The following is a 57,671-nucleotide window of genomic DNA, read 5'->3' as shown; positions in this document are numbered from 1 at the left end:
ATGAATTTTCTGCACCATATCTTCCGGATTTTCGCCGATGATGGGGCATTTGAGTTCAGCACTGAGGGCGGCGAGGGAGCTGAAGAAACCGGCGCGCTGCAGGTTGCCAAGTAGTTGCAGGACTTCCTTCAGGGTCTTGTCGAGTTCCGCATTCTGGACGTCGTTCAGCACGTTGCGCAGGCGATCCAGTGGCTCCTCACCGGAGTTGCCCTGAATAAAGGCTTGCAGCGACTCCGAAACGCGCTGTAGTTGTTCCAGATACGGCTTCATGGTCTCCATGAGCTTGTCGGTATCGATGGCCCGCGGCAATTCGTTGAGGATGTCGCGCAGCATCTGCAGCAGGTTCTGTACCTGCAGGGCGGCGTCACCGACTTTACCAAGTCCTTCCCACTGACGTTCATTGAGGGTGCTTACTGCTGCTGACGATACTGCATTCGCGTTGGCCATGATGCGCTGATCTCCCGCTGAAAAGAATGTCGCGATAAGTGCTTTTGATTAAGCCAGGTTAGGCTTCCAGGACCTGCCCTATTTACCACAAAGGGCCTCTCTTTCCTACCCGTGCCGGTCTGGCCTATGATCTTCCGGTATATTCTGACAGGCTAATCATTATGCTTTATGGCAGTAAACGAGAAACATATCGACAGGTCTTTCTGGACAGTTGGCGGGCCTATCAGGAGGGCCGTCCGTTGGAAGGGGTGCAGACGCGGATTGTCGCCGTCATTCTCCGCCATCCGGAATATCATGGCCTGCTGGCCGATGCGCAGCGCGGGCTGGAGCAGGACTTTCCGCCCGAGCAGGGACGGAGTAACCCCTACATGCACATGTCCCTGCATGTGGCCCTGGAAGAAATCTTGGCATTAGGAGAGCCTGCGGGTATCGTGGACCTCTTCGACAGCGCGCGCCGCAAGCTGAGTGAAAACGACGCTGAACATCTTTTCGTGGATTGTCTGGGAGAGATGATGTGGCAGGCGCAACGCGCAGGACGCGCCCCCGAACTGACGGCGTTGTTGTCTTGTGTACGCCGTGGTCTGGGTTTACCGGAGATGGCGGGCTGAACGGTGGCGCCACTCAAACATTACTCGGATGGGAGAATGGCAGCATGGTGAAGGGCGTAAATCAGGCAGCGACGGGTGCAGAGCAGATACACTGGCGCCTCGGGGATCTGTATGCCGGGGTGGGCGACCCGCGCCTGACCGAGGACATGCGCTGGGCGGACAACGCCGCGACGCGCTTCGCAGAGGTCTATCGTCCCGGTCTGGGTGGTCTGGACGCGGCGCAACTAGCGGCGGCCATGGCGCAGTTGGAAGCCATCCGCCAGCGCATCGGTCGGGTGGGTACCTTTCGTTACCTTAGTTACGTGACCCATGCCGATCAGCCGGCGTATGGTGCCGCTCTGCAGGCCTACGAGGAGGCGGCCACGGCCATTCAGAATCAACTGATCTTCTTCGATATCGCCTGGAATGCCGTTGAGGATAGCCGGGCAGAAAGCCTACTGGCAGATCCAGCACTAGCGCATTGGGCGCACCTGCTGCGCAACTGGCGGAGGTATCGTGACCACCTGCGTAGCGAGAGTGAGGAGCAAATTCTGTCGGAAAAGCGAGTGACTGGGCGGGCGCTCTGGGAGCGGCTTTTTGATGAGACATTGACGGAGATGCGCTTTCCCCTGCGCGGCAAGCAGCTGACCGAGCAGGAGGTGTTGACCCTGTTGTCCGATCCCGACCGGGAGTTGCGTCGGGATGCGGCCGAATCCCTCAGCAAGGGGCTGGAAGGGCGCTTGCATACTCTCACTACCTGTTTCAATGCCGTCCTCGCCGATAAAGCTCTGGACGACCGTCTGCACCGTTATCCCCACTGGCTGAGTGACCGCAATCTGAGCAATGAAATCTCCGACAAAATGGTCAAGGCGCTGGAACATGCAGTAGTCGGATGCTATGGGCTGGTGGCCCGCTATTACCGGCTCAAGGCTAAATTGCTGAAGGTCTCACCGTTGATGGATTATGACCGCTATGCGCCATTGCCAGGCGACGAACGCCGCTACGACTGGACGGAGTGTCAGCGCATCGTGCTGGCGGCGGTGACGGATTTTTCGCCGGAACTGGGGGCCATCGGCCAGCGCTTCTTCGCCGAGGGCTGGATTGACGCCGCGCTGGTGCCGGGCAAGCGGGGTGGGGCCTTCGCCCATCCGGTGACCCCCGATGTGCATCCCTATCTCATGGTCAACTACACCGGCACGGTGCGGGATGTGATGACGGTGGCCCACGAACTGGGGCACGGTATCCACCAGTATCTCGCCCGCGAACAAGGCTATATGAACGCGGATACCCCTCTGACCACGGCGGAGACGGCTTCGGTTTTCGGCGAGATGCTGACTTTCGGACAGCTGATGCGCGAGGAGCAGGACCCCCGGCGGCGGCTGGGCCTGCTCTGTGGCAAAATCGAGGATACCTTTGCCACGGTGTTCCGGCAGATGGCCATGCACCGTTTTGAAGAGGTCATGCACGGCGCGCGCCGTGCCGAGGGCGAACTGAGCAAGGAGCGTCTGGCGGAATTGTGGATGCAAACCCAGACGGAGCAGTTTGCCGACAGTATCCAGTTCAGTCCCGGTTATCGCTGGTGGTGGAGTTATATTCCCCACTTCATTGGTTCGCCGGGCTATGTGTATGCCTATGCCTTTGGCGAATTGCTGACGCTGGCACTGATCCAGCGCTATCGGGCTGCTCCGGCCGACTTCGTGCCTGGTTACATCGCCATGCTGAAACTTGGCGGGAGCAAGGCCCCAGCCGAGGTGGTGGCGACGACCGGCATTGATCTGGAAGACCCGGAAATCTGGTCGCGGGCGCTGGATTATATGGCCGGGATGGTGGATGAGGCCGAAAAACTGGCGGAGGTACGCTGAATATGCGTCAGGAAAAGGACAGCATGGGCGTTATCGAGGTGAACGATGACGCCCTCTGGGGTGCCCAGACGCAACGCTCCCTGCGTTATTTCGCCATCGGCGCTGAGCAGATGCCCCTCCCGGTTATCCACGCCCTGGCACGAATCAAGCGGGCGGCAGCCTCGGTGAACGCCGGGCTGGGCCTGCTGGATTCGACGCTGGCCGAAAAGATCAGTGACGCAGCGGCGGAAGTCATCGCCGGGCGCTGGGATATGCAGTTTCCCCTGCGGGTCTGGCAGACGGGCAGCGGCACCCAGAGCAACATGAACGTCAATGAGGTCATTGCCAACCGGGCTAATGAAATGGCGGGGCAGCTCCGGGGCAGTAAGACGCCGGTACACCCCAATGATCACGTCAATCTGGGTCAGTCTTCCAATGATGTTTTTCCGTCGGCCATGCACATTGCCGCAGCTTTGGCGATGCATCAGGGGCTGCTGCCGGCACTGACGCATCTGGAGGGAGAACTGGAGCGTAAAACCCGGGATTTTGCCCGGCTCATCAAGGTCGGGCGCACCCATCTGATGGATGCGGTGCCGCTGACCCTGGGGCAGGAGTTTTCCGGCTATGTGGCCCAACTGCGGCAGGGCATACACGCACTGGAGCAGACCCTGCCCGGTCTTTATGCCCTGGCGCTGGGCGGGACAGCCGTCGGTACCGGTCTCAACTGTCACCCGGATTTTGCCAGTACCGTGTGCGCGCGGTTACATGCGGAGCTGGGTCTGCCTTTCCGCCCTGCGGCTAATGCGTTTGCCGCCCTGGCGGGACATGAAGCTCTGCAGCAACTGAGCGCGGCGCTCCGTGGCCTGGCTATGTCCCTGATGAAAATTGCCAACGATATCCGCTGGATGGCCTCCGGTCCGCGCGCCGGTCTGGGCGAGTTACATCTCCCGGAAAACGAACCCGGCTCCTCCATCATGCCCGGCAAGGTGAATCCCACTCAGGCCGAGGCTCTGACCATGGTCTGCGTGCATATTTATGGCAATGATGCGGCCATCGCTTTTGCCGCCTCCCAGGGTAATTTTGAGTTGAATGTCTACAAGCCAATGATTGTCTACAATATTCTGCAGTCCATTGTACTGCTGGGCGATGCTGCCCGCTCCTTCAGCGACCACTGTCTGCGCGATTTGCAGCCGGCAGAAGACCAGCTCCGCCAAAATATGGAGGAGTCGCTGATGCTGGTCACGGCCCTGACGCCGGTCATCGGCTACGAGCGCGCCGCCGCCGCCGCCCAGCATGCCCATCGTGAGGGTTGTACCTTGCGTGAAGCAGTGCTCCATCTCGGCCATCTCTCCGCGGAAGAATTCGATAGCTACATGCGCCCGGAACGCATGTTGGGGTTATAGCGCGGTAAAATGCGCTTGACTCCGTAGAGGCGGGAGCGGCGCCATGTTATGCTCCTCCGCAGCTTTTGGCATACGCGAAAGGGGCAATTCATGATTTTGATCCTGCAGGCCGACCTTGGTGAGCAATCACCGATCTTCCAACAACTGCTTACCCATTTGCGCGGCTTCTCCGGTATTCACTTTCGAGTTCATCAGGAACAGGGTGCTGAGCAGCTACTCAGCGAAATCTACCTGATCGGCGACACCAAACAGCTCCGGATAGAAGATATGGAAGCGCTCCCCGGGGTGGAACATGCCATTCGCGTGTCCCGCGAGTACCGGATGCTGGGTCGCCATAGTGATGACCAGCGCAGCAATGGTTTTGAGTACAATGGGGTGCGTTTTTCCCAGGATAATCTGCATGTCTTTGCCGGGCTCTGCGCAGTGGATACGCATGAGCATGTGGAGCAAATGCTGCGTGCCTTGCAGGAAAATGGCCAGGTTTGTACCCGCATGGGGGCCTACAAGCCGCGTACTAGCCCTTACGCCTTTCAGGGACATGGCAAAAGCTGTCTGCCCTGGGTATTTGATCTGGCGGGCAAATACGGCATCCGCGTCATCGCCATGGAGATCCTCCATGAGTCGCACATGGATGAAATTCGTGAGGCGCTGGAAATGACCGGCCATCCGACTGGCGTCATGCTGCAAATCGGTACCCGCAATACCCAGAACTTCGAGTTGCTCAAGGCGGTGGGGCGGCAGCAGGAACTCCCTGTGCTGCTCAAGCGCGGTTTCGGCATCACCCTGGAAGAATCCCTCAATGCCGCCGAATACCTCGCTTCGGAGGGGAATACCAAGGTGGTCTTCGGGCTGCGTGGCATGAAGACGAATCTGGGTGACCCGCACCGCAACTTCGTGGATTTCGCCCAGGTGCCGGTCGTGAAGCGGCTGACGCGGATGCCCGTCTGCATCGATCCATCCCACTCCGTGGGTAGTCGCGATGTGGGTCCGGATGGCATCATGGATGTGTTCCATGTGACCGCGCAGGGCGTGGTGGCCGGTGCCAACATGATTCTGGTGGACTTCCACCCCGACCCCGCCACCGCGCTGGTGGATGGCCCACAGGCGCTACTGTTGAAAGAACTTCCGTGGTTTCTGGAGGATGTACGCCTGGCCCGGGAAGCCTATGAAGAGCGCCGGGTGCTGGCGGCGGCGCAATCCCTTATTTAACCCGCATGCCCGGTTGCGCCCCGCTGTCGGGAGATAACAGGAAGGGGCCGCCTTCAGGGCCGCTGGCGGCCAGTACCATGCCCTCGGACAGGCCGAAACGCATCTTTCTGGGGGCCAGATTGGCGACCATGACCGTCAGGCGCCCGACTAGGCTGGTCGGGTCGTAGGCACTTTTGATGCCGGCAAACACGGAGCGGGTGCCTTCGCCAATATCCAGAGTCAGGTGCAGTAACTTGTCGGCGCCCTCTACGGCCTCTGCCGAGACAATGCGGGCAATGCGCAAATCTACCTTGCTGAAGTCATCCATGCTGATGAAGGGGTTTTCCTCTTTCAGCTCGGCTGGAGCCGTTGGTGACGTTTGGGTCGACGCGGGGCCTTCTGCAGAATTCTGGATCAAAGCATCTACCTGGGTTTTTTCCATGCGTTGTAAAAGATGTGTGTAGGGCTGGATCTGGTGATTGAGAAGCGGCTTGGTCAGGCCCGCCCAGTCCAATTCGCATTGCAGGAACTCCAGCGATTTGCGCGATAGCTCCGGCAGCACGGGGCTGAGCAGGGTGATCAGCACCCGGAAACCGTTCAGGGTGACGCTAGCGACACGGTGCAGCGCCTCGCGTTGGGTCGGGTCTTTGGCCAGGGCCCAGGGCGCATTCCGATCCACGTAGGCGTTGATCTGATCCGCCAGCGCCATGATGTCACGCATGGCCTTGCCGTACTCCCGCCCGGCGTAGGCCTCACCGATGACCTCCTGGGTCTGCAGCAGCTCGTCATAAAAGGCCTGATCGCTGCCCAGAGAAGCGGCCAGTCGGCCCGCAAAACTGCGCTGGATGAAGCCCGCCGCACGGGAGGCCAGATTGACCACCTTGCCGACCAGGTCGCCATTGCCCTTGAGCAGGAAGTCTTCGAGATTGAGATCGATATCTTCCACATGGCTGTTGAGCTTGGTGGCGATATAGTAGCGCAGGAACTCGGGATTCAGGTGCTGGAGATACTGCTCCGCGCTAATGGAGGTGCCCCGCGACTTGCTCATTTTGGCACCATTTACGGTCAGGTGCCCGTGGGCGAATATGCCCGTCGGCAGGCGGTGTCCGGAACCCTTGAGCATGGCCGGCCAGAACAGACCGTGAAAATAAATGATGTCTTTGCCGATGAAATGGTAGATCTCGGCGGTAGATTCGGGACCCCAGTAATCGGCGAAATTGCGGTCATGGGTCGCGCACCAGTGTTTGGTAGCGGCCATGTAGCCGGGCAGGGCGTCCAGCCAGACATAGAAGAACTTGTCGGGGGCGTCGGGGATTGGGATGCCGAAATAGGGCGCGTCGCGGCTGATATCCCAGTCGGCCAGGCCAATGCTGAACCATTCGTCCAGCTTGTGGGCGATTTCTTCCTGCAAGGTACCACTGTGAATCCACTGCTGGAGGAAGTCGCTGAAATCACCGAGCTGAAAAAAGTAGTGCTCCGAGTTGCGGCGCTCGGGTACGGCACCAGAGACGGCGGAAACGGGATTGATGAGGTCGGTGGGGCTATAGGTGGCACCGCAGGCCTCACAACTGTCGCCATACTGATCGGCAGCGCCACAACGCGGACAAGTGCCGCGAATGAAGCGGTCGGGCAGAAAAATACCGGCGACCGCATCGTAGGCCTGTTCGATTTCGCGGACGTTGATGTAATCTGCGGCCCGCAGAGCACGATAGATGCCCTGAGAAATCTCAAAGTTTTCTGACGAGTGGGTGCTGTGGTACAAATCGAAGCGAATACCAAAACCCGTGAAGTCGCGCAAATGATCGCCATGCATGCGGGTGATGAGTTCTTCTGGCGTGATACCCTCGCTTTTGGCACGGAGCATGATCGGCGTGCCATGGGCATCATCGGCGCAGACATAGACGCAGTCGTGGCCGCGCAGGCGCTGGTAGCGGGCCCAGATGTCCGTTTGGGTGTACTCTACGAGATGCCCGAGGTGGATGGGTCCGTTGGCATAGGGGAGTGCGCTGGTAATTAATAGGCGTCTTTTCATAGTACAGATAAATTACAGGGGATAAGCTTTGCAGGCAATGCCGCCCACCTACTGGCAGGCTGCTTTCATGTATGGTATAAAGAGCCCCTTTTTTCAGGGAGATTACCAGATGTCCAGAGTATGCAAGGTGACAGGCAAGAAGCCCATGGCGGGGAATAATGTCTCCCACGCCCACAATAAGACCCGCCGTCGTTTCCTGCCTAATTTGCAGTACCACCGTTTCTGGGTGGAGAGCGAAACCCGCTGGGTGCGTATGCGGGTAAGCACGAAGGGTATCCGGACCATTGACAAGAAAGGGATTGACGTCGTTCTGGCTGAGTTGCGCGCCGCCGGCGAAAAGATCTGAGGATTGAATCATGCGTGAAAAAATCAAGCTCGTTTCCACGGCCGGTACCGGTCATTTCTACACCACCACCAAGAACAAGAAGACCAAGCCTGATAAGCTGGAGATGAAGAAATTCGATCCCAAAGTCCGGAAGCACGTGATGTACCGGGAAGACAAGATCAAGTAGCACCCGTATTCGGCTTGCCTCCCGGTGGTCTGCCCTGAATCTTCGGGAGGGGTTGGGCCGTTCCTTTGCTCCGCCATCATTTTTTGCTAAATTACTAGCACTCATGATGGTTGAGTGCCAAGGATGATTTCTCCCGCCATGTTTCCCCCCCTTATCTGCGCTACGCAGCCGCTGTCCTTGCCCGTTGGACAGGGTGAGCCGCTTTGTGTGCGTTGCGCATTTTGGCCGGAGTTGTAGACGGCCATGGATGAACGCGCACGACACCTGCTCAAATCCCTCATCGAACAGCATATCGCCAATGGCGTGCCGGTCGGGAGTCGCCAGTTGGCCCGTGATGCCGGCCTCAACATCAGTCCTGCTACCGTGCGTAATGTCATGGCGGATCTGGAGGATGAGGGCTACCTGATCTCCCCCCACACTTCTGCCGGGCGCATTCCCACCCGTGTCGGTTATCGTTTTTTTGTCGATGCACTGCTGCGGGTGGTACCGCTGTCGGCAGAGTCCCACCGCTTGCTGGTGCATCGTATCGGTTTTCGTGCTCCGGATACGGAGCAGGTCCTGCACGCAGCCACAGGTATTCTCTCTGAATTGACGCGCATGGCGGGCTTTGTGCGGGTGCCACGCCGGGCAACCCGGATTTTGCGGCATGTGGACTTTATCGCACTGCATGAGCGCGAGGTGCTGGCCATCTTCGTCACCGACAAAGGGGATGTGGAGAATCGTCTGATCCGCACGGAGCATCCCTTTGGTGCGGCAGAACTGGCACAGGCAGCCAATTTCTTCAATGCCACCTACGGCGGTCGACCACTGCAGGATGTCATCCACAATTTGCAGCGGGACCTGCAGCAATCCCGTCATGAAATGGACCGCATTCTGCGCAGCGCCATGGCGCTGGGCTTGGAAATGCTGGAGGAAGATCAACAGCGTATGCTCATCGAGGGCGAGTTTCAGTGGCTGGATATGCCGGAGCTGGCGGGCAGTGAACGCTTGCGCGAACTCCTGGCCGCGGTGCGACAGAAGCGCGATCTGGTGCATTTACTGGATGAAAGTATGCGCGGTAGTGAAGTGCGTCTTTTTATCGGCGAAGAGTCGGGCTATGCGCCGCTCAGTGACTGCAGCGTGGTATCGGCGCCCTACAGTGTCGATGGGGAAGTGGTTGGGGTGCTGGGGGTGATCGGACCGATGCGGATGCCCTACCAGCAGATTATTCCGCTGGTCGACGGAACAGCGCAGTTGCTCGGTCGCGCTCTGTCGCAATCCTGATGCTGCCGGGTCTTGAAATACTCTGACCCCTTCCCCATATCGTCTTGGACTCAAACTTTCTTTCAGGGGTTGATTGCGCATGAATGAAGAAGAGAAGCAGGAATTGCCGTCTACTGGAGCAGAATCTGCCAGCGAAACAGTGGTGAACTGGGAAGAGAAAGCGGAAGGCTACCGCAACGATTATCTGCGCGCCTTGGCGGATACCGACAATCTGCGCAAGCGCCATGAAAAGCAGGTGGAAGACGCCCGCAATTATGCCGTGGATCGTTTTGCCCGCGAATTGCTGCCGGTGATTGACAGCCTGGAGCTGGCGCTGGCCAGCCCGGTGGAGGGCGCCGAGAGCATCGCGCAATTGCGGCAGGGCTTGGAAAATACGTTGACACTGTTTGCGCAGGCCTTGGGAAAAGCGGGCATCGCCCCCATAGAAATGGGCGAAGGGCGTTTTGATCCCCACCTGCATCAGGCGATTGCCATGGTGGAAACGGAGGGGGACGCAAACCGGGTTCTGGCGGTGCATCAGAAAGGTTATTTGATGCATGACCGCTTGTTGCGACCATCCATGGTTTCCGTTTCCAAAACACCTAAAGCGGCAGAATAACACAACCCACACCAGACAGGTTTTGCATATTCAGGAGATGATAAAATGGCAAAAGTAATAGGGATCGATTTGGGAACCACCAACTCCTGCGTCGCCGTGATGGAAGGCGATAAGGTCAAGGTGATTGAGAACAGCGAAGGCAAGCGCACCACGCCGTCCATCGTCGCTATCACGGAAGAAGGCGAGGTGCTGGTCGGTGAAGCGGCCAAGCGTCAGGCCGTCACCAATCCGGAAAATACCGTTTATGAGGTCAAGCGTCTGATCGGTCGCAAATTTGACGATGCCGAGGTGCAGAAGGACCTCAAGCATGTGCCCTACAAAGTCATCAAGGCCGACAACGGCGATGCCTGGGTGGAAGTGCGCGATAAGAAGTACTCCGCGCAGCAGATTTCTGCCTTCATCCTGCAGAAGATGAAGAAGACGGCTGAAGATTATCTTGGCGAAAAGGTCAGCGAAGCGGTCATCACCGTGCCCGCCTACTTCAACGATGCGCAGCGGCAGGCGACCAAAGATGCTGGCCGTATCGCCGGTCTGGAGGTCAAACGCATTATTAATGAGCCGACCGCAGCAGCGCTGGCTTTCGGCGAGGACAAAAAGCCCGGTGACAGCAAAATTTCGGTGTATGATCTGGGTGGTGGCACCTTCGATATCTCCATTATCGAGATTGCCGAAATGGAGGGTGAGCATCAGTTTGAAGTGCTCTCCACCAACGGTGACACCTTCCTCGGCGGCGGCGACTTTGATAACCGGATCATTAATTACTTGGCCGATTCCTTCAAGGCGGAATCGGGTATTGATCTGCGCGGTGATCGTCTGGCCATGCAGCGTCTGAAGGAAGCGGCCGAGAAGGCGAAAATCGAACTGTCTTCCGCACAGCAGACCGACGTCAACCTGCCCTTTATCACCGCAGACCAGAGCGGGCCGAAGCATCTGAACATGAAGCTGACCCGCGCCAAGCTGGAGTCGCTGGTAGAAGATATCATCGACCGTAGCATGGCGCCGTGCCGAGTGGCTATGAAGGACGCCAACCTGGCGACGAATCAGATCACCGACGTGATTCTGGTGGGTGGTCAGAGCCGGATGCCCAAAGTGCAGGAGAAGGTCAAAGCCTTTTTCGGCCAGGATCCGCGTAAGGATGTGAATCCGGATGAGGCGGTGGCTATCGGTGCAGCCATTCAGGGCGCCGTATTGTCCGGTGACAAGAAAGACGTGTTGCTGATGGACGTAACACCGTTGTCTCTTGGTATTGAGACCTTGGGTGGCGTGATGACCAAACTGATCGAGAAGAACACGACCATCCCGACCCGCAAGTCGCAGATTTTTTCGACGGCGGAAGACAACCAGTCGGCGGTGACGGTGCATGTGTTGCAGGGTGAGCGTGAATTGGCGCGGGATAATAAGTCGCTGGCGCGTTTTGATTTGGCCGACATTGCCAACGCACCACGCGGCATGCCCCAGATTGAGGTGACCTTCGACATCGATGCCAATGGTATTCTCCATGTATCGGCCAAGGACAACCAGACCGGCAAAGAGCAGTCCATTAAAATCACCGCAGGCTCCGGTCTGTCCGAGGAAGAAATCAAGCGGATGATTCAGGAGGCTGAGGCCCATGCGGCGGATGACAAGAAGGCGCGTGCGTTGATTGAAGCACGCAACGAGGCCGACGCCAGCATGCACGGTGCGCGTAAGGCGGTGGAGGAACATGCCACGGCCCCTGAGCACGACAAGGCCAAGGTGACCGAAGCCACTGCGGCGGTGGAAGAAGCGGCTAAGGGGGAGGATGTGGAAGTCATTAAGGGCGCGGTAGCCACCCTGATGGCTGCCATGTCGGCTTTGTTGCAGAGTGCCGCCGCCAGTCAGGCGCAGGCGGAACCCGGTGCTGGTGCACCGGGCCACGGCAAGCCGGACGACGTGGTGGATGCCGAGTTCGAAGAAGTCGACAAAAAGTAAAATCACTATCGGTCGCGAGGGGGCAGGGTCTGTTATCCTGTCCCTTTGCCCGTTTCAGGAAAGAAGATGGCTACACGGGATTACTACGAAGTACTGGAAATTACCCGCAGCGCAGATGACGGCGAGATCAAGAAATCTTACCGGCGCCTGGCGATGCGTTATCACCCGGACCGTAATCCGGATGATGCAAGTGCTGAGGACCGCTTCAAGGAAATCAGCGCGGCCTATGAAGTGCTCTCCGATCCGGAGAAACGGCAGGCTTACGACCGTTTTGGTCATGCCGGAGTAAATGGCGGCGGCGGTCGACCGGGTGCTGGCTTTGGCGGTTTCAGCGGTGGTGCTGGTTTCGGCGATGTCTTCAGCGATATCTTCGAGCAGGCCTTTGGCGGTGGAGCGCGCGGCCAGGATTCGGGACGGGGTGCTGATCTACGCTATGAACTCGAATTGACACTGGAAGAAGCCGCACTGGGTAAAGAAGTTACCATTCAGATTCCCAGTTCGGCGACTTGCGAAGTGTGTCATGGTAGCGGTGCCAAGCCGGGCAGTGGCGTTGAAGATTGCAAGACCTGTGGGGGGCGTGGGCAGGTGCGGATGGTGCAGGGTTTCTTCTCCGTCACGCGCCCCTGTCCGCAGTGTAATGGCAGCGGCAAGACCATCAAAGATCCATGCACGAACTGTCATGGTCATGGCCGGGTGCGCAAAAATCGGGATTTGCAGGTGAAGGTGCCTGCCGGAGTGGATACGGGAGATCGTATTCGTCTGAGTGGCGAAGGCGAAGCGGGTGAACGGGGGGCAGCGCCGGGAGATCTGTATATTCAGGTGCGGGTCCTGCCGCATACGCTTTTTGTACGGGATGGCGATGATTTGCACTGCGCGGTACCCGTCAAATTTACGACTATGGCTATGGGCGGTGAGCTGGAAGTGCCGACGCTGACCGGTCGCGCCAAGGTGCAAATTGCTCCGGGTACGCAGTCGGGTGCGGTATTCCGCCTGCGTGGTAAAGGCATCAAGGGGGTGCGCAGCAAGCTCAATGGCGATCTGCACTGCCAGATCCAGGTGGAGGTGCCAGTGCACCTCTCCCCCCGGCAAAAAGAATTGCTGGAGGAGTTCGCCCAGGAAGGCGGCGATAACGCCCAGCATCCCCAGCAGGAAAGCTGGTGGAATAAGGCCAAAGACTTCTTTGACCGGATGGGTCTTTAATGGCGGAAGCGTGGCGCGTTGGCGTTACGGCGGTGGCGGGCCGTATGGGGCGGGCTTTGGTACAGGCCATTGTCGCTCATCCTGAGTTGCAATTGGCGGCAGCCGTAGGGCGCAGCGGGGCTGCCTATCTGGGTGAAGACGCTGGCCGTCTGGCGGGGGTTCAGGCCTTGGGTCTGCCGGTCGGTGCTGATCTCGCAACTGCCCTGCCTGCTCTGGATGTGGTGATTGAATTCGGTCCGGCAGAGGCCGCTCTGGCGCATGTGGCGGCCTGCGTGGCGGCAGCGAAACCGGTCGTGGTGGGTACGACGGGATTTTCCGTGACCCAGCGCGCGCAACTGGCAAGCGCCAGCCAATATATTCCATTGGTGCTCGCCCCTAATATGAGCGTCGGCGTCAACGTGTTACTGGCCTTTTTGCCCGCCATCACCGCAGCCCTCGGTGCGGAATATGATGTGGAGATTGTGGAAGCCCATCATCGTCACAAGATGGATGCACCTTCAGGTACTGCCCTGGCCCTGGGACGGGCGGTGGCGGCGGGCCGCGGCCAGCGCCTGGATGATATCCAGTGTCTGGATCGCAATGGCATTGCCGGCCCCCGGGTGGCCGGTAGTATCGGCTTTGCGACGCTGCGCGGTGCGGACGTGGTCGGTGACCATACGGTATGGATGGCGGGGGCCGGAGAGCGTCTGGAACTGACCCACCGCGCGGCCAGTCGGCTGAATTTTGCCGAGGGCGCCTTGCGTGCCGCCAGTTGGCTGCGGGGCAGGGCACCGGGCCTGTATGATATGCAGGATGTTCTTGGTCTGAAGGATTTGGCTGCCCTACAATGAATACCATCTGATATACGAGGAGCATCATCATGCAATATGTCGTAGCTAACCGGGTTCCCGTCAAGGCGGAGTATCGTGCAGAGTTTGAGGAGCGTTTTCGGCGCCGGGCGGGCGAGGTGGATAAGCAGCCGGGCTTCGTGCGTATGGAAATCCTGCGTCCGGTAAACGATGACGGTTTGTATGTGGTGCTAACGCACTGGGCCGATCAGGCGGCCTTTGAGGCGTGGATGAAAAGTGCCGACTTTAAGACCGCGCATACCAATCCATTGCCCAAAGAAGCTTTTGGCGAGGGCGGTGGTATAGAGCGTCACGAGGTGATTATCAGTTCTGAAGTGTCGCGCTGAGAACGGGGGGATGTCATGACAGGATTGACGCGGGAACAGGTCGAGCAGTCGTTGCGCGCGGTGCAGGACCCCTATCTGGGGAAAGATCTGGCGGCTGCGGGTGTCCTCAAGAGCGTTGATGGCGTTGCCGTCAAACTGGAATTGCCTTACCCCAGTCTGGGGGTGGCCATCAGTTTGAGCGAGGAGGTGGCCCGGCAAATCCAGAATGATCATGGCATCAGCGCGCAGGTCACCGTCGGGCACCGTATCCTCTCACATCAGGTGCAGCGCGGCGTCAAGCTGATGGAGGGCATCAAAAACATCATTGCCGTTGCCTCCGGCAAGGGTGGGGTCGGTAAATCCACCACGGCCGTCAATCTGGCGCTGGCGCTGGCCAAAGAAGGCGCCGCGGTAGGTATACTCGACGCCGACATCTACGGACCAAGCCAGCCGCGCATGCTGGGCATCTCCGGCAAGCCGACCAGTAAAGATGGCAAGAAAATGGAGCCCATGGAAGGGCATGGCATCAAGGCAATGTCCATCGGTTTCCTCATCGACGAGGAAACGCCCATGGTCTGGCGCGGACCTATGGTCATGCAGGCGCTGGAGCAGTTGCTCTCGGATACCCGCTGGGGCGAGTTGGATTATCTGGTGGTGGATCTGCCGCCGGGTACTGGCGATACCCAGCTCACCCTGGCGCAGAAGGTACCGGTCTCCGGCGCGGTGATCGTCACGACGCCGCAGGATATTGCTTTGCTGGACGCCCGTAAGGGTTTGAAGATGTTTGAGAAAGTGGGTGTTCCTATTCTCGGCGTGATTGAAAACATGAGTTTTTATATCTGCCCGAAATGCGGCAATGAGGACGATATTTTCGGACACGGCGGCGGTGCGGCCATGGCCGAGCAGGATGGGGTGGAATTTTTGGGCGCGATACCACTGGATCGCAGCATTCGCAACGAAGCCGATAACGGCGCACCGACGGTGGTGGCGCAGCCGGATTCCCGTCTCGCCAAAATTTACCTGGAACTGGCGCGGCATGTGGCCGGACGGGTGGCGATTCAGGCGGTCGATCACAGCCACAAGTTCCCCAACATCGTCGTCCAGAACCGCTGATTCGCAGCCGCTTACAGGAAGTCTCCACCATGAGCATCAAATCCGATCGCTGGATCCGCCGCATGGCGGAACAACACGGGATGATCGAGCCCTTTTCACCGCGCCAAGTGCGGCACATCGAGGGAAACCCCATTATCTCCTACGGGTTATCTTCCTATGGTTACGATATCCGTTGCGCCGGGGAGTTTAAAGTCTTCACCAATGTCCGTAGCGTGATTGTCGATCCGAAGAATTTCAGCGCAGATTCTTTTGTCGATTTTACCGGGGATACCTGCATTATCCCGCCAAATTCTTTCGCCTTGGCGCGCACGCTGGAATACTTCCGTATCCCGCGTAATGTGCTGACCATTTGTCTGGGTAAATCCACCTATGCCCGTTGCGGCATCATCGTCAATGTCACGCCTTTCGAGCCGGAGTGGGAGGGCTATGTGACCCTGGAGTTCTCCAACACGACGCCCTTACCCGCGAAAATCTATGCGAATGAGGGGGTGGCGCAGGTGTTATTTTTAGAGTCAGACGAGGTTTGCGAAGTATCTTATGCCGACCGCGGCGGCAAGTATCAGGGCCAGAGTGGTGTAACCCTACCGAAGGCTTAACAGCGGCTCAGGGCAAAGGCTCTTTGGTGTAGGCAATATTGGCCTGCTCGGAAGAGTAAAGATCCATCGGTTTGTTGGCGCGCAGGTCATTTACCCAGTGGGGATTGAGCAACAGGGATTTGCCCGAGAGGATCATGTCGGCATCCGCCAGCGCTGCCTCGGCGGTGGCGAGATCATGAATGCCGCCGCAGATCAGCAACGGCTTCCGGGTGGCGCTGCGGGTTAATTGTGCCATATTTTTGCCGGTCCCGAAGGCCTCGTCGCTAAAGCGATAGGTGGAGACCGAAATGGCGTCGATGGGGAGTTGATCCAGGAATCGAATTACCTGTGTCCATTCGTCGGCATCGGCGAACAGGGAAACTTCCATATCCGCAACACCCCAGTTGGATATCCGGAAAAAGAGCAGTTTGTCAGCAGGCACATGCGGACGCACGGCCTCTACGATTTCACGGGCAAAGCGGAAGCGGTTTTCGACGCTGCCACCATACTTATCTGCACGCTGATTGCTGTAGGCCGACAGAAACTCATTGATCAGGTAACCGTGTGCGCCGTGAATTTCTATGCCATCGAATCCAGCCGCAATGCCCCCTTTAACCGTTTCGACGAAACCCTGAATGACATGCGCAATGTCAAAGGACGACATCACGTCCGGCATGGGGTAAGGCGCGCTGGTCAGCGGGTTGTTTTGTTTGGGGATCAATGCACTGGGTGCGATAGTGCGTTCGGCGGGATTAACCTCATTCCAAGCTATTCTGCCACAATGAAAGATTTGCAGCACCGATATGCTGCCCGCAGCACGGATTTTTGCGTTGACCTGCGCCCATATATCAATTTGCCGCTGCGTGGTTAAGCGCGCCTGGCCAGGATAGCCCTGGGCGCTCTCATAATCGCTGACGATGGCTTCTGTGGTGATGAGCGCGACATCGTTTTCGGCGCGGCGGATCAGGAAATCCAATACATCCTGACGGGGAATGCTGTCCTTTTCCGAGGACATGCGGGTCATCGGCGCCAGCCCGATGCGGTTTTTCAGGGTGTGGCTGGCCATTTTGAGAGGGGTAAAAAGATCTTTGCTGGTTGGCGACATCTGCGTACTCCTTAACGTGTTGCCAGTAGCCCAATGCGGGCGGGCAGGACGGTTGTGCGAGCAAGATACCATGTGGTCGGTATGTTGCCTAGCGGGCGCCAGGAGACTCCCCAGATTTCGGGATGGGTAAACCCGGCGCGTTCAGGTTTATGGTTCATCCACGGCCACAAGGATATGGCGCAAACGCTCCGGCTGAAACACCGCCCAATAAAGTCCCCAGAAAAAAATAACCATCACCAGCGCGACAAAAAGCAGGGTGGCTGCGCCTTCTCCGCCGGTGGGCAAGGGCCAGAGGCTGACCGCCATCACTTTAATCAGAAGCGGCAGGCTAATACCGGCGATGATCAGGCTGAGCCAGCGCCGGGCATGGCGCTGGCGGAATAAAAACCAGGGCGTGGCGATGTTGGCCAACCCATAAATCAGCAAAAAGGCCAGCCCGGTAAAGGTACCGAAGGTGCCGACCACCGATAATATGGGAATTCTCCACAAGGCGACCACCGCCACACTCAGGAGCACGATGATGGCGAGCACCCGCAACGCCCGCGCCGGAGTGCCGTAACGTGGGTCCCGGTGATGGAAGAAACGCGGGATGACCCCGTGCCCGGCCATGCTGTAGAGGATCCGCGAGATACTGTTTAGGGTGGCAATAGTGGCGGAAAATGCCGCCGTCGCCATGGCGAGATCGGAGAAAATACCCAGCCAGGGATGCCCACTGGCTTTGGCGATGGCATTGAGCGGAGCGGTGCTGTTGCCCAGAGAGGCGGGGATCTGGGCAAAAGCCAGCACCTCAATATAAGCCATGGCGACAAAAAATCCACCGACCATCAGCACGGAAAGCACCATGACGCGCGGGATGGCGGTGCGCGCCGCGCTGGTTTCACCGGCCAGATTCCCTGCGGTTTCAAAGCCGCCATAAGCCAGCAACGAGAGAATCAACGCCTGCGCGAGCGGTGCTGTGTGTAAGCGCTGGAAATCCCATTGGGCCGGATCAAGCCAGCCAAAATGCCAGAGTGTCACCGCCGCAATCAACACAATGCAGAGGATGGAGAAAATCTCTACCCAAAGCCCCCAGCGCGCGGAAATTTCGATGCCGCGCAGCGCCAGCCGCCACGCCACCAGCAGATAGAGCACCGCAATCCCCGCAATCCAGCCCATCCCGGAAACCGGTGCAAAAAACTGCAAAGCCTGCTCGACAAAAAGCCCGCCGAGCAGAGGTGCTGCCGCCAAAGCGCCAAAATATCCGGCCATCATGGTGAAGCCCGCGATCATGCCGGAAATCGGATGCAGGGCCTTGCTCAGATAAAAGAACAGCGAGCCGGGGGAGGGGAAATGTCTGGCCAGAATGCCCACCTGCACGGCCACCAGGGTCATCAGAACGCCGATGAGGGCATAGGCCAGCCAGGTAAAAGCGCCGCTGTGCACAGCAACCAGAGAAATTGTGACGGCCGGCATGGCCGATGGCGTGATATTGGCGACCGCATGGCCCCATAATTCGCTGTTGCTGACTTTAAGGCGAACGCCCCCATTGCTGCCCAGTCCACCTTCGGTGCTGGTCCAGCGAAACCTCATGCCGCCCAGATCGCCGACAGCAACTCCGCTTGGGGCAGCACGGTTTTGCTCGCCTCTTCCTGAAAATCCGGCGGGAAGCCATGCTTTTTAAAGATACGCTTCACCGTCCTGATTCATCACCTCGCCAGCAAGGATGCGGTGCAACTCGAAAATGAGTAAAGCGCAAGTCAAGTCATGAGTCAATCTATCGCCTCCAAGGGCAAGCCCGGAAGTTATCCTTCGTAATGTAGGGCGAAACTACCAGTTCCTCACGCAGTAACGTGCGTAAGGAACGACGCGGCTGGCTGGCTGGCATAGATATGGTCCATCTGCAGGAAATGCACTATGATCCTGTCTGATATTCCTTTGCAATCGTCGGTATGAGTATCAATGACGGCCTGGGAAGCGTCTTCGCATGAAGATGGCGGTAAAAGCCTGATTACGGTCATTACAGCACGGCGCGCCCTCAAAAACAAAAAATGAGCTTCATCTTTCCGTAATCCTTTAAACCACCTATGCTCGGTCGGAGGTGCTAGACTGTGCACATGGTAAACACTCGATATGGGCGAGGTTGCCACCATGAAACTTCATGTTGAATACGAGATGGAAGAGGATGGCCGCTGGATAGCAGAGACACCAGAAATGCCCGCTTCCCCAACTACTATCGAGACGATGGAAAGTGCCCCGGCATGAGCCAATGGTCGTCTTTGAGGATGTGGCTTGTTTGGCCGCACTCATTAATGATTGTTGGCGCGAGCACAATGTCGATATCTGTCTGGAATAAAAATCACCGTAGCAAGCAGATGGAAATTTGACCCGCAGAGATGAAATACCCATAGTAATGTTTTGACGCGCTTGTTTTTTGATATTTTTTACGGGGAACGACTTGTTATTAGTGGACTTTTTCGCATTTAGCTTGGTGCGGCAAGGCGACGTTAGCTATCTGCACCAGTCTGCGCTAATCCACCAGCTTTATCTGGCGTTAATTCAGTGCATGCCAGATGCAGTCTAGACTCCACAGTGAGGGACCAGAAATTGAAAACAATATTTGAGAAGCTTATTGCCATCAGCTTTATTGTTACAGCCTGTTTGCTTTTTCTGTCAGCCTGGTCGCTGATGGTCTGGTCGATATGGAAATTATTGATTGCTTTAATCTATAGCGGATCCATATCAGAAGGGCTTCTGAACATGATCAGCGTGGTGGTGATCGCGATGGCAGTCATTGAAGTCGGCCGTTACATCATCGAAGAAGAGATCTATCTGTCAAGAACGCAGGATCCACTGAGTCAGAAAGAAATCACGGGAGGCGTAGTGAAAATATTTGTAATCATTATTATTTCTGTAGGACTTGAGGGGCTGGTTTACCTATTTAAGGCGGGGTTAAAAAACATTTCATTATTACCCTACCCGGCCATCATTATTTTTGCATCCGTTCTTGCCTTGGTTGGACTCGGCATATATCAGAAGCTGACCAAGACCGACCCTCGGTCAACAGCTCCGTAGGGTGGAACCGCCTCAGTATTAGTCGAGGCTTCCCTCCGCAGCGATTGTTCCAGCGGCGGTGGGTTTGCCTTTGAGTATCCATTCGAATCCCACGGCAATCATCGCACCGATAATTGGGCCGACGATGTAAATCCAGCATGTACGCAAGTCACCGCGTATCAGATCGGGCGCAAAAGACCGGACTGGATTCATCGAAGCGCCACTGATTGGTGCCGCCCAAAGCCCAGCCAGTGCGATGTAACCGCCAATGGCGAGCGCCGCGTTGGAGCCAATATTGCGCGCCCCTGAGGCCGTGCCGAGTATGGTGCTGACCAAGCCGGTAGTTAACAATACTTCCATGACAAGTGCCTTGAAATCGCTGATCCCTTTTCCAGGAACAGTGGCTCCCAATAGGCCGACTGTGCCGAACATCGCCCTTAAGAAAAGGGCCGCGGCGATGCCCCCGACGAACTGGGAAAAGATATAGCCAGGAACCCGTTTCCATGGGAAATTACGGCGCACCGCAAATGCAAGTGTGACCGCCGGATTCAGGTGCGCACCGCCGACGGCACCCATGAAATAGATGATGGCCATGACCATCAAGCCGGGTGCGACGACCATCATGCTCAGTGATATTGCGCCATGACTCCAGGCGCCAACAACGACAGAGCCGGCCGCAACAACCACGAGAAGAAATGTACCCCAAGCCTCCGAAAACAGACGCCGCCACTCGTGCGATGGCTCTAGAAAATCAGGCGGTACAGGGGCATGCAGCATGCGCCGTTCGGGTAGAGATACAACGTGCTGACGAGGCTCATTGGTCATCGTTTCCACCTCGACTCAAATAATTTTGCAGGGAATCATGGCATCCTCATCAAATTTATAAACGGCACAGAGTCTATGATAGCCATCTGCAATGATTAATTTGCCATTGATCTTGTTTCTATAAAGCAACAGAGGGGATAATTTTTCGCCGCGAATAATCTGCGCCGTATCTTGCTCGACATGGCTATTGCTAACCCCCAGCAGAGATAGTTCAGAGGCTCTGAAAATATCTTTGGCTGCAAATTCGGTTATATCGGCTTGTTTCAATTCGTCTACAATGGACTCCGCTTCGCCTTGACTCATCGTCAAGCTTAAATAGGAGGTGGCAGCCGGGTAATCATGTTTTTGCGGCTTATCAAACCATTTTATTTTCATAGGTCTTCCTTAATGTTTACAGCAGGCGACTTTGACGGACCCTGCACATAACAATGCCACAGTGGCACCTCCCAGGTCTTACCTAGATGGAAGAGTGAAAATCCCAAAGAAACTTAGCAGCCATAAAACCACAACAATGACTACGACCGCATTCAGTATGGACTTGATAGAAGACGCCATAGGTATAAAGTTATTGACGAGCCAGAGAAGTACGCCAACCACTATCAGGACCAGCACCACGTGAATTAAGGGTGTCATCATAGATCTCCGTGTTTATAATACAACAATGATTGGCTTTATCTTTAAACACCACGTACCAATCGTATTGGTCATATCCATCCCTTTAGAATGATTCATAATGCCAAGATCTCCGATTTTTCAATCATTAAAAATGAAACCATCACCAATGAGGAGGACCTTATATTCGGCCCACATGAATACGCTTGTTCTCGATCGTGCCAGCCTTCATGTCTTTGTGCGCATTCAGACTGCGCGTAGGTCCTGGCAGGCGGACAAAATCACAGACAATTTACATAGGCAGTTAAGCCACCTGCCAGAAAAATATAACTACCCTTTTAACCGTGAATGGCCGGTGGTGTAACAGTTGCCTGGACGCCTAGTTGGCGGCTTAACAATCTGAAAAACCGCTGGGAAAGTGTTTGTTTCCCATCAAACCGACACCCATATTAACTTTGGTGACCTTGGCGCTAGGCGACTCCAATTTAACGCCCACCCTCGTCCCATCCATGGTTTTCCCATAAATGGCCTTTTCATTCGTCTTCTTTTGAATACTACCAGTATAACTAATGTGCATTTCACCTGATACCGTACGAGAAGCAGCGCTAGCCTGCTCAAGGCTCACTGGGTAATAGGCTTGGTATTCGGCCAATCCTCCGCTTTCTACGTAAGTAGCCCCTCCGACACCAGCACCGGCACCCAGCAAAGCCACACAACCACAAGGCCTGCGCACAAAAGATGGTGCCATCCGTTTAACCGAATCTATTCACTTAGTATGGATTATGGATTTTCACTATTATTGGCATTAGCTGCACGCATCGCTTGGTTGGCTGTTTGTTGCGCAGAATTAGCCGTTTGTTGTGCGGTATCTGCCCGCTTGATGGCTTCATATTGCGTGTCTTGCACAGTGTTGGCCTTCGTGAGCGCTTCGTTAGCAGTGTCTTGAGCCGCCTTGGCCATTGTTTGAGCCGCATCAACCTTGGCATTCATCTGCGATAGGTCTGGCTCGCTTGCACAGCCGGCGAGTCCCATGGGTATAATCATCATGCTGATCGTGAGTAGTGTCCTAAAACGGCTATTCGTTTTCTCATACATGGCATTTCTCCTCTTTCTTGATAAATAACCACAACCAAGTCGGTCTGTCGCAGAATAAATCACCACGGCAATAAGAACGCGTTAGTGGCGATTAAAATCGCAATGCAATATACCCGCCCCTTTTCAGATTCACGGTGGCTCAACGATGTACATCTACGATGTCATCGCACCCCGATAGCCATCAAACCCTAACACTCCACCTTAGAGGGTAGTACATTTAAAAAAAAACGCCAGTTGGATGGACTAGCGCAAGGAACGCAGCGGCTGATGACCTTGCCTTCCTTGCTCTTGATCCCTTCCAGATTGGTAACGGCCCTTTGGACCCGTAGCCCTATGGCCTGCGCTGTGGCTTAATGGAATTCGGCGATCCGTTCCGAAATGGCCGCTGGGAGCAATGGTTTGGAGAAGAGGGCGCCGTGGGTGTGACACAGCGGACATTCTGTTTCATGAGCGCAGTCCATTGAGCATTCAGCGGGGGGCACGTCTGTGCCTCCAATCGTCGTTTTTGCATAATCAACGGCATTGAACTATAGGTTTTACAGAGGTTGCTGCGCGACGAAAGAGCGAGGGGAAGGTTTTGACAGCAGAAAAAACGGAGGCGGGGACCGCGCCGGACACGGCAGCGGTAGCTTCTGCTGGCGGGGATACCCTCTGGTACAAAGATGCTATCCTCTACGAACTGCACGTCCGCACCTTCCAGGATAGCAACGGCGACGGCATCGGCGACTTCCCTGGCCTTACCAGCAGGCTGGATTATCTCCAGGATCTGGGGGTGAACACTCTTTGGCTCTTACCCTTCTATCCTTCTCCCCTGCGCGATGACGGCTATGATATCTCGGACTATCGGGGCATTCACCCCGACTATGGTACGCTGGACGATTTTCGTCATTTCCTCCATGAGGCGCATCGCCGGGGCCTGAAGGTCATCACCGAACTGGTCATCAACCACAGCTCTGATCAGCATCCGTGGTTCCAGGCGGCGCGACGCGCTCCGCCCGGCTCGGCCAAGCGCAATTATTATGTGTGGAGCGATACGGACAAAAAATTCCCGGAAACACGTATTATTTTCTCCGATTCCGAGCGCTCCAACTGGGCCTGGGACGACGTCGCCAAAGCCTATTACTGGCATCGTTTCTTCTCCCATCAGCCGGATCTGAACCACAATAATCCACAGGTAGTCAAGGCCATGATTCGGGTACTACGCTACTGGCTGGACATGGGTGTGGATGGTCTGCGTCTGGATGCCATTCCTTATCTCTGCGTGCGCGCCGACACCGACAATGAAAATCTGCCCGAGACCCATGCCGTCATCCGGCAATTCCGCTCTGCCGTCGATGTCCACTACCGCGACCGTGTCCTCCTGGCGGAGGCTAACCAGTGGCCGGAAGATGTACGCGAATACTTCGGGCAGGGTGATGAGTGCCAGATGGCCTACCACTTTCCCTTGATGCCCCGCGTCTATATGTCTTTGGCGCTGGAAGACCGCCATCCCATCACGGATATCCTGCGCCAGACGCCGGATATCCCCGAGAACTGCCAGTGGGCCATCTTCCTGCGCAATCACGACGAACTGACTCTGGAAATGGTGACCCGGCAGGAACGGGATTATCTGTACCGGGAGTATGCCGCAGACCCACGCATGCGCCTGAATCTGGGTATTCGCCGACGCCTGGCGCCCTTGCTCGGCAATGACCGACAGAAGATCAAACTCCTGACCTGGTTGCTCATGAGCATGCCCGGTTCGCCCATCGTCTACTATGGCGACGAAATCGGCATGGGCGACAATATCTATCTGGGCGACCGCAACGGCGTGCGTACCCCCATGCAGTGGAGCCCGGACTACAACGGTGGCTTTTCCCGCGCTGACCCTGAGCAGCTCTATCTGCCACTCCTCATGGATCCGGTCTATGGCTACCAAGCCGTTAACGTGGAGTCCCAAAGTCGCAATGCCTCGTCTCTGCTCCACTGGACCCGCAAAGTCATCGCCGTGCGCAAGGAACACCCGGTCTTCGGTCGTGGGAATATCCGCTTCCTGCGCCCGGGCAACCGTAAGATGCTGGCCTATTTACGGGAGTACGCAGGAGTATCCGTCCTTTGCGTGGCCAATCTCGCGCGCACGGCGCAGGCGGTGGAACTGGGGCTGGAGGCATACGCTGGCCGTACCCCGGTGGAACTTATGGGGAAAAGTGCCTTCCCGCCCATCGGACAGCTACCCTATCTCCTGACCCTCCCGGCCTACGCTTTCCTGGCCTTCGCCCTCGCCGAAGACACCACTCCACCGGCCTGGCACGAAGAACGCCTAGCGCGTCCGGAGCTGCCTGCCCTCGTCCTGCTGGAGGGGTGGCGCACTTTCCTCTCCCTGGATGGAGAGGCCAGCGATATCCGTCGCGTCCTCGCCGCACGCACCCGCCGACAGCTGCAAGAGGAAGTTCTCACACCCTATCTGAGGGGTAAACACTGGGCAGCGGACGACCGGGAGACCGTCCCTACGGTCGTCGTCGAGATCGAGGATGAATGGCGCCCCCCGGGCGGCCAGCAGGGCTGGCTCTGGATGATCATCCAGATTCCCGGCACGGATGGCGAAAACAGGCACTACTCACTCCCTCTCGCCATCGCCTGGGAAGACGAGCAGGAGAATCTCATGGATACCTTTCATACCTGGATTCTCGCCCGGGTCCGGCAACGGGAGCGACTGGGTGTTCTGCTGGATGCCTTTGGTGACGATGCCTTTTGCCGCACCTTGGTTCGCAGCATGGACACCGGCGGCGAGCACCCCTTCGCCGACGGTGTCCTGGCCTTTGAGAAAAGTGCTGCCTGGGATTTCAGCGAAAGTGATTTGAATATACTGCAGCGCCCCAGCCTGGAGCAACGGCACAACAATATCCTTTTTGGAGAGCGGCTCTATCTCAAAGGCTATCGTCATCTTCAGGCAGGAGGTGATCCGGAGTTCGAAGTGGGCGTATTTCTCACGGAGGTCTCCCCTTATACCCATATGGCACCCGTTCTCGGTCGGGTGGAGTTTCGTCCGGCGCAGGGCGACGCCCTCGCTCTGGCTCTCCTGCGCCGCTATATAGAAAATCAGGGCGATGCCTGGACTTTCAGCGTGGAATATCTGGAACGTACACTGACCGAGCGCATGACGGCGGCGGTACCCGGCGCGGATGCCTCCCCACAAAGGGAGAATGATCATGGTCTTTACCGACTGCGCATGGCCACCCTTGGCCGTCGTGTCGCCGAGCTGCACCGCGCCCTGGAACAGCCCGGCGGCGATCAGGCCTTCGATCCCGAACCCTTCACCGCCGAAGACCTGGCACAGTGGGTGGACCACACGGCCCAGGCTGCGGAAAAAGCCGCTGCCGCCCTGGAGGAGGCCTTGCCCGGCTTACCCGAGGGCCTGCGCCAAAACGCGCAAGACTGGCTCGCGGCGCAGGCACGGATTTCCGAACGCCTGGCAACTTGGCGCCATTTGCCCTTGCCCGCCACGCTCACCCGTATCCGCTGCCCCGGTCACCTGGGCCTCGCCCAGGCTTTACTGGTTGATGAAGATTTTATCCTCATCAATCTTGGTGGTGATCCGCGTTCGTCGCCCGTACAAAGACGCCACAAACAGTCCCCGCTGCTGGATCTGGCCGCCATGCGACTCTCGCTGATGGCGGCTGCCCTGGCCGCCCTGCGCCGTCTTTCGGCGCGCGCGGGAGATGATCTGCCCCAACTCCGGGAATGGGCCCGGACCTGGGCAAAACAAAGTCTGGATGCCTTCGCACACGCCTATGACGAGATAGCGACGGGTGCTGCCTTTTATCCGGCGGACCCCTCTCTCCGGGAAAATCTCCTGGAACTGGCGCTCTGGGAGCGTCTCCTGGGCGATATTCCGGAGCTTCTGGAGCCGCTACAGGAAGATATCCTGGGCGGTTCACTGCGGATTCTTTTGGCCGGTATGGAAACCGCGTCGGAACAAACACCCGACGCCGCCATTTGGGCAGGTTTGACGTAAAAGGAGCATAAAGGTGAAAAGAAAACCTGCACTATGGCCAGGTTGTCCCTATCCTTTAGGCGCAGCATGGGATGGAAATGGGATCAATTTTGCCCTCTTTTCAGGGCAGGCCGAGCGCGTGGAGCTCTGCCTGTTCGATGCCAAGGGGGAGCAGGAGACGCATCGACTCCCCCTGCCCGAGAAAAGTAACGAGATCTGGCATGGCTATCTGCCTGAGGCCACACCCGGCCTCGTCTATGGCTACCGGGTACATGGTCCCTATGCGCCCGAACAGGGCCAACGCTGCAATCCCCACAAACTTCTGCTGGACCCTTACGCCAAAGCGATGGTGGGCACACTGGACTGGAATGACGCGCATTTCGGCTACCACATCGGCAACGTCAAAGCGGATCTGTCGTTAGATAAACGGGATGATGCCCCGCAGATGCCCAAGGCAGCCGTGGTGGATAACCGCTTCGATTGGGGCGATGACCGGCCGCCGCGCACCCCCTGGTCGGACACGGTTATCTATGAGGCCCATGTGCGTGGGCTCAGTATGCAGCACCCCGAGGTTCCCAAAAACCTCCGCGGAACCTGTGCCGGTCTCGCCTCAGCGCCCATACTTGGGCACCTACAAAAGCTTGGAGTGACCGCCATCGAATTGTTGCCGATACAGACTTTTGTAGATGACCGCGATCTGGTGGAGCGTGGGCTGCGCAACTACTGGGGTTACAATTCCCTGGGCTTTTTTGCGCCCCACCCCCTGTATCTGGCGAGCGGTAAAATCGACGAGTTCAAGGAGATGGTCAAGGCACTTCACAAATCGGGTATCGAGGTGATTCTGGACGTGGTCTACAACCATACGGCCGAAGGCAACCAATTGGGTCCCACCCTCAGCTTCCGCGGTATCGACAACGCCGCCTATTATCGTTTGGTCGCGGATGAACCCCGCTATTACATCGACACTACCGGTTGTGGCAATTCCTTCAACGCCGATCACCCAAGGGTCATGCAGCTTATTCTGGACTCCCTGCGCTATTGGGTGGAAGAAATGCACGTGGACGGCTTCCGCTTCGATCTCGCCGTTTCTTTGACTCGCCCCTTCCGCTCCGATGACCGCATGGGACCACTCTTCGAAATCCTGCTCCAGGATCCCGTGCTCGCCCGGGTCAAACTCATTGCTGAGCCCTGGGACCTGGGGGAAGGTGGTTACAAACTGGGTGCATTTCCGCCCGGCTGCGCGGAGTGGAATGACCGCTACCGCGATACCTTGCGGGCCTTCTGGAAAGGCGACGACGGACAACTTGGAAGACTTGCCGCGCGTCTGGGCGGCTCCGCTGATTTGTATGCCAGGGCCGGACGCGGCCCCGCGGCGGGCATCAATTTCCTTACCGTCCATGATGGTTTCTCCCTGCATGATCTGGTGAGCTACAACGAAAAACACAACGAAGCTAACCAGAACGATAATCAGGACGGCAGCGATAATAATCTTTTCTGGAATTGCGGCGCCGAAGGCGAGACAGACGACGCTGAAATTAACGGCCTGCGCGCCCGGCAGCAGCGCAATCTTCTGGCCAGCCTGCTGTTCTCCCAAGGGGTACCTATGCTGCTGGCGGGTGATGAACTCAGCCACAGTCAACAGGGCAACAACAACGCCTATTGCCAGGATAACCCCTTGAGCTGGCTGCGTTGGGACGTCAACGCAGCGCAGCAAAAGCAACTGGATTTCCTCACACAAATAATCCAGTTGCGCCGGGATCATCCCAGCTTGCGACGTCGGCATTTTTTCCGCGGCCAGGCCGTGGCGCCAGACCAGACTAAGGATGTCCTTTGGCTTCATCCCGGCGGACGGGAAATGGGCGCCGAAGAATGGCAGGAAGGTGACGCACACTGCCTGGGTTTATACCTGGCGGGCACGGAGCTCACAGAGCTGGATGCACAGGGTCGGTCGGTAAAAGACGAGGATTTTCTGCTCCTGCTGAACGCCTTTCACGATAGTGTACCCTTCACGCTGCCGTCGCTGGCCGATGACAAATTATTCTGGGAGCTCCTCCTGGATACCGCTCAGGACGACGGCGCGGCCAAAGGGGCGCGGCAGAGCGGAGAGCGCTATCTGCTGCAAGGGCGTTCCCTCGTCCTCCTGCATCATGGGGGAAGGAGAAAATGATCCGCCGCCACGACATGCCCTTTGGCGCGATGGTGGAGGCGGAAGGGGTCCTTTTTCGGCTTTGGGCGCCGCGCGTGCAGCAGTTGGAGATCGCCCTGTCCTGGGCGGGCGGCGAGAAACGGCGCCCCATGGCGGGTGCGGCTGGTGGCTGGTGGCACCACTTCGCCCCGGGCCTGGGCAGCGGCGTCTGTTACCAGTTCCTACTGCCCGACGGTAGTGCGGTCCCCGATCCCGCCTCTCGATACCAACCCGAAGATGCCCAAGGTCCGTCGCTGGTCATCGACCCCGCCGCCTACGCCTGGCAGGACTGCCGTTGGCGGGGTCGGCCCTGGTACGAGACCGTGATCTACGAACTCCATGTGGGGACCTTCACCCCCGAAGGGACTTTCCGGGCCGCCATGAAACGCCTGGATGATCTGGCAGATCTGGGCATTACGGCGGTGGAGCTTATGCCTTTGGCAGACTTTCCCGGCCGCCGGGACTGGGGCTATGATGGCGTGCTCCCTTTCGCCCCGGATGCCGTTTATGGCAGGCCGGAGGATCTCAAGGCCTTGGTGGACGCCGCCCATGGCAAGGGACTCATGGTCTTCCTGGACGTGGTTTATAACCACTTCGGCCCCGAGGGCAATGCCCTGCATCGCTACGCCGAGGATTTTTTCACCCCAAGGCATCATACCCCCTGGGGTCCCGCCATCAATTTTGACGGACCGAACAGCCGCGTGGTACGCGACTTTTTTCGACATAATGCCCTGTATTGGTTGGAGGAATATCATTTTGACGGACTGCGTTTCGACGCCGTACATGCCATCTGCGACGACTCCCATCCCGACATCCTGGAAGAAATCGCCGCCGCTGTGGCCGCCGGGCCCGGGCAGGATCGTCAGATCCACCTGATGCTCGAAAATGATCACAATGCTGCTCACTATCTTGGATCAGGGGGCTATCGGGCCCAATGGAATGACGATTTCCACCATGCGCTGCATGTGCTGCTGACCGGGGAGAAGGACGGCTATTACAGGGATTTTGCCGACCAGCCCACCGATCATCTGGGTCGTTGTCTGGCGGAGGGGTTTGCCTGGCAGGGCCAAGCTTCTGTCTACCGCGGCCAGCGTGCCCGTGGTGAAGCCAGCGCGTACCTGCCCCCCATCGCATTTGTCAATTTTTTGCAAAACCATGATCAGATTGGCAATCGCGCCCGGGGCGAGAGGCTCTCCCGCCTCTGCCCCGCCGCAGCCCTGCGTGCCGCCGTCGCAGTGTTACTTCTCGCTCCCGCGGTGCCGCTCCTTTTCATGGGTGAAGAATTCGCCGCCATCAGCCCTTTCCTCTTCTTCTGTGATTTCAGTGGGGAACTGAGTCAAGCCGTGCGGGAGGGACGGCGCCGGGAATTTGCCGCTTTCGCGCATTTTTCCACCGGGGAGACAGCAACGCAAATACCAGACCCCGGTGCTGAATCGACCTTTATCGCCAGCACACTGGATTGGACACAGCGTAGTCGCGGCCCGCACGCGGATTGGTTACAGTATTACCGCCGGCTTTTACAGATCCGCAGGGACGAGATTGTGCCCCGTCTCGCCGGAGTTCCGGGGGACAGCGGCACCTGGCATCTTCTGGGAAAAACCGGCCTGGCAGTGCACTGGCGTCTGGCCGACGGCGCCATACTTTCTCTCTATGGGCAATGGGCACCAGAACCCCTGTTTTTGGACCTGATCCCTAAAGGCCGGATGGTCTTTGCGCAACCACCGGAGGCAACCGCCCTGCTGCAGAAAAAACGCCTCCCTGGTTGGGGAGTGCTCTGCCTGCTGGATGAAGACGCTGGGGAGCAACCCCCATGAAAGCATCCTTCGACAAGGACCTAATCCGTGAACTGTGTCAAAGCTATGGCGTTCTGGAGCATTATCACAACGCCTTCGGAAGGAAGCACGTTGTCCCGCAAGGCACTTTACTGGCCTTGTTAAACGCTTTGGGCGTACCGACAGAAAATGCGCAAGCTGCCCGCGAAGCCCTGCGACAGAAAGAGGCGGCATCATGGCAATCCCCCCTGCCGCCGCTCCTGGTGCAGCGGATCACCCCCGAGCCCCCCCGGGTAGCCCTTTCCCTACCCGTGGACGTCGCTCAGGAGATCTGGCATTGGCGCTTTTATCCTGAGGAGGGGGAAGCCCGAGAAGGCACATTCCAGCCCGCTGACCTGGAACTGCTGGAGGAAGGCTGCATCGGCACGCGAGTCTACCGGCGTTGCCGCCTGGAGTTGCCCTTTGCTCCCCGGCTGGGTTATCACCATCTCACCCTGCAGGGGCCAGACGGGCGCCGGGCAGAAATGCCGTGGATCACCGTCCCCGAAGCCTGCTATACGCCCGAAGCCATCCAGGAGTCGCGGAAAGTTTGGGGCCCTGCGCTGCAACTTTACGCGCTGCGTTCGGGTCGCAACTGGGGTATGGGTGATTTCAGCGATCTCCTGCAGGTGCTGGACATTGCGGCCCAATCTGGCGCGGAGCTGGTTGGTCTCAACCCATTACATGCGCTTTTCCCAGACAATCCCCACCATGCCAGTCCCTACAGCCCTTCCAGTCGAAAATTCCTCAACATTCTCTATGTGGACGTGGAAGCTGTGCCGGAGTTTGCCCATTGTGAGGCGGCCCACGACAAGGTCTATGACGCTCATTTCCAGGCCGATCTGCGCGCCTTGCGCGGCACTGACCTGGTGGACTATGGGGGGGTGGCCGCCGCCAAGCGGGAGATTCTGGAGCTCCTCTATCGCGCCTTTCGCGAAACGGAACTGCCGGGCAATGGCGAGCGCGCCCGTGCCTTCCGCCAATTTCAGATAGAGGGCGGCGCGGCGCTCTTCCGCCTGGGGGTTTTCGAGGCCCTGCGGGAACACCTCCAGACCCAGGATCCTCCCCCCTGGGGTTGGCCGGTCTGGCCTGAAAAATATCGTCGTCCCGAAGCACCTGCGGTAGCGGAGTTTGCCACGCAGCAGCCGGATCGTGTGGAATTTTTTCAGTATTTGCAATGGGTTGTAGCCGAACAGTTGGATGCAGTCGGCCAGCGTTCCTATGCCCTCGACCTGGGTATCGGTCTCTACCAGGACATTGCGGTGGGCGTCGACCCGGGTGGTTTTGATGCGTGGAATGACCAGGACCTGTATGTCCCCAACATCCATATAGGCGCTCCCCCCGATGCCTTTAACCGTAAAGGCCAGGATTGGGGACTGCAACCGTGGCACCCTCTGCGCCTACGCAAGGCAGCCTATGCGCCGTTTGTCGCCCTTTTGCGCGCTAATATGCGGGTTGCTGGCGCCATCCGTCTGGATCACATCCTGGGCCTGATGCGTTTGTACTGGATACCTGCCGGTGAAAGCCCCGCAAGAGGCGGCTATGTGCGCTATCCTCTGGACGAGCTCCTCGGCATCCTTACGTTAGAGAGTCAACGTCATCATTGTCTGGTGGTAGGCGAAGATCTGGGCATGGTGACAGAAGAAATCAGGGACGCCCTCCAGTCCTGGGGCATCCTCTCCTATCGCGTGCTTCTGTTGGAAGCCGACCCGCAACACGGATACCGGCCTCCAGAGGATTACCCGGCATGGTCGGTGGCGGCGCTAACAACCCACGATCTGCCCACTCTGGCGGGGTTTTGGCAGGGGCTGGATCTGGATACCCGCGCCGCACTGGATCTGATCCCCGATACCGCGACGCGCGACAGTCTCATTGTTGAACGTGCCCGGGACCGCAGCTTTCTCCTCCTTGCTCTGGAACGGGAGGGGCTTCTGCCGAGAGGGGTTGGTGTACAGCCGGTGGATCTCTCAAAACTGACAGATGACATGATTCGCGCGATTCATCACTTGCTGGCCCGTGCCGCTAGTGCCGTGCTACTGGTACAAATGGATGACGTTCTGGCCGTGACGGACCAGAGCAACCTGCCCGGCACGGCAGATCAGTACCCTAACTGGCGGCGCAAACTCCCCCTGACTCTGGAACAATGGGCCGAAGATCCGCACGTCAACGGCCTTTTCGCGACCCTGCGCGAAGTGCGTCCTGTGCCGCCACGCGGACAGATCGCTGAGGCGACAATCCCCATTCCACGCGCCACTTATCGCCTGCAGTTTAACCAGAACTTCACCTTCAATGATGCCGCCGCCCTCGTTCCTTATCTGACCCGTCTCGGTATCAGCCATTGCTATGCTTCGCCCATCCTCAAGGCCCGCAAAGGCAGCCCGCACGGTTACGACATTGTCGATCATAATGCGCTGAATCAGGAAATCGGCAGCTCCGAGGATTTTCTGCGTTTTTCCGACACTCTGGCCGCGCACGGCATGGGCCTCATGCTGGACATCGTACCCAACCACATGGGTGCGCTGGGCAGTGACAATGCTTGGTGGCTGAATGTGCTGGAGCACGGACCAGCATCGCCCTACGCGGACTATTTCGACATCGACTGGTATCCGTTGAACCCGCAACTGCGCGGCAAAGTGCTTTTGCCGGTCCTGGGCGACCATTACGGCCAGGTCTTGGAAGACGGCGAGCTGAAACTGTGTTTCGCAGCGGAACAGGGAGAAATCTACATCCAATATCTGGAAAACAGTTTCCCTGTAGATCCCCGCGAATATCCGCGAATCCTCGACCTGCGTGCCGATATCCTGCGCACCGAGCTGGGTATGGAGCACCCCGACACGCAGGAACTGGCCACGCTTTCCGACGCCTTGCGCCGTTTGCCAGAGCGGTACAGTGCCGAGGCGGAAAGCCGGGCAGCCCGGGTCAGAGATGGCACGGTATATCGGCGCCTGCTGGCGGAGCTCTGTGCCAGATCTCCGGAGGTCACGGCCTTTCTGCAGGAAAACATAGTGCTCTTCAACGGCCATCCCGGTGATGCAGAAAGTTTTGACAGTCTGCATCGGTTGATTGAGGCGCAAGCCTACCGCCTCGCTTTCTGGCGCGTGGCGGCGGATGATATCAATTACCGCCGCTTTTTTGACATTAACGATCTGGCTGGCTTACGGATGGAGGACCCCGCCGTTTTCGGCGATGCCCACCGGCTCATTTTCCGACTCCTGTCCGAAGGGCGTGTAAATGCCCTGCGCATCGATCACCCGGATGGACTCTACGATCCGCAGATGTATTTCCGCCGCATCCAGGCTTGGCGGGCCTGGCGGCAAGCCCGCCGCGACAAGGGCGGCAGAAGCCTCTACCTGGTAGTGGAAAAGATCCTCGCAGACGGCGAAGCCATGCCCCCGGACTGGCCGGTACACGGCAGTACCGGCTACGACTTTGCCAACGACGTGACCAGCCTTTTCGTGAATGACCGAGCGCGGGCGGCCTTCGAGCGCCTGTACAGCGCCTTCATCGGTCATCCGTGCGACTTCGATACGCTCCTCTATGACTGCAAAAAACTGATCATGAAAAGCTCCATGGCCAGCGAACTCAATGTATTGGCTGACCATCTCAGCCATATTGCCCAGACCGACCGGCGCACCCGGGACTACACCTTGAACGGCCTGCGCTGGGCACTCCAGGAAGTGATCGCCTACTTTCCGGTCTACCGGACCTACAGTGCCGATGGAATTCTTCTGGATGCGGACCGGCAGCGCGTCCAAACCGCCATAAACCAGGCTCGCCGCAACAGCCAGGCGGAAGATGTCAGCGTCTTCCAGTTTCTGGAGGAGGTGCTGACCCTGTCCGCCCTGCCTGGGAACCCTCCGGCCTACACTCGGGAGCGTATCGCCTTTGTCGGCAAATTCCAGCAATACACCGGCCCGGTGATGGCCAAAGGCGGTGAGGACACCGCCCTCTATCGCTACCAACGCCTCACATGTCTCAATGATGTGGGCGGCGATCCCCGTCATTTCGGCATTTCTGTCGCCGCCTTCCACAAAAGCTGCCGCGACCGTGCTGCGTACCGCCCCCACGACATGCTGACCAGTTCGACTCATGACAGCAAACGCTCCGAAGACGTACGGGCCCGCATCGCCGTGCTCTCGGAGATGCCGAAACGCTGGCAACAGGCACTGCAACGCTGGCAGCATCTCAATAACGGCAAAAAGGGTCGGATCGACGGCAATTCCGCTCCCGATGCCAATGACGAGTACCTGATCTATCAAACTTTGCTCGGCACTTGGCCCGCTCAGGAAACGCCCGATGCCGACTACGTGGAGCGCATCGTCGCCTACATGCGCAAGGTGGTCCGTGAAGCCAAAGTGCACAGCAGCTGGATCAATCCCGACAGCGCCTACGAAGAGGCCCTGGAACGCTTCATCCGCGCTATTCTGGACCAAGACTCCCATAATCCTTTCCCGTCGGCCTGCACTGATCTATGCCGAATCATTCGTCATTTCGGCACACTCAACAGCCTCGGCATGACCCTGCTCAAACTCACGGCCCCCGGTGTGCCGGATATTTATCAGGGCTGTGAAGACTTGGTCTTGCACCTGGTCGATCCTGACAATCGACGACCGGTGGATTTTGCCGCTTATTCTGATGCGTTATCAGAATTGGAATCGCGATTCTCGGTGCATGTGCGCACAGAAGACCTGCAGGATCTCCTCATTGAGCCCGACCGGGGCCGTCTCAAGCTCTATCTCACCTGGCGCAGCCTGGAGGCCCGGCGCCAGCGGCCAGAGCTATTCCAAAGCGGCAGCTATATCTCTCTGCGCGCGTGTGGGAAGCATGCGAAGCATCTCTGCGCCTTCGCCCGCAAAGGACCAGACGGTGTGGCCTTGACCGTGGTGCCGCGTCTCTGCTTCCGCCTTCTAGGCGCCGACGAAAGCCACCCTCTGCCGCTAGGGCTTGAGGTCTGGGAAGACACCGCGCTGATTCTTCCCAAGAACTGGAAAGCACTGCGGTTCCGAAATCAATTCACCGGTGAGGATCTGGACCTGCAGGGAGGGGCAGAGGCATTGTCCGTAGGTCGTCTGCTTTCACGCTTCCCCCTAGCGCTCCTCTTGGCTGATCCAGAGTCATCGGTTCAAGCTAAGAGTTAATTTCCTCATGCTTGTATTCCGCCGCGTCCATATGGTTGCGGAGCTTATCGGCCGCCAGCCAGAGTTTGGCTTCAAAACCGATATTGGCGGTGGCGGCGGTGGCTTTTTTTTGTCCGGAAAAAATGCTCGTCAGCAAGTCTGCTGTGCGGCTGTGCGGATACGATAACGCTCCAAGCGGATAACCAGGAGAATACCAATAATCTGCCCGGCAAAAATTGCAACAAATTCCAGTAGGTAGTTTGTTGCAAACCAATGACCTACAGCAATAGACAGTATCAAAATGGGCATAGCATAAAGTATAAGATTTCCAAGGGTAAGAGCGATACCCATTATCTGCACGGCCCAGGCTGATGGCGTAGCCTGAATATTATGATTTTGGTTGGTTTTCATCACATCACACCTCTTTGTCGATGAAGGGATTGATCCGGTTGTCCGTACTAACCGCATATTCCTGTTTAATAAAAGCGAAATATGCCTGCTCTACTACCAACGCGTCTTCCAATGTCAATACATCGTCTATCATAAAGATGGTGGCGAAATGCTGGCAGCGAGTTTTTTTGGTCGACAGGGGATGACGAGCTTGTTTTGATCCAGCTCAAAAATCTTTGCGGATGAACACAACGCTTCCGCGGTGCTTGCCGAAGCGTGTGGCTAGGGGAAATAACGGTTGTGGGTGTTGTGTTCCCGGGCAACAATAAGCATTCTTTCCAAACTGCCCGGGGGTATTATAGCTTTAACTTCCTTTTACTCTGGTACCGACATGTCTACCCTTTTTCTTTAAGTCTAGCCAATATGCCGTCTTCAGAAGGTAGGCGAGGATTGTGAATAGCAATAGAATGCCAATAATGTACGGACCAAGAGCCATTCTCTTGAAATATGACGGATCCGAGGCATACCGGAGAAATGCGACGACATCAGCAACATTCTTATGGTATTCCGCAGGAGACAACTTCCCAGGATAAATGACCTGGCCTTTGGGTCCTACGGTACCCCCCCATGGGGCCAATACATTAGGCATGGCAACCATCGGGAAAACATAGTTATTCCAACCCGATGGACGGGCAGGATCCCAATAAAATGACAGTAGATACGTATAAATAAACTTCGATCCCAAATATCTGTCCATATGACTCAGGTCCGGAGGTGGCTTTCCTAACCATTTGGCTGCCATGTCAGAGGGCATCGGAGAATCTATTGTCCCCTTAAATGCGGCGCCACTCGGCAGCATTATGTCCTTCACCACCTCACTTTTCGACATACCCAGATCTGCAGTGAGGTATTCATAACGCAATGAACTGACAGAGTGGCAAGCCATACAATGGGCGGCAAAGTACCTGGCCCCGGCTATCACGGTGGTTCGATTGAACGTGTAATGAGGTGTCATCCAATGCACGGTTTCACCCGCACCAAAAGCCAGAGTGGGCACCAACATTGACACAAACAAGAAACATAAATATCTGTACTTGCTCATCCTGTTACCCTCTCCGGTACGGGCCGCGTTGGCTCTATCATGCTAATGATAGGCAGCAATATATAAAATCCGAGGTATAAAGCTGTTGCCACCCGTTCTATCAAGAAGAATTTAGGTAGCGGTGGCTGTTCACCCACCCACGCCAAAGTAATGAAGGAGATTCCGGCAACAATAAGCATGGTCTTGTATACAGGACGATATCTACTAGACCGAACGGGATTGCGATCAAGCCAAGGTAGCAGGAACGGCAGCAACACCGAGGTAATCATTATCGTAATTCCATAATACTTGTTAGGTACTGCCCGGAGCATTGCATAATAAGGCGACAGGTACCATGGCGGGGTCACGTCTGGCAAGCTAACCATCGGGTTCGCGGCAAGGAACGTTGTACGCTCCATAAAGATACCATGCATTGTCGGCGCATAGAATATGATCGTGACAAATATGGTCAGGAAAACACCCACCCCAAATAAGTCCTTCACCGTATAATATGGATGAAATGGTATACCATCTAATGGTTTTCCATTTGCCCCCTTGTGTTTCTTTATTTCGATGCCATCAGGATTGTTTGAGCCCACTCTATGCAAGGCTACAATATGCATCACGATAGCTGCGAGAATGATAAGAAAGAATAGAACAACATGCAGCGCCAGAAAACGCTGCAATGTCGCAGTCCCAATGCCTGGACCACCGCGTGCCAGCGTGGTGAGGGAGGGTCCGACTATCGGCACCGCATGTATGATCGAGGTGATCACCTCTCCGGCCCAGTAAGACAGGTTTCCGAATGGCAGCACATACCCGACAAACGCCTCGGCCATCATTAACAAATAAATAACATACCCGATAATCCACACCAATTCTCGTGGGGTGCGATGCGATCCGTACAAAAGTCCACGAAACATGTGGGCATAAAGCAATATAAATATAAGGGATACGCCATCCACATGCATATAGCGTATCAGCCAACCCCAGTTGGTGTCATACATGATACCTTGCACAGAAGCGAAGGCACCCTGGGAGGTGGGATCGTAATGGGCCATCAAAAAAAAGCCGCTGATTAGCTGAATTACGATCATCAGCAGGAGCAGGGATCCTGCATAATATAGAATGTTAAAGTTTTTTGGTGCGAAATACTCCGTTAGATGCTCTTTTACAGTCTCATCTAAAGGAAGTCTCTGATTAACCCATACTGAGAATCTACTCATCGGAACTACCCCTCAATTATCAGCTAGTCAACACAAGTGAGCTTTTGGATACATATGGGTAATCGTGGTGCTCATCTTTTCAGTGGAGATCTCATACTCCGGCACAGCCATATTATGCGGGGCAGGGGAACCTTGTATTACCCGGCAAGACAGATCATACATGGAACCGTGGCATGGGCAGTGAAACCCTCCGAGCCACCATGGCGCAACGCTACCTTTCTTTGGCCTATAATGGGGGATGCAGCATAAATGATTACAAATGCGTATCCCGACATACCATTCAGGAATCCTGGAGCGATACATATTCGTACAGTAGGGAGGTTGCTGTGGCACTTTACATAGCGGGTCTTTTAAAATCCCTTTATCCATCGTCTCTTTTAGTGAAGCCAACATCTCCGGGGTCCGATTTATTATTATTACCGGTTTTTTCTGCCACGGAACCGTAACCTGCATACCAGGTTCAATGGGGCTTAGATCTACCGTGGTTGACGACGCCGCCAATGCTGCTGCTGTTGGTTCCATTGATTCAATTAGCGGCACAACAGTCATCCCACCTACCACTACTCCGACAGCAGATGTCGCCGCCGTCAAAAATCTCCGACGGGTAATATTCTTATGATCGTGTTCCGCATCTGTAACCGTTGTCATTTCTATAACCTCGCTCATGCCCCAAGATCCACATCGTAATTACTAGAGTATCCCTATTCTGCCGCGGCTGGCATTGTCCGCATCCATAGAGATCGCCTTATTGTACCAGAGCAACCTTCCTACTATCGTCGTGCTCCGCGTCTAACCATTCTCTAGCATCCATTATTTGACCGCGTACTCCCTTGCTATCTGGCCCCATCAAATAATTATAGACTGGCATTATTGCCTTTGGTGGTGGGACTGACATTATGGATGCCCCGGGGTGTGTCCGCACCCGCATCCCCGTGCGGCACGGTCCAGGATTTATCACATTTACTCGAACATTGGTCTTCTGCAATTCAACGGCGAGCGTGAGGGCGAGATGCTCCGTTGCCGCTTTACTAACGGCGTAAGCACCCCAATAGCCTTTTGCTTCGCGAGCACAATCGTCAGTTATAAACACTATTGAGCCATCACTTGATTCCAGCAGCATCGGCAAGCAAGCTTGCGTCAACAAGAATGGAGCAGTTGTATTAACTCTCATAGTGCCCTCCCATAACTCCTCATCATAATATTGGATTGGAGTTAATATATCGAGCTCCGCTGCATTATGCAGCACGCCATCTAGTCGGCCTAAATTCTCTTTTAGGCGTTGCGCAAAATCTATGTAATCGCTCGCTTTTGCGGTGAGCAAATTCATAGGGTGTATAACTGCCTGTTTATACCCTGAATCTATAATCTCGTCATACACAGCTTCCAGTTTTCGTTGCGTTCGGCCTAATAAAACGACCTCGGCACCCAAGCTGGCAAATTCCATCGCCGCACAGCGCCCAATCCCTTCACCGGCACCTGTGACAACAATCACGCGGCCACTTAGTAAGTTATCGGCAGGTACGTAATTATTCATTGGTGCCCCCTGGCAAGCTTCGTACATAGGTGGCTAACTCAGTAATCTGTGCTTCAGATAATCGTGATGCGACATAACGCATTATAGCGTGTGGGTCATTCGTTCTGAGACCTTTTTTGAAATAATTCAGTTGTAACACTACATAGGCTTGTCTTTGCCCCGCCAAACGAGGAAAGAGCGGTGGATCACCCAAGCCGGTTGGACCATGGCATGCCATGCACGCTGGCACCTGCTTATTAGAAATGCCGCCTTCAAATATTTTCTTACCCGCTGCCGCCAATTTTTGGTTGACCATCTTCCCTTTTGCCGGAATCTGCTTGGAATAGTAGTCGGCCACGTGCTGCACCTGTGCCGGAGTTAATGAAGCAGCCATGCCCCACATGATTGCCTTTGCCATAGGGTCCGCGCGCGTGTGACTTCGAAAGTTATCCAGCTGTTTGACTAGATACGGAGCCCATTGCCCCGCCAAGTCTGGAAACATCGCTCCTTGTGGAGATATTCCAGTCATTCCATGACATGCCATACAAGTGCTGCTCACTGATTGCGGAATATTTCCGGTTTGGGTATCCGCCGTTGTTTGTGCGCTTGCTGCAGAATGTGTTACGGCTGTGACGACCGCTGTAGAAGAAGCGGTAGCTGCGGCGACCCCTGCAGAAGAAGCGGTAGCTGCTACTTGCTTATTGTCATGCACTGTTGCCGCCGCACACTCGGTCATGGCAAAAAACACCGTGCCCATACTGACGAGCACGATAGGTACGGCTGCCCTTATTGCGCCAAGTCCTTTGGTGTAGCTAAGTCGGACCATCTGTCTCCACCCCCGCGTTAGCATGTACTTATCATCTTATACCCATTCACTTCCCATGTTCACCTTAATAAGACTATAGAAATTGATTATGGTCAACCCCCAATGTTCGTTATTGTCGCGATTGCTCGAAATAGAGCGCAAATTGCGTTCTTCAAAGGTGAGGAAGGGTGGCACCGTAGCATAGCGGCAGGATGCCGCCACTTCCGCCTAATCCTGGGGTTTGTTGTGCCAATATATTAGTTAATAATAGAAAATTAATGCAGCAATAATGCTTCAGACAAGGCTGACCCTTGATAGAAAAATCCGTAATCTTTCAAAAATCGGCAATAATACAATTATCAGGTATTATTATATCTTGTTGTCGGCAAAGGCACTTTTTGAGGATTGCGGAGCGAGGGCGCAAGGTCGAATTGCTGGTTGAAGCGGCATCCTTGACATAAATGATCGTTTTATAATGCTGTCGCTCCGATTGCAGGATATTTGGTCATTCGGGGGACACATGCCCCCTCTGCGCTCATCGCCCAGGCCTCCATGGCGAGACACTCGCTTCCCGTTATTCTTCTGGCCAATCTTTCCCATACAGTTTTTCTCCATGCTCCTGGTGCTGGAGATAGTTTTCATAGGACGGGATCATTTTCAGCTCCAGCCCGATGAATGGGCGCGGTTCAGCCAGCACTTTCGCCCGATAATCGGAAAGCTCTGGATGCCGTTCCAGAAACGCAGCCATTTCTCCGAGTTTGTTTGGCGGAATGGGCTTGTATTGATCATGATGGTCCTTGGAGAAGACCACCCAAGGGGCTTCCAGCGTCATCCATATGATAAGAGATACCGCTATGGATAAAATGTGCGGATGGAACGATCCCCATATCAAGTAAATGCTTGCTGCCGATATGGCAGCTGCAAAAATAGAATAGATTAGAAGCGCCAATGTGATCATGTTCTTTTTACTTTCTATCTCCGCCTTGGTCAGCGGCCTTTCGTAGAAATTCATGGCATCCCTCCGGTCTTGCAAGTTAATTACTTCAGTGCAACTGTATAATTAGTAGATGCATTGGGCACGAAAAAGTCGCGTTGCTGTCTATTATAGAGGGAGCTTCCTCTAATTTAAAATACCGCACATCAGTTATTCTAACGCATCATTAATATAGGGTGTTTTGTCAAAAAATGAAGCGCTGTAATGCTTACTGAACCCCCTGGTAAATTTCCGCAGAAGTCCCGCTTATAAAAGCTTCTTCGTTCGCATCTGGGGACCAGTTGGGCAGCATGCGCTGGCAAGCGCGTGCAAAGGCGCCCACGCGGCGACCGGTATAAAACCAGTGACAGCAGCGTCGTATCTCTTCTACACTGCTCATGCGTCGGCCTTTGAATTCGCGGCTTGGATAGACCAGGTATTCACCGGGGAATGTGAGCAAGCGTGAAGTGATACTCTGGTAAAGCTGGGTGACGTTGCTACTCTGCGGAGCGCAGACGCCCACACCTCCGGCGAGCAGCGTTTCACCGGTGAAGAGACGATCCCGCCACTGGTAGGCCACCGCACAGGGGCTTTGCCCGGGCGTATGGATAACTTTTACGGTTTCCTCACCCAAATACAGGGTGTCACCTTCTCTGGTCCGCAAGTCGGAGTGGACACCGGGTGCCCACTCATGCAGAACCACGCGCCCATCGGTAACGGCTTTTAAGGCCAACACCGTGTGTTCGTGGTCCAGATGGATGCAGGTTACCAAAATGTATTGAAGCGATAGATCTAGGCCTGCTATCGTTTTCAGCATGCCATCAACGGTGGCGAGCATGGGATCGACCACCGCCGCTGTGCGCGTTGCCGGGTCAGCGAAGAGGTAACTCAGCCTTTTGGTCTTTGGGTCAAAAAATTGTCGGAAGATCATGATCCCTGCCGTGAATTCGTTCTTGAGAGTAGTCGCATCGACACCATCTCCGAAGAGCTAAAAGACTGCCCTACGCTGGGTTAACAGAAAATTTGATGGAAGTATAAGCTTTATCAGAAAGAGAGGGAAATTGCTGGAAGCTGGGGCCGCCTGTCTTAGCGTTTCGATCAGCAGACCCTGTCTGGCAGTGGCGGGGTGGAATCGCCCGTACCAACCGCAGCCAGAGCCATATCGACAGTAAGTCGATCGAGGTGCGGGGCGAAAATCTCTATAAAAGCATATATGTACCGGCGTAAATAGCTTCCCTGGCGCAGGGCAAGGTAGGTGGTGCTCGGTTCGAAAAGGTGACTGGCATCGGCAACGCCCAAAGTCGAATCGCGCGCCGGGTCGTAGGCCATCTGCGCCACGATACCAATGCCAAGTCCGAGTTCCACATATGCCTTGATCACGTCCGAGTCGATGGCGGATAGCAGCACATTGGGTTTGATGCCCTGTGCAGCGAAGGCTTTGTCGATCGCGGAGCGTCCGGCGAAGGCCGTATCATAGGTGACAATGGGATACGCAGCGATCGATTTTAAGGTGAGGGGGCGTTTTTCCAAAATAGGGTGGCCGCGGGGCGCAACGACAGCGCGATTCCATTGATAGCAGGAAAGGGCGACCAAGCCGATGTGCGAGTTAAGGGCTTCGGTGGCGATGGCGATATCGACATCCCCCGTTGCCAACATTTCCGCGATCTGCGTGGGGCTGCCTTGGCGCAGCCGCAAATGAACCCCTGGATAACGCTCGGCAAAAATCTTGACCGCCTTGGGCATGACGTAACGTGCCTGGGTGTGGGTAGTGGCAACCACCAGCCTGCCATAATCCCCGCGCGAGAACTCCTGGCCCACCTTCCGGATGTTTTCCATGTCGTTCACCACGCGCTGGGCGAAGTCCACGATTTGCTCGCCCGCAGGCGTCATCCCGATCATCCGCTTACCTTTGCGCACAAAGAGTTCGACGCCGAGTTCATCCTCCAGAAGCTGAATCTGCTTGCTGACCCCCGGTTGCGAGGTATACAACGCTTCTGCGGCGGCTGAGACGTTGAATTTCTGGCGCACCACTGCACAAACGTATCGTAGCTGCTGTAAGTTCATTGATCCCCATTATCTTAACTGATGCCTGCATAGATGAGATGTATTATTATTTTAAATTGCATATATTACCAGCCAATTTTGACCTACAAGCCCTTGCTTACTAGCTTGGACTGACCGAAGACCGTCCGATGCCACGGTCTGCCAGACTCTGGTCTAAACTGAAGGTTGGGTGGATGTTGTGTATATTGGCAGTATCAAGTCAGGAGGATCAGCATGGCAACGGATTTGCGAGCACTCAGGAAGCAGGTTGGGCAAAGTATCTGGTTGGATAATTTGTCACGCACCCTCATCCATGACGATATTTTGCGGCGTTATATCGACGAGGACGGGATCAGCGGGGTGACCTCCAACCCCAGTATTTTTCAGAAGTCGATTCACTCCAGCCCCTACTATCAGGAGGATCTGCGCCAGCCTGCAGACTCCGCAGAACGGTTGTATGAGCGCCTGGTGGTGGATGATCTGCGTAAGGCCTGCGATCTGTTGCATCCGGTGCATGTGGAAACGGACGGCGATGACGGCTGGGTGAGTTGGGAGGAGTCGCCGCGGCTGGGGCAGGATGAGGCCGCTACGGTGACTGAGGCGCAACGGCTGCGTGGGTTGGTGCAGCGGGACAATCTGCTGATCAAAGTACCGGCGACGCCCGCAGGTATTCGTGCCTTCGCAACGCTCATTGGCCGTGGTGTGTCGGTCAACGTGACGCTGATGTTTGGGCTAAAACATGTCCGTGACGTATTTGCGGCCTATCAGAAAGGAATGACGCAGTGGGTGGCCAGCGGTGGTGATCCGCGCAAGGTGAAAGCGGTCGCCAGCCTCTTCCTGTCGCGGGTGGATACGCTGGTCGATCAAAAGCTGGAGATTATTGGTACGTCAGAGGCTTTGGCATTGCGGGGTAAGGCGGCCGTAGCGATGGCGAAATCGGCATACACCATTTATCAGGGGGTTTTTCACGGTAAGGACTTTGCGGCGCTGCGCGCTGCGGGGGGCAGACCCCAGTATCTACTCTGGGCCAGTACCAGTACCAAAAACGCTGCTTACTCCGATTTGCTCTATGTCGAGCCGCTGATGGGGCCGCAGACGATCAATACCTTGCCCGATGAAACGTTGGTCAAACTCCGTGATCACGGCAGCCTGGTGGCACGGATCGAAGATGATATGGCAGGAGCGCAGCAGACTATGGCGCGACTGGCCAGCCTGGGTATCGATATGGACGGAGCTGTCGCGGAGCAGTTGCAGGCCGAAGGTCTGGCCGTTTTTGCCAAAAGTTTCGAGGAAATGCTGGCGGAGGTGGGGCGCGCAATGGGGTGAGCGGCGCGCCGTGATGGTTCGGCGTACGTCTTAGAAGCCGACGGTGTTGAAACCTGCGTCCACGTAGGTGATCTCGCCGGTGATGCCAGAAGCGAGGTCGGAGCAGAGGAAGGCGGCGGTGTTGCCGACCTCTTCTTGCGTCACGTTGCGGTGCAGGGGCGCATGTTCCGCATAATGATCCAGAATTTTGCGGAACTCGCCGATGCCGCTGGCCGCGAGGGTACGGATAGGCCCCGCGGAAATGGCGTTGACGCGGATGCCGTCCGGCCCCAGCGCGTAGGCGAGATAACGGACGCTGGCTTCAAGGCTGGCCTTGGCGAGTCCCATTACATTGTAGTTGGCCATGGCGCGCTCGGCGCCGAGGTAGCTGAGAGCCAGCAAGGCGCCCTGCCGACCCTGCATGAGCGGGTGCATGGCCTTGGCCATGGCGGTGAAGCTGTAAGAGGATACCTCGTGGGCAATGCGGAAGCCCTCGCGGGTGGTGGCGTCCAGATAACTGCCGTTGAGTTCGTCTTTGGGCGCAAAAGCCGCGCCATGAATGCCGATATCGACGCCGCCCCAGAGTGACTGGATCTTATGCATGGTGCCAGCCAGTTGCTCCTCGTTCATCAGGTCCAGTTCCAGGGGTTCTGGTGCACCGATTTGGCTTGCCAGCTCTTCCACCCGGCTTTTGGTGCGCTCGCCCTGATAGGTGAGGAGCACTTCCGCACCCTGGCGATGCATGGCCAGAGCGATACCCCAGCAGATGGAGCGGTCATTGGCGACGCCGACAACCAGTGCCTTTTTTCCTCCCATAAAACCCATTGCAAAAACCCCTTACGCCAGAATCAGCGCGTATAAATGGTGAGACGTGAGCCCGGTTGAATATCGCTGGCCGAGGCTAGGCGATTCCACTGCATCAGCGAGTGGGGCTGGACATGGAATTGCTGGGCAATCTGCCAGAGCGTGTCGCCCTGACGCACTACATAAGTTGTCGTCCGTGCCTGGGTGGCCGCGCGTTCCTGCCGGTGATTGATAGCGGCAACTACTGTGTGTGCCGGGATGTTCAGCACCTGTCCAGGATGGAGGACGGTCCGCTCGGTGAGGTGGTTGGCGTGGGCCAGTACGGCGACGCCGACCCCGGCGCGTTGCGCGATTTGCCAGAGACTTTCACCGGGCCGGACGGTAAGGCGCTGGTGACCGCGCGCGGCCGTATGGACCAGTGTTGGTGTGGCACCGCCACGGATATGGAGGATTTCGCCGACCTGCAGGTCGCGCGCGGAACGGATATGGTTCCAGCGCATGAGGTCGTGGACGCTGACGCCGGCCCGCTGCGCGATCTGCGCGAGCGTGTTGCCCGGACGCACCCTGAGCGGCTGGCTGTTTTGCGCATAGACCGCATGACGCAGCCCGCTGGCGCCATAGACAACCAGGTGTTGTCCGACCTGCAGGTCGCGTGCGGAACGGATGTGATTCCAGCGTTTGAGATTGGTAATGCTGACCCCGGCCCGTTGCGCCAGATGCCAGAGCGTCTCACCGGGGCGGAGGGTGATGTGACTGAGTCGTGGTGCTGCTGCAGATGCGGCTACGGGTCGTGCGGTTACTTCCCGGGGCATGGTCAAAAGCGCTGTTTTCAGTGCTCCAGCCTTGTCTTTGGGAACTACGAGCTGGTAATCAGCCGGTGCGATGCCATAGCTCAGCCCGGCATTGAGGCGCCGCAATTCGCTGACCGGCATGTTCATCAGATTCGCTGCTACGTTGAGTGCCACGGACTTTGGGGTGGTTACTACCACAATATGTGCCGCATTGGGAATGACGGGCAGGGAAACATGGTAAGCCCTGGCGTTTTTGATGACCTGCGCCAGGGCGAGTAACTCGGCAACGTAGTTTTCTGTTTGCTTCGGGAGGGTGAGGTCCCAGAAGTCCGTGGGCTTGCCCGCCGCGACATTTTGCTGGATGGCGGCGGAGACGGTGCCTTGTCCGGCATTATAGGACGCGATGGCGAGGAGCCAGTTGCCGCCAAAATAGTTATAGAGATAAGACAGATAGTCGAGAGCGGCGTGCGTGGAGGCGGTGAGGCTCAGGCGGGGATCACCGTAGCGGGTATTTTGCAGGCCGAAATTGCGTGCGGTACCGGGTATGAATTGCCAGAGACCCGCTGCGGCCGCCGGAGAATAGGCCTTGGGGTTATAACCACTCTCGATAGCCGGTAGCAGCGCCAATTCCATAGGGAGGCCGCGCTGCGCAATTGCTGACACCACATAATAAAGGAAAGGACGGGAGTTATCGAAGATTTGTTCCAGCTTACCCTGGTGTTGCAGGAACCAGGTACGCCATTTGTCCACTTCTACCCGTGAGACCTCGCTGATCCGCAGGCCGTCATCAATATGTGTCCATACATTGCCGATCTCCGTCTGGTGACCAAAGGCACCTGATGCCTCGAACTGCTGCAGGGTGGCTGACAGGCTGGAAGCGTTGCCGCTTTGCCCGTTGCCGGATCCACCGCCTTGCAAATCCGCGGTTTGCCCGTTGCCGGACCCACCGCCTTGCAAATCCGCAGTTTGCCCAGTGCTGTTCAAGGCTTCTGCCACACCACTCTGAAGATCACTTTGTTGCAGGCCTATGGTCTGACTCTCCGCCCAGACCATAGGAATGCCCCCCAGCGCCATCAACGTGGCGACAGCGATGATTCCCTTTTTCATGCTACTCCTTCCTGGGCAGGCTCGGTCCACAATGGGCGTCCCGCAGATATAATCCTTCGTAAAATGATATTATAATAAACAGTGAGTTGGCATCGAGCTTGTCACCCGTTACTGGATAATAAGCAAAAGGAATGCCTTGAGTCAAACGATGTTTTCCGGTCTGTGCAGGGCATGATTCGCGGCGAAAGCCAGTGGTGCGAAGGATACCGGCGGGACAAAGAGGCTGTTACTATCCTCTTTTCGCTAGTCTCAGGTTGCGCGCCATGTCCGTTCGTACCCGTTTTGCCCCCAGTCCCACCGGTTATCTGCATATTGGTGGTGTGCGCACCGCGCTTTACTCCTGGCTGCATGCACGTCAGCAGGGAGGGCACTTCGTGCTGCGTATCGAGGATACGGATGTGGGGCGCTCGACGCCGGAAGCGACGGCCGCCATTCTGGAGGGGATGGCCTGGCTGGGGCTGGACTGGGATGAAGGTCCGTTCTATCAGATGCGGCGCATCGACCGCTACCGGGAAGTGCTGGCGCAGATGCTGGCGGCAGGGACGGCCTATCATTGCTATTGCAGCCGTGAAGAAGTGGAAGCCATGCGCGAAGATCAGCGCGGGCGCGGCGAGAAAGCGCGCTATGACGGACGTTGCCGGCAGCGCACGGCTGCGCGTGATGGGGTCACACCGGTGATCCGCTTCCGCAGCCCGGATGGCGGTGAGACCGTGGTGGAAGACCTGATTCACGGTACGGTGCGCTTTCAGAACAGTGAACTGGACGATCTGATTATTGCGCGCTCCGACGGGACGCCGACCTACAACTTCTGCGTGGTGGTGGATGACTGGGATATGGGGATCACCCATGTGATCCGCGGCGACGATCATCTCAATAATACGCCGCGGCAGATGCAGATTCTGCAGGCGCTGGGTGCGCGGGTGCCCGCCTATGCCCATGTGCCGATGATTCTCGGGCCGGACAAGCAAAAGCTGTCCAAGCGTCACGGGGCGGTGAGTGTGCTGGAATACCGCGAGCAGGGTTTTTTGCCTGACGCGCTGCTCAATTTTCTGGTGCGGCTGGGCTGGTCCCATGGCGATCAGGAAATCTTTACCCGCGAGGAAATGGTGGAATTTTTCCGCATTGATACGGTGAACAAGGCGGCATCGGCCTTCAACCCGGAGAAGCTGTTGTGGATCAATGCCCAGCATATGCAACGGCTGACGCCGGAAGGGCTGACGCAGCATCTACTGCCTTACCTCAACGCCGTGGGCGTAACCGAGTCTTTGCTGGCGTCCGGACCGGCCCTTCCGGCGGTGGTGGCGCTGTTGCAGGAGCGCTCCAAGACCTTGGTGGAGATGGCGGCGGCGGCGGCGATGTTCTATGTGGCGCCGGTGGCCGGTGAACCCAAAGATGTGGAGAAACATCTGCACGGACAGGGCGCCTTGCTGGTAACCCTGGCGCAGGCGCTGGACGCATTGCCGAACTGGGAGGCGGCGGCGATTCACAGCGTGCTACAGGAACTGGCGGTGACCCATGCCGACGGTAAGATGGGCAAGGTCGCGCAACCCCTGCGGGTGGCGGTGGCCGGGCGGGCGGTGTCACCGCCTATTGATGCGACGCTGGCTTTGTTGGGCAGGGAAGAGACGTTAGTGCGTTTGCGGCGGGCGACCGCCTGGATCTAGTCCCTTTTCGCCATTTAGGGTCTGCTGATACTTGGCGCGGAGCGGTGCTTTTGCGATGATGGAGGCGTCCGTTGTTCCCGACCGATTTCCCGCAGATTCAGGAGAGCAGTGCATGGCTATGAATGTCACCCAGAAGATTATTGCCGCCCATTTGGTTAGTGGTACGCTGGAAGCGGGGAGCTCTATCGCAATCCGTATCGACCAGACCCTGACCCAGGACGCCACGGGGACCATGGCCTATCTGCAATTCGAGGCCCTCGGCTTGCCGCGTGTGCGCACGGAGCTCTCGGTGTCCTATGTGGACCACAACATGCTCCAGTCGGGTTTTGAGAACGCTGATGATCATCGTTTTCTGCAAAGCTTTGCCGCGAAATATGGCGTGCATTTCTCGCGCCCCGGCAACGGCATCTGCCATCAGGTGCACCTGGAGCGTTTTTCCAGGCCGGGCGGCACCCTGCTGGGCTCCGATTCCCACACGCCGACATCCGGCGGAGCAGGCATGCTGGCCATCGGTGCGGGCGGTCTCGACATTGCCCTGGCCATGGGTGGTTTGCCTTTCAACCTCAATATGCCGCAGCTGGTCGGGGTCAAACTGACCGGCCGCTTGCAGCCTTTTGTCAGCGCCAAGGACATTATTCTCGAAGTGCTGCGCCACAAGACGGTGAAGGGTGGTGTCGGTAAGGTGTTTGAGTATTTCGGACCGGGGGTGGCGCAGCTCAGTGTGCCGGAGCGGGCGACCATCACCAACATGGGTGCCGAATTGGGTGCCACCACCAGTGTGTTCCCCAGTGATGCCGTGACCCGCCGTTACCTGGCGGCGCAGGGGCGTGATGCCTCCTGGTCGGAGTGGGTGCCGGATGCCGATGCCAGCTATGACGAAGTACTGGAAATCGATCTCGACCAGTTGGAGCCCCTCATCGCCTGTCCGCATAGCCCAGACAACGTCCGGAAAGTGCGCGAGGTGGCGGGAACGCCCGTGGCGCAGGTGGCTATCGGATCTTGCACCAACTCCTCCTACACCGATTTGATGACGGTGGCGCAGATGTTGAAAGGGAAAGTCATTGCCGACGGCTTGAGTTTGGGGGTGTCGCCGGGCTCGCGTCAGGTCATGGAAATGGTGACCAGGGATGGTGGCCTGCTCGATTTCATCGGAGCGGGTTCGCGTATTCTGGAATCGGCTTGCGGGCCCTGTATCGGTATGGGTTTCGCGCCGCCTTCGGAAGGGGTTTCGATACGTTCCTTCAACCGCAATTTCTATGGGCGTTCCGGCACTAAAAATGCGGCGGTGTATCTGGCGAGCCCGGAAACCTGCGCTGCCTGTGCCCTGACCGGGGTGATCACCGATCCCCGCGACCTGGGCTTGGCGCCCATTCACATACCGGTGCCGGAACGCTTTCTGGTGGATGACCGCATGGTACTCGCCCCCGCCGCCGAAGGCAGCCCGGTGGATATCATCCGTGGCCCCAACATCGCCAAACTCCCCACCGGGCAGGCCGCACCGGCAAGCCTGCAGGGCGAGGTGCTGATCCGCCTGGGAGATGACATCACCACCGACCACATCATGCCGGCCGGGGCCAAGGTGCTGCCGCTGCGTTCCAATCTGCCCGCCATTTCGGAGTTTGTTTTCCATATGGTGGATGAGACCTTCCCGACCCGTGCCAAGGCGGCTGGCGGCGGCTTTATCGTAGCGGGACATAACTACGGACAGGGTTCCAGCCGTGAACATGCGGCGCTGGCACCCCGCTATCTCGGGGTGCGTGGGGTACTGGTACAATCTTTTGCGCGCATTCACCTCGCTAATCTCATCAACTTCGGCATCTTGCCCCTGACTTTTGTGGACGCGGCGGATTATGCCAAGATGCAGGCGGGGGACCAGCTGAGTTTGGATCTCAAGGGGCTGGCGCTGGGTCAGGTGCTGACTCTGCGCAATGCAACCCAAGGGCTGGATATTGCGGTCATGCCGCAGTTGGCGAGTGCCCGTGATCTGGAGTTGATCCTGAAGGGGGGCGCCTTGTCCTGGGCCAGCGAACAACTGGAGAAAGTATCGTGACCATGGCGCATATTCAGGTTCCGGCTCAGGGGCAGCCCATTACCTGGGTGGATGCGGTGCTGCAGGTACCGGAGCAGCCCATTATTCCCTTCATCGAAGGGGATGGCATTGGCTGCGACGTCACGCCAGCCATGCGTGCGGTGGTGGATGCAGCGGTGCGGGCCGCCTATGGCGGTCAGCGGCGGATTGCCTGGATGGAGCTGTTCGCCGGGCAAAAGGCCGTGGCGCTCTACGGTGAGGGGCAATATCTGCCCGAAGAAACCATGGCCGCCATCCGGGAGTATAAAGTCGCTATCAAAGGGCCCTTGGAGACGCCAGTAGGCGGTGGTATCCGCAGTCTCAATGTGGCGCTGCGCCAGGATCTGGATCTCTACGTCTGCTTGCGGCCGGTGCGTTATTTTGCGGGCACGCCCAGTCCCGTGTGCCACCCGGAGAAGGTGGATATGGTCATCTTTCGGGAAAATTCCGAGGACATTTACGCCGGTATCGAGTGGCCGGCGGGCAGCCCGGAAGTGGAAAAGCTCCTGCGTTTTTTGCAGGAAGAGATGGGGGTCAGCAAAATTCGCTTCCCCGCCAGTTCCGCCATCGGCATCAAGCCGGTGTCGGTGGCGGGCTCGGAGCGATTGGTGCGGCGCGCCATCCAGTATGCGCTGGAGCATGGCAAGCCTTCGGTGAGCCTGGTGCATAAGGGCAATATCATGAAGTTCACCGAAGGGGGTTTCCGCGACTGGGGCTATGCCCTGGCTGAGCGGGAGTTCGCCGGAAGGGTCTTTACCTGGCGGCAGAAGGCGACTATCGCCAAAGCCGCAGGCAAAGCAGCCGCGCAGCAGGCAGAACAGCAGGCCGTTGCCGATGGCAAGCTGATTATCAAAGATGTCATCGCCGATAATTTTCTCCAGCAGATTCTGCTGCGTCCGGAGGATTATGCGGTGGTGGCGACGCTCAATCTCAACGGCGACTATATTTCCGATGCCCTGGCGGCAGAGGTCGGAGGGATTGGTATGGCACCCGGCGCGAACCTCTCGGATACCCATGCGATTTTTGAGGCCACCCACGGCACGGCACCGGACATCGCCGGGCAGGGCAAGGCCAATCCTAGCTCGCTGATTTTGTCGGCGGTGATGATGCTGGACCATCTGGGCTGGGGCGAGGCGGCGATGCGCATCGTGGCAGCCATGAACGCGGCAATCGCCAGCGGCGAGGTGACCGGTGACCTGGCGGCCCTGCGCGGTGATGTGCCCGCCCTGAGTACAGCGGAGTTTAGTGCGGCGCTGGTGCGTCGTTTGTGAGGAAGCTTCATGAATTTGCATGAGTATCAGGCCAAGCGCCTGCTCGCCGAAGAAGGGGTGCCCGTGCCCCGCGCTATTCCCGCTTTCTCGGTGCGGGAGGCCGTGAATCAGGCTCGTGAACTGGGTGGCCCGGCCTGGGTCGTCAAAGCCCAGGTCCATGCCGGTGGGCGCGGCAAGGCCGGCGGGGTGCGGGTGGTGCATAGTATTGCCCAGGTGGAAAAGACGGCGCAGGAATTGCTGGGCAAGCCGCTGGTTACGGTACAGACCGGCCCCCAGGGACAGCACGTAGCGGCCTTGCTCATCGAAGAACCCAGCCAGATTGCCCGCGAGCTCTATCTGGCCTTGATGGTGGATCGGGGGCAGGCGCGGATCACCTTTCTGGCGACCCAGGAAGGTGGCATGGATATTGAAGAGCTGGCCGCTTCCCGGCCGGAGGCCTTGCATCGGGTCGTGGTCGAGCCGCGCACCGGCTTCCTGCCTTTTCAAGCACGCCAGCTCGGGTTTCAGCTTGGGCTGGATGCCAGCCAGGTACAGCAGCTTACCCGCATCATGCAAGGGATGTATCGTCTGGCGCAGCGCCTGGATGCCCTGATGGTGGAGATTAATCCCCTCGCTATCACCATAGACGGCAAGCTGTTGGCGCTGGATGCCAAGGTGGTGATGGACGACAACGCCTTGTATCGCCATCCCGAGTCTGACGAGCTCTTTGATTCTACCCAGCAGGACGGGCGGGAAATTACTGCGCGGCAGTTTGGACTGAACTATATCTCCCTGGAGGGGAACATCGGTTGTATGGTCAACGGTGCTGGTCTGGCCATGGCGACCATGGATCTGATCAAACTACACGGCGGCGAGCCCGCCAATTTTCTGGATGTGGGTGGTGGCGCGGCCGCGGACAAGGTCACCCAGGCCTTCAAGCTCATTCTCTCGGACATTCGGGTAAAGGCTATTCTGGTGAATATTTTTGGCGGGATTACCCGCTGTGATTTGCTGGCGCAAGGGATTATCCAGGCCGCGGCAGAGGTGGGTATTCATCTGCCGGTGGTGGTGCGGCTGGAGGGTACTAAAAAGGAGGAAGGTATGGCCCTGCTGCGTGACAGTGGGCTCTCTTTGATCACCGCCGACGGTCTTACGGATGCAGCGATGAAAGCCGTCGCTGCGGCACAGGGTTGACGTGTCTATCAATATCCTCTGGTTACAACGTCTGTGGCCGGTGCTGCGCAGCTCCGGCCCGCTGATTTCCCGTCTCACCGATGTCTATGTAAAACGCGGCGCCGATCAAAAAAGTGCTGAGGTGATGGCGGAGATGGCGGTGTTGCTCGATCAGATTCTCGATGAGCGGCTTAAATCTGTCGCGCAGGCTGACGATATCGATGCGTTGCGCCGGGATCTGGCGGCTTTGCGCGCGGATGTCGATAGCATCACCCCGGCGCCCCGGCGCAATCCTTATGTGCTTCTTCTGCTTCTCGGAGAGGTGGTGATTGGTATTCTTCTTATCATGATTCTGGTGCATCTATGAGCATATTGCTGTCCCGCGAAACGCGGGTGATCTGCCAGGGCTTTACCGGCAAGCAGGGAACTTTTCACTCGCAACAAGCCGTGGCCTATGGCACTTGCATGGTGGGTGGCGTGACCCCCGGCAAGGGCGGCAGCCGCCATCTTGATCTGCCGGTGTTTGATACCGTGGCCGATGCTGTACAGGAAACCGGGGCCGAAGCCAGTGTGATCTATGTACCCTCTCCTTTTGCTGCCGATGCCATCATTGAGGCGGCTGCCGCTGGTATCCAACTCATCGTTTGCATCACCGAAGGTATTCCGGTGCATGACATGCTGATGGTGAAGCATTATCTGGCGGACACAGCGACGCGACTCGTCGGCCCTAACTGTCCGGGAATCATCACGCCGGGACAGTCCAAGATCGGGATCATGCCCGGCGCCATTCACCAGACCGGACGGGTAGGCATTGTCTCTCGCTCCGGCACCCTCACCTATGAAGCGGTAGAGCAGACCACCCGCCTGGGCCTGGGGCAGAGTACCTGTGTCGGTATCGGCGGCGACCCCCTGATCGGCATGAATTTTATTGAAATATTGCAGCTTTTTGAGGCGGACCCGCAGACCGAAGTGATTGTCATGGTGGGCGAGATCGGCGGACGCATGGAGGAAGATGCGGCGGCCTTTATCCAGGAGCATGTCCGTAAACCGGTGGTGGCTTTCATTGCTGGTTCCACGGCGCCCAAGGGTAAGCGCATGGGGCATGCGGGGGCTATTATCGACGGTGGCGCAGGAACGGCGGCGGCCAAATATGCGGTACTGGAAGCAGCGGGCGTCTATTGTGTGCATTCCCCCGCCGATTTGGGTACTCGGGTGGCCGAGGTACTGGGGCGCTGATGCGCATCGCCCTGGCGCAAATCAACTGCCGGGTCGGCGATGTGGCGGGCAATGCTGATCGTCTGCTGGCCGCCGCTGCAGCGGCGCAAGCTGCAGGTGCCGACCTGTTGGTGACACCGGAGTTGGCCCTCAGTGGTTATCCCCCAGAAGACTTGCTCTTGCGTGCCGACTTTTTGCAGGTCTGCGACGCTGCCTTGCAGCGTCTTGCGACAGCAGCGCCTCTGCCCATGCTGGTAGGGCATCCGCAGCGTGAGCAGGAGCGCCTCTACAACAGTGCCAGTCTGCTGCGCGGGGGGCGAGTCGAGGCGGTTTATCACAAACACTGTCTGCCGAATTATGCGGTATTTGATGAAGCGCGTTACTTCACGCCGGGGGCGCAGTCGCTGGTGTTTGCCTGTGCCGGACTGCAGTATGGGGTGGCCATTTGTGAGGATGTCTGGCATGGGCCGGGAGTGGCCCACGCCGCTCAGGCCCAAGGTGCAGAACTGCTGCTGGTGCTGAATGCGTCGCCTTATCACCTGAACAAACAGCGCGCCCGGGAAGATCAGGTGGGTGCCCTGGCCGCCCAGTGTCAGCTGCCCATCGTTTATGTGAACCTGGTGGGCGGGCAGGATGAACTGGTCTTCGATGGCCAGTCCTTTGCGGTAGACCAGCATGGACTATTGGCCCTACGCACATCCCAGTGTGAGGAGATGCTGGCACTGCTGGATATCGACAAGGATCACGCCGATATCCGTATACAGGCTGCCGAGCCACTGCGACCGCTGCCGGATGAGACCGCCGAAGTCTACGATGTATTGCGTCTGGGCGTACATGATTATGTGGAAAAAAATGGCTTCCCTGGTGTGGTTCTGGGTCTGTCCGGCGGGGTGGACTCGGCGCTGACCCTGGCGATAGCGGTGGACGCCCTTGGTCCGGAACGGGTCCACGCCTTGATTATGCCTTCCCGCTATACGGCGGAGATGAGTATTGCAGACGCTGTGGCTGAGGCGCAGAGTCTGGGGGTGCGCACCGACATCGTGTCCATCGAGGGGCCGTTCAACACCTATCTGGAGACGCTGGCACCGCTTTTTGCCGGATGCGCAGCCGATACCACGGAAGAGAATTTGCAGGCACGTATTCGCGCCGCATTGCTCATGGCCTATTCCAATAAATTCGGCCATCTGCTGCTGACCACAGGTAATAAAAGCGAGATCGCCGTTGGTTACGCGACCCTGTATGGCGATATGGCCGGCGGTTTTGCGGTGATCAAGGATTGCCCAAAGACCCTGGTCTATCGTCTCGCCCATTATCGCAATAGCCTGGGTCCGGTGATCCCGGAGCGGGTGCTGACCCGGCCACCCTCGGCGGAGCTGGCGCCGGATCAGCGCGATCAGGACAGCCTGCCTCCCTATGAGGTCCTGGATGCCATTATTGCCGCTTATGTGGAAGAAGACCGCAGCGCTGCGGAGCTCGTTGCCGCCGGTTTTTCGGTGGAAACAGTGACGCGGGTGCTAAGGCTTATTGATCGTGCCGAATATAAACGGCGTCAGGCGGCGCCAGGTGTGCGGATCAGCGCCCGCGCATTCGGCAAGGATCGGCGCTATCCTATAACCAATGGTTACCATTCCTGGGAAGCCCTGTTGTCTGCAAGAGGAGTTTTGCGATGAAAAAAATTGAGGCGATCATTAAGCCCTTCAAACTGGATGATGTGCGCGAGGCCCTTCAGGAGCTGGGTCTGGCTGGCATGACGGTCACCGAGGTCAAGGGTTTTGGCCGCCAGAAGGGACATACGGAACTCTATCGCGGTGCCGAGTACGTGGTGGATTTCCTACCCAAGCTCAAGTTGGAGGTGGTGGTCGGTGATGATATGGCGGATCGCGCCATCGAAGCCATTGAGCTGGCGGCGCGGACCGGCAAGATTGGCGATGGTAAGATTTTCGTCAGCGCGGTGGATCGGGTGGTACGCATCCGTACCGGGGAAGAGGGCAATGAGGCAGTCTGATGAGAATAATGGCGGGGCGCTGATCGCCCCGCCGGAGTTTCTGCTTAGGGCTTCGCACTGCTGCCGAGATCAGAAAGATACTTGCTCTTCGGATAGTTGTAGGCGAGTACGGAGGCAGTGGTCTGCGCCAGATTTGGCAGGTTCAGATGCCGGTAGGAGCGCGCCAGATAATAGAGCGCCTCTTCCCGCGCGGGGCTCAACTGGTAGCGGGTGATCACTGTATTGCAGCGGTTCGCCGCAGCGACATAAGCGTGACGCACATAGTAGAATTTGCAGATATTCAGGTTGCGCTGGCCGAGGAGGTCGATGATCTTGGCCATGCGCAGGCGGGCATCAATGGCATAGGCACTGTCTGGCCAGCGTTTCGCCAGCGTGTCGAGGGTGCTGAAGGCCTCTTCGGCAGGTCGGGGATTTTCCTCCACACCCTGAATAGCTTGGTAATAGGCGATGCCTTTCAGGTACCAGGCGTAATCCACATGAGGATTGGCCGGGTGCAGCTTGATGAAGCGCTCCGCCGCCGCCACCGCCGCCTTGGAATCCCCGCGCTGATAATAGCTGTATGCCGTATTGAGTTGCGCTTGTTCGGCGTAGGGGCCGTATGGGTAGCGGGTCTCGAGATCTTCGTACTGCTTAATGGCAGAGG

General features: G+C 57.1%; 51 protein-coding genes (2 of these 51 cut by a window edge). 28 read left to right on the top strand and 23 right to left on the bottom strand.

Annotated elements, in window-relative coordinates; genetic code table 11:
* On the bottom strand, positions 1–447 hold the beginning of the coding sequence (locus tag H2515_RS12965; RefSeq protein ID WP_198660325.1) for a hypothetical protein. Its footprint begins 1,260 nt before the window's first position; 447 of the gene's 1,707 nt are visible here — the first part of the coding sequence; it begins with the start codon at positions 445–447; its stop codon lies beyond the left edge, outside the window.
* Between the two features lie 161 nt (positions 448–608).
* On the opposite strand from H2515_RS12965, the gene H2515_RS12960 reads away from it, so the two are divergent.
* The 4 genes from H2515_RS12960 (at position 609) to H2515_RS12945 (ending at position 5,487) form a co-directional block, all read left to right on the top strand.
* On the top strand, positions 609–1,055 hold the full coding sequence (locus H2515_RS12960; protein WP_065414226.1) for a DUF1841 family protein: 447 nt from the start codon (positions 609–611) through the stop codon (positions 1,053–1,055).
* 44 nt (positions 1,056–1,099) lie between these two features.
* The gene (locus tag H2515_RS12955) at positions 1,100–2,896 is read left to right on the top strand and encodes a M3 family oligoendopeptidase (protein ID WP_198660324.1); all 1,797 of its coding nucleotides are present in this window, start codon (positions 1,100–1,102) and stop codon (positions 2,894–2,896) included.
* Between the two features lie 2 nt (positions 2,897–2,898).
* Complete coding sequence (gene fumC / locus H2515_RS12950; protein WP_198660323.1) at positions 2,899–4,278, top strand: class II fumarate hydratase; 1,380 nt, start codon at positions 2,899–2,901, stop codon at positions 4,276–4,278.
* A gap of 90 nt (positions 4,279–4,368) precedes the next feature.
* A complete protein-coding gene (locus H2515_RS12945) occupies positions 4,369–5,487 on the top strand; it encodes a 3-deoxy-7-phosphoheptulonate synthase (protein WP_198660322.1) in 1,119 nt (372 codons plus the stop codon).
* On the opposite strand, the gene metG is transcribed toward H2515_RS12945, so the two are convergent.
* Positions 5,480–7,498: a methionine--tRNA ligase gene (gene metG / locus H2515_RS12940; protein ID WP_198660321.1), complete on the bottom strand. Its 2,019-nt coding sequence runs from the start codon at positions 7,496–7,498 to the stop codon at positions 5,480–5,482. The genes H2515_RS12945 and metG overlap by 8 nt on opposite strands.
* Positions 7,499–7,607: 109 nt before the next feature.
* Between metG and rpmB the strand changes: the two genes are divergently transcribed.
* The 10 genes from rpmB to dcd all read left to right on the top strand — a co-directional run bounded on the left by rpmB (position 7,608) and on the right by dcd (position 15,883).
* Entirely contained in the window at positions 7,608–7,844 is a 237-nt protein-coding gene (gene rpmB, locus H2515_RS12935; RefSeq protein WP_035192096.1) for a 50S ribosomal protein L28, read from the top strand.
* Positions 7,845–7,854: 10 nt separating this feature from the next.
* Entirely contained in the window at positions 7,855–8,010 is a 156-nt protein-coding gene (gene rpmG / locus H2515_RS12930; RefSeq protein WP_014028062.1) for a 50S ribosomal protein L33, read from the top strand.
* Positions 8,011–8,253: 243 nt separating this feature from the next.
* Positions 8,254–9,273, top strand: coding sequence for a heat-inducible transcriptional repressor HrcA (gene hrcA / locus H2515_RS12925; protein ID WP_014028063.1), 1,020 nt, complete (start codon positions 8,254–8,256; stop codon positions 9,271–9,273).
* A 79-nt stretch (positions 9,274–9,352) separates the two neighbouring features.
* A complete protein-coding gene (locus H2515_RS12920; protein WP_035191909.1) occupies positions 9,353–9,871 on the top strand; it encodes a nucleotide exchange factor GrpE in 519 nt (172 codons plus the stop codon).
* Between the two features lie 45 nt (positions 9,872–9,916).
* The gene (gene dnaK / locus H2515_RS12915) at positions 9,917–11,821 is read left to right on the top strand and encodes a molecular chaperone DnaK (protein ID WP_198660320.1); all 1,905 of its coding nucleotides are present in this window, start codon (positions 9,917–9,919) and stop codon (positions 11,819–11,821) included.
* 66 nt (positions 11,822–11,887) lie between these two features.
* Entirely contained in the window at positions 11,888–13,021 is a 1,134-nt protein-coding gene (dnaJ, locus tag H2515_RS12910; RefSeq protein ID WP_014028066.1) for a molecular chaperone DnaJ, read from the top strand.
* Positions 13,021–13,851 (top strand): 4-hydroxy-tetrahydrodipicolinate reductase, encoded by an 831-nt coding sequence (gene dapB, locus H2515_RS12905; protein ID WP_198660319.1) that lies wholly within the window; start codon positions 13,021–13,023, stop codon positions 13,849–13,851. Before dnaJ ends, dapB begins: the two co-directional genes overlap by 1 nt.
* A gap of 29 nt (positions 13,852–13,880) precedes the next feature.
* A complete protein-coding gene (locus H2515_RS12900; protein WP_035191906.1) occupies positions 13,881–14,195 on the top strand; it encodes an antibiotic biosynthesis monooxygenase family protein in 315 nt (104 codons plus the stop codon).
* A gap of 15 nt (positions 14,196–14,210) precedes the next feature.
* Positions 14,211–15,287, top strand: a complete 1,077-nt coding sequence (gene apbC / locus H2515_RS12895) for an iron-sulfur cluster carrier protein ApbC (protein WP_035191905.1) — start codon at positions 14,211–14,213, stop codon at positions 15,285–15,287.
* Positions 15,288–15,316: 29 nt separating this feature from the next.
* Positions 15,317–15,883 (top strand): dCTP deaminase, encoded by a 567-nt coding sequence (gene dcd, locus H2515_RS12890; RefSeq protein ID WP_198660318.1) that lies wholly within the window; start codon positions 15,317–15,319, stop codon positions 15,881–15,883.
* A gap of 7 nt (positions 15,884–15,890) precedes the next feature.
* On the opposite strand, the gene H2515_RS12885 is transcribed toward dcd, so the two are convergent.
* From H2515_RS12885 to H2515_RS12875, 3 genes are all read right to left on the bottom strand, one after another.
* Positions 15,891–16,967: an oxidoreductase gene (locus H2515_RS12885; RefSeq protein ID WP_198660317.1), complete on the bottom strand. Its 1,077-nt coding sequence runs from the start codon at positions 16,965–16,967 to the stop codon at positions 15,891–15,893.
* Positions 16,968–17,114: 147 nt separating this feature from the next.
* A complete protein-coding gene (locus tag H2515_RS12880; protein ID WP_198660316.1) occupies positions 17,115–18,536 on the bottom strand; it encodes an APC family permease in 1,422 nt (473 codons plus the stop codon).
* Positions 18,533–18,640 (bottom strand): hypothetical protein, encoded by a 108-nt coding sequence (locus H2515_RS12875; RefSeq protein ID WP_197052734.1) that lies wholly within the window; start codon positions 18,638–18,640, stop codon positions 18,533–18,535. Before H2515_RS12875 ends, H2515_RS12880 begins: the two co-directional genes overlap by 4 nt.
* 910 nt (positions 18,641–19,550) lie before the next feature.
* Here H2515_RS12875 and H2515_RS12870 point away from each other — a divergent pair.
* Positions 19,551–20,018, top strand: a complete 468-nt coding sequence (locus H2515_RS12870; RefSeq protein WP_014029465.1) for a hypothetical protein — start codon at positions 19,551–19,553, stop codon at positions 20,016–20,018.
* Between the two features lie 18 nt (positions 20,019–20,036).
* Here the strand turns inward: H2515_RS12870 and H2515_RS12865 are convergent, their stop codons facing one another.
* From H2515_RS12865 to H2515_RS12850, 5 genes are all read right to left on the bottom strand, one after another.
* Entirely contained in the window at positions 20,037–20,822 is a 786-nt protein-coding gene (locus H2515_RS12865; protein WP_014028074.1) for an MIP/aquaporin family protein, read from the bottom strand.
* 15 nt (positions 20,823–20,837) lie between these two features.
* A complete protein-coding gene (locus H2515_RS12860) occupies positions 20,838–21,197 on the bottom strand; it encodes a hypothetical protein (RefSeq protein WP_014028075.1) in 360 nt (119 codons plus the stop codon).
* Between the two features lie 78 nt (positions 21,198–21,275).
* On the bottom strand, positions 21,276–21,455 hold the full coding sequence (locus tag H2515_RS16400) for a Thivi_2564 family membrane protein (RefSeq protein WP_014028076.1): 180 nt from the start codon (positions 21,453–21,455) through the stop codon (positions 21,276–21,278).
* Positions 21,456–21,825: 370 nt separating this feature from the next.
* A complete protein-coding gene (locus H2515_RS12855; RefSeq protein WP_198660314.1) occupies positions 21,826–22,182 on the bottom strand; it encodes a DUF3568 family protein in 357 nt (118 codons plus the stop codon).
* 32 nt (positions 22,183–22,214) lie between these two features.
* Complete coding sequence (locus H2515_RS12850; protein WP_014028077.1) at positions 22,215–22,529, bottom strand: lipoprotein; 315 nt, start codon at positions 22,527–22,529, stop codon at positions 22,215–22,217.
* A 577-nt stretch (positions 22,530–23,106) separates the two neighbouring features.
* On the opposite strand from H2515_RS12850, the gene treS reads away from it, so the two are divergent.
* Genes treS through H2515_RS12830 form a run of 4 tightly spaced genes read left to right on the top strand, consistent with a single transcriptional unit; the run spans position 23,107 to position 35,636 of the window.
* A complete protein-coding gene (gene treS / locus H2515_RS12845) occupies positions 23,107–26,523 on the top strand; it encodes a maltose alpha-D-glucosyltransferase (protein ID WP_198660313.1) in 3,417 nt (1,138 codons plus the stop codon).
* A gap of 13 nt (positions 26,524–26,536) precedes the next feature.
* Positions 26,537–28,669, top strand: a complete 2,133-nt coding sequence (gene glgX, locus H2515_RS12840; protein WP_198660312.1) for a glycogen debranching protein GlgX — start codon at positions 26,537–26,539, stop codon at positions 28,667–28,669.
* Entirely contained in the window at positions 28,666–30,501 is a 1,836-nt protein-coding gene (gene treZ / locus H2515_RS12835; protein ID WP_198660311.1) for a malto-oligosyltrehalose trehalohydrolase, read from the top strand. Before glgX ends, treZ begins: the two co-directional genes overlap by 4 nt.
* A complete protein-coding gene (locus H2515_RS12830; protein ID WP_198660310.1) occupies positions 30,498–35,636 on the top strand; it encodes a malto-oligosyltrehalose synthase in 5,139 nt (1,712 codons plus the stop codon). Before treZ ends, H2515_RS12830 begins: the two co-directional genes overlap by 4 nt.
* Here H2515_RS12830 and H2515_RS12825 read toward each other — a convergent pair.
* From H2515_RS12825 to H2515_RS12780, 10 genes are all read right to left on the bottom strand, one after another.
* Positions 35,626–35,772, bottom strand: a complete 147-nt coding sequence (locus H2515_RS12825; RefSeq protein WP_198660309.1) for a hypothetical protein — start codon at positions 35,770–35,772, stop codon at positions 35,626–35,628. The two genes, H2515_RS12830 and H2515_RS12825, sit on opposite strands and share 11 nt — an antisense overlap.
* Entirely contained in the window at positions 35,766–36,026 is a 261-nt protein-coding gene (locus H2515_RS12820) for a hypothetical protein (protein ID WP_014028082.1), read from the bottom strand. The genes H2515_RS12825 and H2515_RS12820 overlap by 7 nt, the downstream gene beginning before the upstream one ends.
* A 343-nt stretch (positions 36,027–36,369) precedes the next feature.
* Positions 36,370–37,020 (bottom strand): cytochrome c1, encoded by a 651-nt coding sequence (locus H2515_RS12815; RefSeq protein ID WP_232821632.1) that lies wholly within the window; start codon positions 37,018–37,020, stop codon positions 36,370–36,372.
* A gap of 83 nt (positions 37,021–37,103) precedes the next feature.
* Complete coding sequence (locus H2515_RS12810) at positions 37,104–38,312, bottom strand: cytochrome b (protein WP_014028085.1); 1,209 nt, start codon at positions 38,310–38,312, stop codon at positions 37,104–37,106.
* A gap of 27 nt (positions 38,313–38,339) precedes the next feature.
* Positions 38,340–38,978: a ubiquinol-cytochrome c reductase iron-sulfur subunit gene (gene petA / locus H2515_RS12805; RefSeq protein ID WP_223306865.1), complete on the bottom strand. Its 639-nt coding sequence runs from the start codon at positions 38,976–38,978 to the stop codon at positions 38,340–38,342.
* A 79-nt stretch (positions 38,979–39,057) separates the two neighbouring features.
* On the bottom strand, positions 39,058–39,846 hold the full coding sequence (locus H2515_RS12800; protein ID WP_014028087.1) for a YciK family oxidoreductase: 789 nt from the start codon (positions 39,844–39,846) through the stop codon (positions 39,058–39,060).
* A complete protein-coding gene (locus H2515_RS12795) occupies positions 39,839–40,651 on the bottom strand; it encodes a c-type cytochrome (RefSeq protein WP_198660307.1) in 813 nt (270 codons plus the stop codon). The genes H2515_RS12800 and H2515_RS12795 overlap by 8 nt, the downstream gene beginning before the upstream one ends.
* A 553-nt stretch (positions 40,652–41,204) precedes the next feature.
* Complete coding sequence (locus H2515_RS12790) at positions 41,205–41,642, bottom strand: hypothetical protein (protein ID WP_035191894.1); 438 nt, start codon at positions 41,640–41,642, stop codon at positions 41,205–41,207.
* Positions 41,643–41,832: 190 nt separating this feature from the next.
* Positions 41,833–42,534, bottom strand: a complete 702-nt coding sequence (locus H2515_RS12785) for an MBL fold metallo-hydrolase (RefSeq protein ID WP_051984728.1) — start codon at positions 42,532–42,534, stop codon at positions 41,833–41,835.
* Positions 42,535–42,701: 167 nt separating this feature from the next.
* Positions 42,702–43,667 carry a CysB family HTH-type transcriptional regulator gene (locus H2515_RS12780; RefSeq protein ID WP_035191893.1) on the bottom strand — a complete coding sequence of 322 codons (966 nt, stop codon included), beginning with the start codon at positions 43,665–43,667 and terminating at the stop codon, positions 42,702–42,704.
* A 213-nt stretch (positions 43,668–43,880) separates the two neighbouring features.
* Between H2515_RS12780 and tal the strand changes: the two genes are divergently transcribed.
* Positions 43,881–44,972, top strand: coding sequence for a transaldolase (tal, locus tag H2515_RS12775; RefSeq protein WP_198660306.1), 1,092 nt, complete (start codon positions 43,881–43,883; stop codon positions 44,970–44,972).
* A gap of 30 nt (positions 44,973–45,002) precedes the next feature.
* Here tal and H2515_RS12770 read toward each other — a convergent pair whose 3' ends face one another.
* Both H2515_RS12770 and H2515_RS12765 read right to left on the bottom strand, forming a co-directional pair.
* The gene (locus H2515_RS12770) at positions 45,003–45,776 is read right to left on the bottom strand and encodes an enoyl-ACP reductase FabI (protein WP_014028094.1); all 774 of its coding nucleotides are present in this window, start codon (positions 45,774–45,776) and stop codon (positions 45,003–45,005) included.
* A gap of 23 nt (positions 45,777–45,799) precedes the next feature.
* Positions 45,800–47,653: a LysM peptidoglycan-binding domain-containing protein gene (locus H2515_RS12765; RefSeq protein ID WP_198660305.1), complete on the bottom strand. Its 1,854-nt coding sequence runs from the start codon at positions 47,651–47,653 to the stop codon at positions 45,800–45,802.
* Between the two features lie 263 nt (positions 47,654–47,916).
* Here H2515_RS12765 and gltX point away from each other — a divergent pair, with 263 nt between their 5' ends.
* From gltX to H2515_RS12725, 8 genes are all read left to right on the top strand, one after another.
* Positions 47,917–49,317, top strand: coding sequence for a glutamate--tRNA ligase (gene gltX, locus H2515_RS12760; protein WP_198660304.1), 1,401 nt, complete (start codon positions 47,917–47,919; stop codon positions 49,315–49,317).
* A gap of 112 nt (positions 49,318–49,429) precedes the next feature.
* On the top strand, positions 49,430–51,367 hold the full coding sequence (locus tag H2515_RS12755) for an aconitate hydratase (RefSeq protein WP_198660303.1): 1,938 nt from the start codon (positions 49,430–49,432) through the stop codon (positions 51,365–51,367).
* Between the two features lie 2 nt (positions 51,368–51,369).
* Entirely contained in the window at positions 51,370–52,656 is a 1,287-nt protein-coding gene (gene icd / locus H2515_RS12750; RefSeq protein WP_081463279.1) for an NADP-dependent isocitrate dehydrogenase, read from the top strand.
* Positions 52,657–52,665: 9 nt separating this feature from the next.
* Complete coding sequence (sucC, locus tag H2515_RS12745) at positions 52,666–53,829, top strand: ADP-forming succinate--CoA ligase subunit beta (protein WP_014028099.1); 1,164 nt, start codon at positions 52,666–52,668, stop codon at positions 53,827–53,829.
* A gap of 1 nt (position 53,830) precedes the next feature.
* Positions 53,831–54,175, top strand: a complete 345-nt coding sequence (locus H2515_RS12740; RefSeq protein WP_198660302.1) for a hypothetical protein — start codon at positions 53,831–53,833, stop codon at positions 54,173–54,175.
* Positions 54,172–55,044 (top strand): succinate--CoA ligase subunit alpha, encoded by an 873-nt coding sequence (gene sucD / locus H2515_RS12735; RefSeq protein WP_014028101.1) that lies wholly within the window; start codon positions 54,172–54,174, stop codon positions 55,042–55,044. The genes H2515_RS12740 and sucD overlap by 4 nt, the downstream gene beginning before the upstream one ends.
* The gene (locus H2515_RS12730; protein ID WP_014028102.1) at positions 55,044–56,693 is read left to right on the top strand and encodes an NAD+ synthase; all 1,650 of its coding nucleotides are present in this window, start codon (positions 55,044–55,046) and stop codon (positions 56,691–56,693) included. Before sucD ends, H2515_RS12730 begins: the two co-directional genes overlap by 1 nt.
* Positions 56,690–57,028, top strand: a complete 339-nt coding sequence (locus H2515_RS12725) for a P-II family nitrogen regulator (RefSeq protein WP_035191878.1) — start codon at positions 56,690–56,692, stop codon at positions 57,026–57,028. Before H2515_RS12730 ends, H2515_RS12725 begins: the two co-directional genes overlap by 4 nt.
* A gap of 44 nt (positions 57,029–57,072) precedes the next feature.
* Here H2515_RS12725 and H2515_RS12720 read toward each other — a convergent pair whose 3' ends face one another.
* Positions 57,073–57,671, bottom strand: partial view of an outer membrane protein assembly factor BamD gene (locus tag H2515_RS12720; RefSeq protein ID WP_198660301.1) — the 3' portion only. The gene runs 154 nt beyond the window's last position; the window shows 599 of its 753 coding nt (coding positions 155–753); its start codon lies beyond the right edge, outside the window — the gene reads right to left on this strand; the stop codon is at positions 57,073–57,075.

It is taken from the genome of Acidithiobacillus ferrivorans (genome assembly GCF_016250455.1).
Taxonomy (GTDB): Bacteria; Pseudomonadota; Gammaproteobacteria; order Acidithiobacillales; family Acidithiobacillaceae; genus Acidithiobacillus; species Acidithiobacillus ferrivorans.
Note: the sequence above shows the minus strand (reverse complement) of the source record. Positions and strands in the feature narration are given on the sequence as shown.

Excerpts from the sequence above, each read along its gene's own strand:
- H2515_RS12960 (WP_065414226.1), top strand. The coding sequence starts at position 609 with ATGCTTTATGGCAGTAAACGAGAAACATATCGACAGGTCTTTCTGGAC.
- H2515_RS12955 (WP_198660324.1), top strand. The coding sequence starts at position 1,100 with ATGGTGAAGGGCGTAAATCAGGCAGCGACGGGTGCAGAGCAGATACAC.
- fumC (WP_198660323.1), top strand. The coding sequence starts at position 2,899 with ATGCGTCAGGAAAAGGACAGCATGGGCGTTATCGAGGTGAACGATGAC.
- H2515_RS12945 (WP_198660322.1), top strand. The coding sequence starts at position 4,369 with ATGATTTTGATCCTGCAGGCCGACCTTGGTGAGCAATCACCGATCTTC.
- metG (WP_198660321.1), bottom strand. The coding sequence starts at position 7,498 with ATGAAAAGACGCCTATTAATTACCAGCGCACTCCCCTATGCCAACGGA.
- rpmB (WP_035192096.1), top strand. The coding sequence starts at position 7,608 with ATGTCCAGAGTATGCAAGGTGACAGGCAAGAAGCCCATGGCGGGGAAT.
- rpmG (WP_014028062.1), top strand. The coding sequence starts at position 7,855 with ATGCGTGAAAAAATCAAGCTCGTTTCCACGGCCGGTACCGGTCATTTC.
- hrcA (WP_014028063.1), top strand. The coding sequence starts at position 8,254 with ATGGATGAACGCGCACGACACCTGCTCAAATCCCTCATCGAACAGCAT.
- H2515_RS12920 (WP_035191909.1), top strand. The coding sequence starts at position 9,353 with ATGAATGAAGAAGAGAAGCAGGAATTGCCGTCTACTGGAGCAGAATCT.
- dnaK (WP_198660320.1), top strand. The coding sequence starts at position 9,917 with ATGGCAAAAGTAATAGGGATCGATTTGGGAACCACCAACTCCTGCGTC.
- dnaJ (WP_014028066.1), top strand. The coding sequence starts at position 11,888 with ATGGCTACACGGGATTACTACGAAGTACTGGAAATTACCCGCAGCGCA.
- dapB (WP_198660319.1), top strand. The coding sequence starts at position 13,021 with ATGGCGGAAGCGTGGCGCGTTGGCGTTACGGCGGTGGCGGGCCGTATG.
- H2515_RS12900 (WP_035191906.1), top strand. The coding sequence starts at position 13,881 with ATGCAATATGTCGTAGCTAACCGGGTTCCCGTCAAGGCGGAGTATCGT.
- apbC (WP_035191905.1), top strand. The coding sequence starts at position 14,211 with ATGACAGGATTGACGCGGGAACAGGTCGAGCAGTCGTTGCGCGCGGTG.
- dcd (WP_198660318.1), top strand. The coding sequence starts at position 15,317 with ATGAGCATCAAATCCGATCGCTGGATCCGCCGCATGGCGGAACAACAC.
- H2515_RS12885 (WP_198660317.1), bottom strand. The coding sequence starts at position 16,967 with ATGTCGCCAACCAGCAAAGATCTTTTTACCCCTCTCAAAATGGCCAGC.
- H2515_RS12880 (WP_198660316.1), bottom strand. The coding sequence starts at position 18,536 with ATGAGGTTTCGCTGGACCAGCACCGAAGGTGGACTGGGCAGCAATGGG.
- H2515_RS12865 (WP_014028074.1), bottom strand. The coding sequence starts at position 20,822 with ATGACCAATGAGCCTCGTCAGCACGTTGTATCTCTACCCGAACGGCGC.
- H2515_RS12860 (WP_014028075.1), bottom strand. The coding sequence starts at position 21,197 with ATGAAAATAAAATGGTTTGATAAGCCGCAAAAACATGATTACCCGGCT.
- H2515_RS16400 (WP_014028076.1), bottom strand. The coding sequence starts at position 21,455 with ATGACACCCTTAATTCACGTGGTGCTGGTCCTGATAGTGGTTGGCGTA.
- H2515_RS12855 (WP_198660314.1), bottom strand. The coding sequence starts at position 22,182 with ATGGCACCATCTTTTGTGCGCAGGCCTTGTGGTTGTGTGGCTTTGCTG.
- H2515_RS12850 (WP_014028077.1), bottom strand. The coding sequence starts at position 22,529 with ATGTATGAGAAAACGAATAGCCGTTTTAGGACACTACTCACGATCAGC.
- treZ (WP_198660311.1), top strand. The coding sequence starts at position 28,666 with ATGATCCGCCGCCACGACATGCCCTTTGGCGCGATGGTGGAGGCGGAA.
- H2515_RS12830 (WP_198660310.1), top strand. The coding sequence starts at position 30,498 with ATGAAAGCATCCTTCGACAAGGACCTAATCCGTGAACTGTGTCAAAGC.
- H2515_RS12820 (WP_014028082.1), bottom strand. The coding sequence starts at position 36,026 with ATGAAAACCAACCAAAATCATAATATTCAGGCTACGCCATCAGCCTGG.
- H2515_RS12815 (WP_232821632.1), bottom strand. The coding sequence starts at position 37,020 with ATGACACCTCATTACACGTTCAATCGAACCACCGTGATAGCCGGGGCC.
- H2515_RS12810 (WP_014028085.1), bottom strand. The coding sequence starts at position 38,312 with ATGAGTAGATTCTCAGTATGGGTTAATCAGAGACTTCCTTTAGATGAG.
- petA (WP_223306865.1), bottom strand. The coding sequence starts at position 38,978 with ATGAGCGAGGTTATAGAAATGACAACGGTTACAGATGCGGAACACGAT.
- H2515_RS12800 (WP_014028087.1), bottom strand. The coding sequence starts at position 39,846 with ATGAATAATTACGTACCTGCCGATAACTTACTAAGTGGCCGCGTGATT.
- H2515_RS12795 (WP_198660307.1), bottom strand. The coding sequence starts at position 40,651 with ATGGTCCGACTTAGCTACACCAAAGGACTTGGCGCAATAAGGGCAGCC.
- H2515_RS12790 (WP_035191894.1), bottom strand. The coding sequence starts at position 41,642 with ATGAATTTCTACGAAAGGCCGCTGACCAAGGCGGAGATAGAAAGTAAA.
- H2515_RS12785 (WP_051984728.1), bottom strand. The coding sequence starts at position 42,534 with ATGATCTTCCGACAATTTTTTGACCCAAAGACCAAAAGGCTGAGTTAC.
- H2515_RS12780 (WP_035191893.1), bottom strand. The coding sequence starts at position 43,667 with ATGAACTTACAGCAGCTACGATACGTTTGTGCAGTGGTGCGCCAGAAA.
- tal (WP_198660306.1), top strand. The coding sequence starts at position 43,881 with ATGGCAACGGATTTGCGAGCACTCAGGAAGCAGGTTGGGCAAAGTATC.
- H2515_RS12770 (WP_014028094.1), bottom strand. The coding sequence starts at position 45,776 with ATGGGTTTTATGGGAGGAAAAAAGGCACTGGTTGTCGGCGTCGCCAAT.
- H2515_RS12765 (WP_198660305.1), bottom strand. The coding sequence starts at position 47,653 with ATGAAAAAGGGAATCATCGCTGTCGCCACGTTGATGGCGCTGGGGGGC.
- gltX (WP_198660304.1), top strand. The coding sequence starts at position 47,917 with ATGTCCGTTCGTACCCGTTTTGCCCCCAGTCCCACCGGTTATCTGCAT.
- H2515_RS12755 (WP_198660303.1), top strand. The coding sequence starts at position 49,430 with ATGGCTATGAATGTCACCCAGAAGATTATTGCCGCCCATTTGGTTAGT.
- icd (WP_081463279.1), top strand. The coding sequence starts at position 51,370 with ATGGCGCATATTCAGGTTCCGGCTCAGGGGCAGCCCATTACCTGGGTG.
- sucC (WP_014028099.1), top strand. The coding sequence starts at position 52,666 with ATGAATTTGCATGAGTATCAGGCCAAGCGCCTGCTCGCCGAAGAAGGG.
- sucD (WP_014028101.1), top strand. The coding sequence starts at position 54,172 with ATGAGCATATTGCTGTCCCGCGAAACGCGGGTGATCTGCCAGGGCTTT.
- H2515_RS12730 (WP_014028102.1), top strand. The coding sequence starts at position 55,044 with ATGCGCATCGCCCTGGCGCAAATCAACTGCCGGGTCGGCGATGTGGCG.
- H2515_RS12725 (WP_035191878.1), top strand. The coding sequence starts at position 56,690 with ATGAAAAAAATTGAGGCGATCATTAAGCCCTTCAAACTGGATGATGTG.